The organism is Frankia nepalensis, assembly GCF_016786325.1.
GTDB classification, from domain to species: domain Bacteria; phylum Actinomycetota; class Actinomycetes; order Frankiales; family Frankiaceae; genus Pseudofrankia; species Pseudofrankia nepalensis.
Genome location: NZ_JADWYU010000227.1, coordinates 1 through 47,041, shown reverse-complemented (window position 1 = coordinate 47,041; position 47,041 = coordinate 1). Strand labels below are relative to the sequence as shown.

Genomic DNA, 47,041 nt, shown 5'->3' with positions numbered 1-47,041 from the left:
GCGACGGCCGGCATGGTCGCGAACGAGGGCGCCGTAGGCACGGCCGTCGCGGCGCCGGCGAGCCCGCCTCGGACGCTGGCGGCCCGCCAGGCGGTGGACGCCCGGCGGCACGGCGAGCTGCTCGCGCCGCTCATGCGAGCGGTGCTGGCCGAGGCTCGCGTGCGGCCCTCCCAGCTCGCCGCCGTGGTCGTCGGGCTGGGCCCGGGGCCGTTCACCAGCCTGCGGGTCGGGATCGTCACCGCCGGCACGTTCGCGGCGGCGCTTGGGCTGCCCTGTTTCGGCGTCTGCTCGCTGGACGGGATCGGCGCCGCGACCCGCGGTCGGGCCGGCGTGGTCACCGACGCGCGCCGGCGCGAGGTCTTCTGGGCCGGCTACGCCGACGGCCACCGGATCGCCGGCCCAGCGGTCCACGCGCCCACGCGGGCGGCCGAGCTGCTGCGCGCCGACGGCGTCGGCACGGTCACCGGCCCCGGCCTGGCCCCCTACCCGGACGCGTTCGCGGCCTTCGCCGCCGCCGGCCCGGCGGCCGTCGCTCTCGACAGCGCCGCCGGCGACAGCGTCGCTCTCGACAGCGCGGCCGGCGACGGCGCCGAGGGCGCCACGGTGCCCGCCTACCCGGACCCGGCCCTGCTCGCGGCCCTCGCCGCGCCCGACCTGCTCGCCGGGCGTGCCCCCGAGCCGCTGATCCCCATCTACCTGCGCCGTCCGGACGCCGCCGAGCCGCATCCGGCCAAGGCGGTGTCTTCGTGAGCCTGGCAGCACCCGGTGTCGAGCTGGCGCCGCTGCGCTGGTGGCATCTCGCCGAGCTCGCCGAGCTGGAACGGGCCGTCTTCGACGTCGACCCGTGGACCCCCGAGATGTTCTGGTCCGAGCTCGCCCAGGGGGCCAGCCGGCATTACCTCGTCGCGTTGTCGGGCGGCCGGGTCGTGGGGTACGCGGGGCTCGCGGTGACCGACGACGAGGCCTACATCCAGACGGTCGGCGTGCACCCCGGCCACCGTGGACACGGGCTGGGCGCCCAGCTGATGGTCGCGCTCCTGCGGGAGGCCCGCCGGCGCGGCGCGCGCAGCTGCGGGCTGGAGGTGCGTACCGAGAACCGGGCCGCCCGCGCGCTCTACACCCGGCTCGGCTTCGTCGACGTCGCGCTGCGCCGCAACTACTACCAGCCTTCCGGCGGCGACGCCTACGTCATGCGGGCCCGCCCGATCGACACGGCCGGCTACGGCGCCCAGCTCGACGCGGCCGCGGCCGCCCTCGCCGAAAAAGACAGCGCCGCCCTCGCCGAAAAAGACAGCGCCGCCCTTGCCGAGAAGAACAGGGCCGCCCTTGCCGAGAAGGACGCCACGGCCGCCCTTGCCGAGAAGGACAGAGCCGCGCGTGCCGAATGGCGCACGGCCGCGGAGGGAGCGCCATGAGCCAGTCGACCGCTCGGGGGCCGTTGGTCCTCGGGATCGAGACGTCCTGCGACGAGACCGGTGTCGGGCTGGTGCGCGACGGCGTGCTGCTCGCCGACGCGCTCGCCTCGTCGGTCGACGAGCACGCTCGCTACGGCGGCGTGGTGCCGGAGATCGCGGCCCGTGCGCACCTCGAGGCGATGGTGCCGACGATCGAGCGGGCGCTGGCCACCGCCGGTGCCCGGCCGGCTGACGTCGACGCGGTCGCCGTCACCGCCGGCCCAGGCCTGGCCGGCGCGCTGCTTGTCGGCGTGGCGGCGGCGAAGGCATACGCGCTGGCGCTGGGGGTCCCGCTCTACGGCGTGCACCACCTGGCCGCGCACGTCGCCGTGGACACCCTGGAGCACGGCCCCCTGCCGTCCCCGTCGATCGCGCTGCTGGTGTCCGGGGGACACTCGTCGCTGTTGCTGGTCGAGGACCTGGCGCGGGCGCCGGTGGTCTCGCTGGGCGCGACGGTCGACGACGCCGCCGGCGAGGCCTACGACAAGGTGGCCCGGCTGCTCGGGATGCCGTTCCCCGGCGGTCCGCCCATCGACAGGGCGGCCCGCGAGGGCACGGCCACGATCCCTTTCCCGCGCGGCAAGGCCGGCGACGGCACCTTCGACTTCTCCTTCAGCGGGCTGAAGACGGCGGTGGCCCGTTGGGTGGAGGCGCGCCGCCGGGCCGGCGAGCCGGTGCCGGTCGCGGACGTCGCCGCGTCGTTCCAGGAGGCGGTCGTCGACGTGCTCACCGCGAAGGCGGTCGCGGCCGCCAGGGCACACGGTGTCGAGACGCTGGTCATCGGCGGCGGCGTGGCCGCGAACAGCCGGCTGCGCGCGCTCGCCGCGCAACGCTGCGAGGCGGCGGGCATCACGCTGCGGGTGCCCCGGCCGGGGTTGTGTACCGACAACGGCGCGATGGTGGCCGCGCTCGGCGCGCTCCAGGTCGAGGCGGGCACCGCGCCGTCCCCGCTGGACCTGCCCGCCTCGTCGACCCTCCCGCTCGGGGTCTAGCGGGCGTCCGAACGGTCAGTGTCCGAACGGCCGGTGTCCGGCCGGCCGGTGTCCGAACGGTCGGGCCCGGGCCGTTCGGACGCCCGCTGCCACGGCCAGGCCGGCCGGACGCGGCGGGCCGGGTGCGCCCGGCCGATGAGCGCGCGGACACGCTCGTTGACCGCGTCGGGACGCTCCAACGGCAGGGCGTGCCCGGCGCCCTCCTCGACGGCGAGTTCGGCCTCGGGCAGCGCGTCGGCGAGTGTGCGGCTGTGCGGCAGCGGGGTCATCAGGTCGTGGTCGCCGACCATCAGCAGGGTCGGGACGTTGCGCAGCACGGCCGCCGCGGCGAGCTTGTCATGGTCGAGCAGTGTCGGCAGGAACGACCCGATCACCGGGATGGGCGTGTTCGCGATCTCGCCTTCCAGGAACTCCACCACGGACGGCGGCACGTCGGTGGTGCCGAACCCGACCCGCCGGGTGATCGAGTAGGCCAGGTCGCTGCCGCGTCGGCGGGCCCGCTCGAGCAGTGGCGGGGCGTGCCGCATGCCGACGGCGAGGCCCGGCAGCACCCGGCGGACCGCCGCGGTCACTCCGACAGGTAAGCCGAACGTCACCCGCGCCAGGTCGCCGGCGCTGGTCGACAGCAGCGCCACGGCGACCACGCGCTCCTCGAACAGTTCGGGGTGGCGCTCGGCCAGGCCGAGGATCGTCATCCCGCCCATCGAATGGCCGACCAGCACCACCGGCCCGCTCGTCACCCGCGCCGTCAGCACGGCAAACAGGTCGTCGGCCAGCTGGTCGATCGTGCAGCGGGCCACCTCGGACGGCCCGGACCGGCCGTGCGCCCGCTGGTCGTAGAACACCATCGGGCCGAGGTCGGCCAGCTCGCGCTGCTGGAAGCACCACGAGTCGGCCGTGTTGCAGAACCCGTGCGCGAACACCAGCGTCGGCGTGGCCGGCGCCCACCGGCGCCCACCCGCCCGGCCGTCACTCTCGACGACGTGCAGCGGGACCCCGTCCGTGGCGACCACGGTGGTTGCCCGGCCGGCTAGCGGCCCGGGCCGTAGGTCCTCGGGAACGTCCGGCAGGGCCCTGGCCCGTCTGGTCGCCCGCCGCTCGGCGATCAGGCCGGCCGCGACGACCGCCCCGGCGATGCCAAGGCCGCCACCGGCCCGCCGGACCGCCTTGGACGCCGCGGCCGCGCCTACCAGGTCCGCGGCGCCGGCGGCGGCGTTACGCGCCAGATCGCCGACCCCCGCCGCCGTGCCTACCACCGACCACCTCGCCGTTCACCGACCCCACCGACGTTACCGGCCGGTCGCGACCGGCCTGTCCTCGATGATGCCTTCTTCCCCCGGAACGCCGCCTTCCTTCGGAACACCGCCTGTCCTCGGAACGCCGCCTTGTCCTGGAACGCCGCCTTCGAGCATGCGACGGGCGACGGGCGACGGGCGGCCCGAAGCGCGTTCCGCCGCCCCGCGACAGGCCTGGCAGCGCGCCGCGACGGCTCGTCAGTGGGAACAGCCGCCGCCGCCGCAACCGCCGCCGCCGCTGGCCGCGGCGCCGCCGAACGCGCCTCGTCCCGGACGGACCCGGACCATCTTCGGAGCGCCGGCCGCCGCGGCCTTCTCGACCTCGGCCTTCTCGACCTGGGCCTTCTCGACCTGCTCGCGGGTGGTGAGCGCCAGCAGGACCGGGCCACCGGTCCCGCGCCCGCCCGGGGCGCCGCCCGACCCGTCGAGTCCATCGAGTCCGCCCGGTCCGTCGAGTTCGTCTAGTTCGTCGAGTTCGTCCAGGTCCGTCGGGTCGTCCCGCGCACCGAGCGGGATGGTTGCCGTGGCCGTGTGCCGGCCACCGTGCCGCCAGAGCCTCACGTCGTCTCCTCCTCGCGCTGTCCGTGGCTTGGTCGAGGGCGAGAAACCGGCCACCGCGTCTGAAGGCGGTACCCGGCCACCGTGCCCACCGTTTGACGGTAGGTCCAACCCGCGAAGCCGTCTCGCCGAAGCCGTCTCGCCGAAGCCGTCCGGTGTATGGCGACTCGACCGCCGCGCGGACATGATGATCGTGGGCTCCCATGCGGCCCGGCCGTGGGAGGCCGCGGGAGGAGGAGGCGACATGTCCCGTTTCGGAGACTCCTCGCGACCCGACGGCCCCGCCCCCGACGGCTCGCCGTGGGACCAGGTCGGGTCAGCCCGTGACCCGGACACGCCGGACGGCCCGCTCGCGCGACTGGGCCGGGCGGCCGCCGACGCCGCCTGGCGGTTTCTGGGCAACGCTCTTGGCCGCCTCGGTCTTCGCCGCCCCGGCCTTCTCCGCTCCGGCTTTCTCCGCTCCGGCCACCGCCGAGGCCTTGCCGCAGCGGGCGCGTTCCTGCTGCTCGCGGCCGCGGGCGGCGCCGTCTGGCTCGTCGGGGCAGGCGGCGCCGGTCCCGCCGGAGGCGGCTGCGACGAACCGGGCGTGCTGTGCTCCGAGGCGCTGCGGATCGCGGCCCAGGCCGACCCGGACCGCGCCGTCGCCGGCCCGGACGGCTCGGCGCCGGCCCCCGAGGTACTCGGTCAGAGCTATCTGACCACCCGGCCGGCCGACCAGGTTCCGCCGCCGCCGGGCGGGCGCGACGACTGCTCCGGCCGCGCCGCCTGGGCCGCCTCGATCGGCGCGGTGCCCGCGGACATCTCGCCGCTGCGGCTCGACATCAGCGCGCGCCGGGACCAGCCGGTCCGGGTGCTCGGCTTCGCGGCGCGCGTCGACATCCTGGCTCCGGCGCCCACCCGGGCGAACCTGCTCACCTGCTCGGCGACCACCAGTCAGGACGACCGGCAATGGGCGACGCCGACGCGAAACCTCCCGCGGGCGCGGGCGCTGGCGGACGCCGGAGCGGTGACCGTCGACCTGGAACGCCGCACCTCCGGGCTGATCGAGCTGCCGACGGACGCCGTGCCCCGCCCGCCCGGCTCGTCGGCGGTCGAGATCGAGCCGGGCCGCACCGCGTCGATCCTGGTGGCCACGATGACGGCCACCTGCGACTGCCGGTGGCGCCTCGAAGTCGTGCTGCTCGTCGACGGTGAGCACCAGGTGGTCACCGTCGGCCCCGACGGCGTCCGGGAAGGCCCGGCTGCCGCCAACCCCGGCCAGCCGTCGTTCGAGACGGCGGCGTCGTGGCTGGGCACCTCGCTGCTCTACACCGACGGCCAGTGGCGGCCCGCCGGCGCGCTCGGCGTGGCGCGGCCGCCCTGCCCGCTGCCGCGGGCCGGCGAGATCGCCGCGGTGCTCGGCGACGCGCCGGGGGGCGAGCCCGTTCAGGCCGACGTCGTCGAACAGTCCGGGCTCACCCAGGCAGGTCTCCGGATCGACGAGGTGTCCTGCTCATGGCAGGCCAGCCCGTACGCCTGGGAGCTGGGAAGCCTGGCCGTCTCCAGGTTCGACCTGCCGAACGCCGCGGCCGCGCACACCCAGTACGAGCTGCTGCGAGCCCCGGTGGGCCCGCCGACGCCCTCCGGGTGCGTCTCCGGGACGCCCACCGCCGCGTCCGCCCCGGTGGCGGTCCCGGGGCTCGGCGACGAGGCCACCCGTTCCGCGAGCCAGCTGGTGGCGCGGGCGGGCAGCCGGGTCGTCGTGGTCACGCTGTGCGTCGCGGCGCCAGCGACCGCGCCAGCGTCCCAGCCGGCAGCGTCCCAGCCGGCCGCGTCCGGCCCGACCGTGTCGACGCCGGCCCCGCCGGTCCCGCTGGCCGGTGATCCCGAGGCGCTCGCCAGGACCGCCCGGGCCGTGCTCGCCGGCTAGCCGCCGCGCCGCTCAGCCGCCGCCCAGGTACCCGCGAGGGACGCGCGGGCCGATCCGGGTGACTATCTCGTAGTTGATGGTGCCGAGCGCGGCGGCCCAGTCGTCGGCGGTCGGCTCGCCGCCGTCGCCGGGCCCGAACAGCACCACCTCGTCGCCGGCCTCGACCCGGTCGTCGCCGACGTCGACGACGAACTGGTCCATGCACACCGTCCCGGCGATCCGCCGCCGCCGGCCCGCGAGGAGCACCTCACCGAGGTTCGTCGCCGCGCGCGGCACCCCGTCGGCGTAGCCCACCGGCACCAGCGCGAGTGTGGTCTCGGCCGGGGTGACGTAGCGGTGGGCGTAGGAGACGCCGCTGCCGGCCGGCACCCGCTTGGCGAGCGCGACCCGCGCCGTCAGCCGCATCGCCGGGCGCAGCCCCAGCTCCGCCGAACGGCCGACCTCCGGGCCGGGCGAGAGCCCGTAGATGGAGATTCCCGGCCGGACCAGGTCGAAGTGCGCCTCCGGGCTGACCAGGGTGGCGGCCGAGTTCGCCAGGTGGCGGACCTGGGGCCGCAGGCCCGCCTTCTCGGCCACCTCGACCGCCTCGATGAACTGGCCGATCTGCCCCCGCACGGTCGGGTGGCCGGGGGCGTCGGCGAACGCGAAGTGGCTCCACACGCCGACGGCGTCGAGGACCCCCTCGGCGCGCAGCGCCGCGGCGGCGTCGCAGAGGGCCGGCCAGTCGGCGGAGGCGGCACCCGAGCGCCCAAGCCCGGTGTCGGCCTTGAGGTGCACCCGCGCCGGGCGGCCGGCCACCCGGGCCGCCGCGGCGATCTCGTCCAGCGCCCAGCCGGCGGAGGCCGACAGGTCGATGTCCGCGGCGACCGCGTCGGCCAGCGGCTCCCCCGGAGCCATGAGCCACGAGAACACCGGCGCCGTGAGGCCGGCGGCCCGCAGGGCCAGCGCCTCCTCGATGCCGGTGACCCCGAGCCAGGTCGCGCCGGCGTCGAGCGCCGCCCGTGCGCACGGGATCATGCCGTGGCCGTAGCCGTCCGCCTTGACCACCGCCATCGTGGCGGCGGACCCCGCTCGGGCGACCAGCGTGGCGGTGGACTCACGCACCGCGTCCAGGTCGACGGTGGCGTGGGCGCGCGGCCCCGCGCCGACGGTCGGCTCGCTCATAATTCAGCACACTACCCAGCCGCCGTCGTCGATCCCGTGCACCGTACGTAGGATTGGACGGTGATCATCAGGGTTTCCGGGGACGGCCCGCACGACGAGGTCATCCTCACGCCGCTCGAGGCGGCCTTCACCGAGACCGCCTGCGCCACGCTCGCGGGCGCCGAGACCTTCACCCGCGGAGTCGGGCTCGCGCTGCTCGGCCGGGTCGCCGACCTGCGGATCCGGCCGAGCGACGCCTCGGGAACCGTCGACGACGACGGCGAGTTCGCCGTCAAGCTGTCGGTGGGCGAGGACGGCCCGTACCAGGAGTGCACCTGCCAGGAGGCCGCGAGCGCGACCCGGCTGTGCCCGCATGGCGTCGCGGTGGCGCTGGCGGCGACCGGCTCGGTGCACGCCGACGACGACGAGGCCGACGAGGCGGACGAGGACTACGTCCGGGCCGCCGTCGGCGTGTTCCTCGCCGGGCTGCCCAAGGACGACCTGGTCGACCTCGTCCTGGACCTCGCCGACGACAACGAGGACCTGGCGGACGCCCTCTGGGAGGCCACCGTCCGCTGGCACCACGACCGCGCCACCACAGGCCCGGCCGACTAGACCGCGGCGCCGACGGCCGCGCAAGCGCCCTCGGCGCCCCCACCGCCACCCAGCCGAAGCGACTCCCGCGCCGTCCAACGGCACCCAGCCGAACCGAACCCAACCGGCACGCCGACCCCGGACCAGGCCTGCCCCAGGCTCTCGGCCCGTACCCCGGCACCAGGTTGGTCGGGGCGCCCAGCGCCCCGACGGCGGAGCGGCGATGGTCGCCCCGAGGGCGACCTTGAGCCGACCGCCTTATTCGACCGTGACCGACTTGGCCAGGTTGCGGGGCTGGTCGACGTCGAGGCCGCGGGCGAGCGCCAGCTCGCAGGCGAAGACCTGCAGCGGGATCGTCGTCACGAGGGGCGCGAACAGCGACGGCGTCGCCGGCACCCGGATCAGGTGGTCGGCGAACGGCTCGACCAGGTGGTCGCCCTCCTCGGCGATCACGATCGTCCGCGCGCCCCGGGCCCGGACCTCCTGGATGTTCGACACGACCTTGTCGTGCAGCACCGCCCGCCCACGCGGCGAGGGCACCACGACCACCACCGGCACCCCCTGCTCGACCAGCGCGATCGGGCCGTGCTTGAGCTCCCCGGCCGGGAAGCCCTCGGCGTGCATGTAGGCGAGCTCCTTGAGTTTGAGCGCGCCCTCCAGGGCCACCGGGTAGCCGACGTGGCGGCCGAGGAAGAGCACCGTCCGCGCGCCGGCCAGGCTGTGGGCGAGCTCGCGCACCGGGCCGACGGTGCCCAGCGTGCGGGCCACCAGGTCGGGCATCTTCTGCAGCTTCTCGACGTAGGCGCCGACCTCGTCGCCGTAGAGCACGCCGCGGGCCTGCGCGAGGAAGAGCCCGACGAGCAGGCAGGCGGCGACCTGCCCGAGGAAGGTCTTCGTCGCGGCGACGCCCACCTCCGGGCCGCAGCGGGTGTAGAGCACCGCGTCGGACTCGCGCGGGATCGTCGACCCGTTGGTGTTGCAAATCGCCAGCACCCGGGCCTTCTGCTCCCGGGCGTGTTTGACCGCCATCAGCGTGTCCAGCGTCTCGCCGCTCTGGCTGATCGCGACCACGAGCGTCGACCGGTCGAGCACCGGGTCGCGGTAGCGGAACTCCGAGGCCATCTCGACCTCGCAGGGCAGCCGCGTCCAGTGCTCGATGGCGTACTTGGCGATCAGACCGGCGTGGTAGGCGGTGCCGCAGGCGACGATGAAGACCTTGTCGATGTCGCGGAAGTCCTCGCCGGACAGGCGCTCCTCGTCGAGCACGATCGCGCCGTCCGCCGACAGCCGGCCGCGCAGCGTGTCGGCGAGCACCGTCGGCTGCTCGCTGATCTCCTTGAGCATGAAGTACGGGAAGCCGCCCTTCTCGGCGGCGCTGGCGTCCCAGTCGATGTGGTAGGGCCGGCCCTCGACCGGCTCTCCGGCGAAGTCGATGACGCTCACCCCGTCGCGGCGCGCCTCGACGATCTGGTCCTGCCCGATCTCGAGCGCGTCGCGGGTGTGCGCGATGAACGCGGAGACGTCGCTGGCCAGGAAGGTCTCGCCCTCGCCGAGCCCGATGACCAGCGGGCTGTTGCGACGGGCGCCGATGACGACGTCGGGGAAGTCGCGGTGCAGCACCACCAGCGTGAACGCGCCCGCCAGGCGCTGGCAGACCCGGCGGACCGCCTCGGTGAGCGGGTGGCGGCCTCCCTCGACGCCCTCCGCGACCGCGACCGCGTTCGCCTCGCCGCTGCCGGGGCGGCCGAGCTCGGCCTCCAGCAGGTGGGCGACGACCTCGGTGTCGGTCTCGCTGGCCAGCTCGTGCCCGGCGGCGAACAGCTCGGCCCGAAGCGTCGTGAAGTTCTCGATGATGCCGTTGTGGATGACGCCGATCGCGCCGGTGCAGTCGGTGTGCGGGTGGGCGTTGACGTCCGTCGGGCCGCCGTGCGTCGCCCAGCGGGTGTGGCCCATGCCCGTCGTGCCGGCCATCGACTCGCCGACCACCGCGCCGTCGTCGCTCTCGGCCAGCGCTTTCTCGAGGTTCGACAGCTTCCCGGCCCGGCGGACGACCCGCAGCGCGCCGGCGCCGACCACGGCGATTCCGGCCGAGTCATACCCCCGGTACTCGAGCCGGCGCAGGCCGCCAAGGGCGACCTCGAGAGCCGACTGCTCTCCCACGTAGCCGATGATCCCGCACATGTCGCTCAGCGTACGCAGGCCCGCCCGCGCGTGCCCACGGACCCGTGAAGCTCTGAATGATTCAGCGGACAGCCGCGCCGGAGTGTGACGAAAGCCCCAGCCAAGCCGGCACTCTCGCGACAGTAGACCGGTTTGCGCCGCGACAATGGGATATAAATCCGTGAATTACGGATATGGCACAGATCGCGACACAATGGCTAAATCTCTGCTCAAGCCGCGTTCGTGGGCTCAGCTGGTGATCGAGAGCTCCCGCTCGACGACCTCGGCGAGGCGGGTGGCGACCTCGCGGGCCTGCGCGTCCGTGGGCGCCTCGACCATCACCCGGACCAGCGGCTCGGTGCCGGAGGGACGGAGCAACACCCGGCCCTCGTCCCCCAGCTCCGCCTCCGCGGCGGCCACGGCGGCCGCCAGGGCCGCCGAAGCGGACACGCCGGCGCGGTCCACGCCGCGCACGTTCACCAGCACCTGAGGCAGCCGGGTCATCACCTTGGCCAGCTCGCCCAGCGGCTGGCCGGTCTCGCGCATCCGCCCAAGCAGCGCGAGCGCCGTGAGCAGGCCGTCGCCGGTGGTCGCGTGCCGGAGGAAGACCACATGGCCGCTCTGCTCGCCGCCGAGCGCGACGCCGACGCGGCGCATCTCGGCGAGCACGTACCGGTCGCCCACGGGGGTGGCGAGAGCCTCGATCCCGGCCTCCCGCATCGCCTGGTGGAAGCCCAGGTTGGACATGACCGTCACCACCACCCGGCGGTCGGTCAGCTCGCCGCGCTCGGCCAGTGCCAGCGCGCACACCGCCATGATCTGGTCGCCGTCGACCACCTCGCCCGCGGCGTCCACCGCGAGGCACCGGTCCGCGTCGCCGTCGTGCGCGATCCCCGCGTCCGCGCCGCGCGCGACGACGGCGGCGCGCAGGCTGTCCAGGTGGGTGGCCCCGGAGCCGTCGTTGATGCGCTCTCCGTCGCCGTCGGCGTGCAGGGCGACCACCTCGGCGCCGGCCGCGCGCAGCACTTTCGGCGCGAGCGCCGAGGCGGCGCCCTGGGCGCAGTCGACGACGACCCGCAGGCCGTCCAGCGAGACGGGCAGGGTGGACAGCAGATGCCGGACGTACCCGTCGACGAGGCCGGCGATGTAGCCGGGTTCGTCGCGGACCCGCCCCACCGCGGCGCCGGTCGGGCGCTCGCCCGGCGGGCTGGCCAGCCGGGCCTCGATCTCGTCCTCGACCTCGTCGGGCAGCTTGTGCCCGCCCGCCGCGAAGAGCTTGATCCCGTTGTCGGGCATCGGGTTGTGGCTAGCCGACAGCATCACGCCGAGGTCGGCGCCGGTAGCGGCGACGATGTGCGCGACCGTCGGCGTCGGCACCACGCCGACCCGGATGACGTCCGCGCCCCGGGAGGCAAGCCCGGCGACGACGGCGGCCTCCAGGAACTCGCCCGACGGCCGGGTGTCGCGCCCGACCACGACCACCGGCCGGCCCGCCCTGGCCGACCCCGTGACCGCCTCGGGGGCGGACACGGCCCGGGTCTCCTCACGGGCAGATGCGGCCCGGTGCTCGGTGAGTACCTCGACCGCGGCCTCGGCCAGCCGCAGAGCCAGCTCGGCGGTCAGGTCGGCGTTGGCCACGCCGCGCACGCCATCGGTACCGAACAGCCGGCCCATCGCCGTCCCCCAACCCTTGGACTCGCACACCCGATCACCCGGCGGCCCGATCGCCGGTGACCTCCCGACGAACCACCCGTTCCACGCCACCGGACCGCCCCGACCCGGCCGCGCCGAGAATCACGCGCCAGGACCTACCCACCTCCTTTGGTAGGCAGGGTCACATTTTCACCGACGCGGCGCGCGTCCCCACCGACCCCCCACGAGTCAAGCGCGCGGCGCCACCTCCGGCCCGCCGACCAAGGCCAACGAACCCGGCGCACGACAAAACCCGCCTGCCGAAATTCCGACAGACGGGAATCGTCGCAGTCCAGTTCTCTTTTCGCCCAGCGATCCACCGGGAAGCCGCCCGCCAGGCGGCCACACGGCGGTCCTGCCGATTTTGGCCCCTGCTACCGCTTCGAGTACTGGGGCGCCTTGCGGGCCTTCTTGAGGCCGTACTTCTTGCGCTCCTTGACCCGGGCGTCCCGGGAGAGGAAGCCGGCCTTCTTCAGCGTGGGCCGGGAGTCCTCCTCGGCGAGGATGAGCGCCCGGGAGAGCGCGAGCCGCAGCGCGCCGGCCTGGCCGGACACGCCGCCGCCGTGCAGCAGGGCCACGACGTCGTACGTCTCGGCCCGGTCAAGGGCCTTCAGCGGCTCGTTGACGAGCTGCTGGTGCACCTTGTTCGGGAAGTAGTCCTCCAGGGAGCGCCCGTTGAGGGACCAGTTCCCGGAGCCGGGCAGCAGGCGCACCCGGACAACAGCCTCCTTGCGGCGGCCGGTCGCCCGCGGGTTGCCCTGGACGTCGGTCACGACAGCCACGTCGCGTTCCTTCCTTTGGTGGAAATCGGGTCCGCGGCTACTGCGCGACCTGGGTGATCTCGTACGGCTGCGGCTGCTGGGCCTGGTGCGGGTGAGTCGGGCCCGCGTAGACCTTCAGCTTGCTCGCCTGGGCACGGCCGAGCTTGTTCTTCGGGAGCATGCCCTTGATGGCCTTCTCGATGAGCAGCTGCGGCCGGGTGTCAAGCAGCTCGCCGTAGCTGGTGCTACGCAGACCGCCCGGGTAGCCCGAGTGGCGGTGGTACTGCGACTGCTCCCGCTTCGCTCCGGACAGCGCCACCTTGCCTGCGTTCACGACGATGACGAAGTCACCGGTGTCGATGTGCGGGGCGTAGTACGGCTTGTGCTTGCCACGCAGCAACTGGGCAGCCTGGCTCGCCAGCTTGCCGAGGACGACGTCGCTGGCGTCGATGACGTGCCATGCACGCTGGACATCCGCGGGCTTGGGCTGGTACGTGCGCACAGGTTTGCCTTCTCGTCGGGACGACGCTCACTCCGCCTGGCTCGGCCCTGGGCTCAGCCACGAAGGCAGCTCAGCCACGCCAGGGCCCAACCGACGGCAAGCGCGTCGAGAAACTAGGGTCGAGAACTAGGGCGCGCGCGTCGACAGTGATGTCACGCGTCGCAGTCCTTGAGGTTACCAGGCTCCCCGCGGGTCCAGTCGCCAGCGTCCCGTCCCGTCCACGCGTAAGCGGAACAGCGCGCCGCCCGCCGCCCAGGCCGGGCAGAGGGGCACATAGCCGAAAGATCGAAATAATCCACTACCGTGGGCCGAATGAGCGGCACGGATCCAGGGCCGGGCAGCGATCGGTTTGAGCACGCCGGACCCGTCGGTCCCGGCGGCGGCGGCTGGGACCCGCCGGGCGGCGCGGCGGGCTGGGGCCCGCGGCGCGTTCCCCGGGTCGCCGGGAAGGACAGCTGGGACCCGCCGGCCGACGACCCGCTCTTCGGCCCGCTGGGTCCGTCGACCGGCGGCTTTTCCCGGCCGCGGGCGGACACGCCCCGCCCCGTCGAGGACGGCAGGCCCGCCGGCGGCGGCCGCTCCGACGGCCACCCCTCCGGCGGCGGCTACGACGACGGCGCGTACGACGACGGCCAATATGACGATGACCAGGACGACGACGGCCAAGACGACGGCGCGTACGACGACGGCCGGGATGACGACGGCGAGTACGAGGTGGAGGACGACTACGGCCGCGGTGACGAGGTCTTCGTCGCCGCGCCGCGCCGCGGACCTCTCTTCACGGCCGACCTCGGCGCGGTGGCGCCCCACCGCTGGTCGGACGACTCGGACGGCCCGGACGCCCCTGACGGCCACGCCGGCGACGAAAGTTTCGACGACGACGGTTACGACGACGAGGACTTCGACGACGGCGGGCCGCCGCGCCGCCGCCGCTGGCTGCGTGTGCTGATCCCGGTCCTCGTGCTGGTCGTGGTGGCGGTGACCTACCGGACGATGACCAGCTCGGACGACGGCGACGGTGCCTCGAACGCCACGCCCCTGCCAACGGTGCAGCCGGTACCCAAGAACTTCCTGGACTCCATCGTCACCGACACCGACCCGGTGATCGCGGGCGAGTTCTTCCGGGACGCCGTCTTCCCCGCGGGAGACCACACCTACACCCGGATCGCCCAGAAGCTCGATGAGGGCTGCCCCGACCTGACCGGCGAGCTCGGCGGCGCGCTCAACCGCCCGGCCGCGGCGCCGGCGGCGCCGGCATCCACGCCGGCGGCACCCGGGGCTTCGGCGCCGGCCGCCTCCGCCCCGGCGGCCTCAGCGCCAGTGACCACCGCGCCCGTCGTCACCGGGCCGGCGTGCCGCCAGCTCGTCCGGGCGCTCTACCTGGGCGAGCCGGGCGAGGGCGGCCGGCGGCTGCTCGCCGGGGTCGCCGTCCTCGTCGTCGACAACAGTGAGACGGCGAAGCAGGCGTCGGACCTGTTGGGGAGGCGCGCCGGCGGGGTGACACCGCTGCCGCTGCCCGACGGGGCCCTGCCCGGAGGGAAGATCAGCGGGCCGAACGGCGACAACGAGCTGCGGACCGCGACGCCGTTCGGGCACTACGCGATCGTCGTGCAGTTCGCCTACTCCGATGGTTCCGCGGCCGGGGCCGACGACCAGGCGGCGCTGGCCGTGGCCGAGGACCTGCGGGCCCTGGCCACCCAGCCGCTCGAGGACCGCCTGCTGCTCGGCCGTGGGTACCGCGCCCCCGCGCTGGGCTCCGACCAGAGCAGCGCGCCCTCGGCCGCACCCTCGGCCTCGGCCACACCCTCGGCCGGGTCCTAGCCAGACAGGGTGGAGACCCGGACGGCCCGGGTGACCGCCGCCCGGGCGGCGAGGTCGGAGTCGGGCGGGTACCGGACCTCGACGAGGGTGAGCCCGTGAGCCGGGAGCACGGTCACTCCCGGGTCCCGCACCGCTCTGCCCAGCACCTGGGGTACCCAGCGGGCGGGGTGGCGCCCCTCCCCGACCGCGACCAGCGCGCCGACCAGCGCCCGGACCATCGAATGGCAGAACGCGTCCGCCTCGACGTCGGCTACCAACACCCCGTCGGGGGCGCGCCGCACGTCCAGGCGCAGCAGCGTCCGAATGGTCGTCGCGCCCTCCCGACGGCGGCAGAACGCGGCGAAGTCGTGTTCACCGAGCAGGGACAGCGCGGCCAGCCGCATCGTCTCCGGGTCCAGCGGGCGGGGCCAGGCAAGGGTGTCGTGCCTGCGCAGCGGGTTCACGCCGTAGGGAGCGTCGCTGATCCGGTAGGCGTACCGGCGGGACAACGCGGAGAATCTCGCGTCGAAGCCGGCCGGCGCTGGCGCGAGCCCGGTGACCCGGACCGCGCGGTCGAGCACCCCGTTGAGGCGGCGGGCGAGCCCGCCGAGCGGGACCTCGGCGGGCAGGTCGACGTGCGCCACCTGCCCGACCGCGTGTACCCCGGCGTCCGTGCGGCCGGCGACGGTGAGTCGCACGGCGGACAGCCGGGCCACCCGCATCAGGGCATCCTCCACGTCGCCCTGCACCGTGCGCTGACCCGGCTGACGTGCCCAGCCGGCGAACGGTGTCCCGTCGTACGCGAGATCGATCCGTAGCCGCTGGAGGCCGTCGGCGCCGCTGGTGGTCAAGGCGCTCGCATCTCCCTGCCTTCGCTCCTTGTCTGCCGCGATCGGAAGGTTCACGATCGCACCTTCCCCCGCGCTCTGTCAGCCGGTCCCTTCTTACCCACCCCGGGTCCGGAACGGCGAGGAGCCCGCCTCCCACGACGGGGGACGGGCTCCCTTGCCAAGGGCCGCGTGCCGGAGGCCGTCAGGCGTCCTTGGCGTCGTCCTTGGTGTCGTCCTTGGCGGCTTCCGTCGGCTCGGCCGGGGTCTCGGCGGCCGAGTCGTCGGCGGTCGCCTCGACCGTGTCGGTGGCCTTGGCCTCCTCGGCCTCCAGCGCCACGGCGGCGGCGGTCGGGGACTCGCTGGCCAGGTCGGCCGCGGCCTCGGCGGTCGCGCCGGTCGGTGCCTTGCGGGCGGCGAACTGGGTGCCGCGGGCGCGCTCCGCCTCGGCGACGGCCGACTGGCCGACCGTCAGCGCCTCGACCAGCTCGATGCGGGCCAGCGGCGCGTTGTCGCCCTTGCGGAAGCCGACCTTGGTGATCCGGGTGTAGCCACCGTTACGGTTCGCGTAACGGGGACCGATCTCGGTGAACAGTTCGTGCACGACCGACTTGTCCCGGATCACGCGCATCACGTGGCGGCGGGCGTGCAGGTCGCCGCGCTTGGCGAAGGTGACCAGCCGCTCGGCGTACGGGCGCAGCCGCTTCGCCTTCGCCTCGGTCGTGGTGATCGCGCCGTGCTCGAACAGCGAGGTGGCCAGGTTCGCGAGCATTAGCCGCTCGTGCGCCGGGCTACCGCCGAGCCGAGCGCCCTTCGTCGGAGTAGGCATCGAGTTCCCTCGTTCCTTCGTGGTCACTAACGACCGGGACGGACACTTCCACGGCCCCAGGCCCCGCCCGAGACGGGCGAGTCCAGCGGCGGCGGTCCGTCCTGGGCCGGCCGGCCCAGGACGGACCAGGTTGGACGGAGCTCCGGCGCCCCGGTCGGCTCCGAAGCCCCATCCAACGTGGATCCCTGCGAACAGGTCTTGCTGGTCGAACAGGTCTTGCAGATCTTACGAGTCAACCTGTACCCGAGGTCTTCGCGTAGTCGGGTGCGCCCGGAGGCCACGAGCGAAGCGAGATGGCCTCACTGGCGCCCCCGACGGAGCGAAGACCCGAACCAGAAACTCAGTACTGCTCGGTCTCGACGTACTCGCTGCCGTCGTCGTCGTGGTGACCGGCGGAGAACGGCGGGCTGTACGTGTCGGTCCCGTAGGTGTCGACCGCCTGCCGCGGGTCGAACCCGGGCGGGGAGTCCTTGAGCTGCAGGCCCATGGCACCCAGCTTGGTCTTCACCTCGTCGATCGACTTCTGACCGAAGTTGCGGATGTCGAGCAGGTCCGCCTCGCTGCGCGAGACCAGCTCGCCGATCGTGTGGATGCCCTCGCGCTTCAGGCAGTTGTAGGAGCGGACGGTGAGGTCCATCTCCTCGATCGGCAGCGCGAGGTCGGCCGCCAGCGCCTGGTCGGCCGCGGACGGGCCGATGTCGACGCCCTCGGCCTCGGCGTTGAGCTCCTGGGCCAGCCCGAACAGGCCGACCAGGGTCTTGCCGGCGCTCGCCATCGCGTCGCGCGGCGAGATCGACGGCTTGGTCTCGACGTCGACGATCAGCCGGTCGAAGTCGGTCCGCTGCTCGACTCGGGTCGCCTCGACCTTGTAGGTGACCTTGAGGACCGGCGAGTAGATCGAGTCGATCGGAATACGGCCGATCTCCTGACCAGGCTGCTTGTTCTGCGCCGCGCTGACGTAGCCACGACCACGCTCGACGGTCAGCTCGATCTCGAGCTTGCCCTTGTCGTTGATGGTGGCCAGGTGCAGGTCGGGGTTGTGGACTTCGACACCGGCCGGCGGCGCGATGTCGGCCGAGGTGACCTCACCAGGGCCCTGCTTGCGCAGGTACATCACGGTCGGCTCGTCGTTGTCCGAGCTGACGACCAGTTCCTTGAGGTTCAGGATCAGGTCGGTGACGTCCTCCTTGACCCCGGGGACCGTGGAGAACTCGTGCAGCACACCGTCGATCCGGATGCTCGTCACCGCCGCGCCCGGGATGGACGACAGCAGGGTGCGACGCAGCGAGTTGCCGAGGGTGTAGCCGAAGCCCGGCTCCAGCGGCTCGATTACGAACCGGGACCGGAACTCGGCGATCGGCTCCTCAACGAGGGTGGGACGCTGAGCGATCAGCATGAGCTACTTCCTTCCGACCACGGCGCCCGCCATATGACGCCGTGCAGGTGCTTCCTCAAGGGAAGCGACGGCGAGCGGCTTCGGTCCGCACGCCCGCCGTATGTCATTGTGCGCCCGTCCACGCCCCTAGCGGGAGCGGGCCGGACATCACCAACGGCCGCCGGGTCTCCCCGACGGCCGAAGGCACCGCAATCACCATCAAAACAGGCCCGCCACCGGCACCCGTCCCGAAACCAGGCCAGCTCGGGGCGCCCCGCGCCGACCACGAATCCGCAACCGGCGACACCAGCAACCTTCGAGCCGAAACCCGACCACGGTTCCTGCCCCGACCAGGACGAACCCCGCACTTCAGGTCCCACCAGGTACCAGGCCGGGCCAGGCCGCCCCGCGCCCCGACAGCGAATCGGCGAGCAACCACACCAGCAACCTTGATCCAAACCGGACCACGGTTCCTGCCCCGACCAGGACGAACCCCGCACTTCGGGTCCCACCCGGTACCAGGCCAAGTCGGGGCGCCCCGCGCCCCGACGGCGAATCGGCGAGCGGTCGCGCCAGCGACCTCCGAGCCGATTCGCCTTACTTGGAGTAGAGCTCGACGATCAGCTGCTCCTGCACCTGGGTGTCGATGACGCTACGGGCGGGCAGTGCGTGCACCAGGATCCGCATCTGGCTGGCGATGACCTCGAGCCAGGCCGGGACGGTGCGCTGGCCGGCGGTCTCCCGGGCCACGATGAACGGGGTGAGCTCCCGCGACTTCGGCGCGATCTCGACGATGTCGTTCTCGCTGACCCGGTAGCTCGGGATGTCGACCTTGCCGCCGTTCACCTGCACGTGGCCGTGCCGCACCGCCTGGCGAGCCGCGTCCCGGGAGGGGGCGAAGCCTGCGCGGTAGATGACGTTGTCCAGCCGCGACTCGAGAATCTTCAGCAGTTCGTCACCGGTCTTGCCGGTGCGCCGGTTCGCCTCGTCGTAGTAGCCGCGGAACTGCTTCTCCAGCACGCCGTAGATCCGGGCGCACTTCTGCTTCTCGCGCTTCTGGAGCAGGTACTCGGAGTCCTTGGTGCGACCCCGGCCGTGCTCACCCGGCGGGTAGGGCCGGATCTCGATCGGGCACTTCGGCGACTCGCACTTGCTGCCCTTGAGAAACAGCTTCGTCTTCTCGCGACGGCAGCGCTTGCAGTCTGGGCCGGTATAACGGGCCATCTCGTCCTTCTTCTCTCTCGTCCGTTATCGACCGGCGGTCAGACGCGGCGCCGCTTCGGCGGGCGGCAGCCGTTGTGCGGAGTGGGGGTGACGTCCTGGATGGTGCCGACCTCGAGGCCAGCAGCCTGCAGCGACCGGATCGCGGTCTCCCGGCCGGAGCCGGGGCCCTTCACGAACACGTCCACCTTGCGCATGCCGTGCTCCTGGGCCTTGCGCGCGGCGTTCTCGGCGGCCATCTGCGCGGCGTACGGCGTGGACTTACGGGAGCCCTTGAAGCCGACGTGGCCGGCGGAGGCCCAGGAGATCACGTTGCCGGTCGGGTCCGTGATCGAGACGATCGTGTTGTTGAAGGTGCTCTTGATGTGCGCGTGCCCGTGGGCGACGTTCTTCTTTTCCTTGCGGCGCACCTTCTTGACGGCGGCGCCGCCGGCGCGGGTCTTGGGAGGCATGTGCTGTCGTGATCTCCGTCTGCGAGGTCGTCGGTCAACGGCCGGTGAGGCCACCCCGAGATGCTGACCTCAGGGGCGGCGGGACCGGTGACTACTTCTTGCCGGCCTTCTTCTTGCCGGCGATGGCGCGACGCGGGCCCTTGCGGGTGCGGGCGTTGGTGTGCGTCCGCTGACCGTGCACGGGGAGGTTGCGCCGGTGGCGGAGACCCTGGTAGCAGCCGATCTCCATCTTGCGCCGGATGTCCTGCTTGATCTCCCGCTGCAGGTCACCCTCGACGCGGTAGTTCGCGTCGATCCAGTCGCGCAGCTTGACGACCTCTTCCTCGGTCAGGTCACGGACCCGAGTGTCCGGGTTGACCCCGGTGGCCGTCAGGGTCTCCTTCGACCGGGTACGCCCGATCCCGAAGATGTACGTCAGAGCGATCTCGACCCGCTTCTCGCGGGGAAGGTCAACGCCGGAAAGGCGTGCCATGAAGGTGGATCCTTCCTCATGCGGAGGTATCGAGCGCCGTCGCCCTCTCCGGCCGTTCACAGCCGACGAGGCCCCGGCCTCCGACCGGGGGTTGCAACGCGGGCTGCCGCCCGTACCAGCGGTACGAACGGCCCCACCGCGCCCTGACGACGCTTGTACTCGGCGTGCCTTACCAGGCCACGCCCAAAACAGGGATCAGCTTACTCCCTGCCCGGCCGGCTCCCACACACCGAGGGGCCGGCCGTCCGCGCGGCGGTCAGAGTCGGATCAACCCTGGCGCTGCTTGTGACGCAGGTTGTCGCAGATGACCATGACACGCCCGTGGCGACGGATCACCTTGCACTTGTCACAGATCTTCTTGACGCTCGGCTTGACCTTCACGGCTGCCGGTACCTCCCGGGCGCAGCCGCGGGCCGCGCTTGAGTGATGGGTACGGAACGAACTACTTGTAGCGGTAGACGATGCGTCCGCGGGACAGGTCGTAGGGCGACAGTTCGACCACCACCCGGTCCTCCGGAAGAATCCGGATGTAGTGCTGGCGCATCTTGCCGCTGATGTGGGCGAGAACGCGGTGTCCATTCTGAAGCTCGACCCGAAACATAGCGTTCGGGAGCGGCTCGACGACCCGGCCCTCGATCTCGATGGCCCCGTCCTTCTTCGGCATGTCCTCCACTGTCCTGACTTGCGGGTCTGTGGTCCCAGACAGACGCGTCCGTTCAGGACCGCCCAGCACCAGTCAACACTGACCGGACGACCACGAGACCTGCCAGATGTGGCGAAGCCAGCCGCGACCGCCGAGTCGTGACCATCAGGTCATGATCAGGACGCCAGCTGTGACCGCAAACACATCACCGCAGAACGGCGGACGCGAGAGACCACCGCCTTGAGAGTCTACGCGTCCAGTTCGTCAAGGGCGAATCCGAGGCCTCGCTGGGGAACGGCGTGGTCCCGCCGCGGTCCAGGCTCCCTATCCCACGCCGACGAGGGCGGCTCCCGTCAGGTCCACCCCCCTCTCGGTCCCGCGACGCCGGCCCGCCTGGTCGCCGACGGCTCCGCCGCCGAGGAGCCAGTTGTCACCGACGGTCACGTCGCCGGTAGGCCGGTGACCGGCGGGGTAGGGACCGGATCGGTGGCGATGCTGGAGGAGGACGTAGAGGGAGTCATCCCAGCTGAGCCGCCCGCCGTCACGGGTGTGGATCGCGTCAGCGGCCACCGGTCCGGTGGCCTGGAGGAGCGTCTCGGCGGGCCGCTCCCCGGCATCCACTCGGGGCGCCGGGGTCAGCACATGGCCGTCGGGCAAGACCGCGACGATGGTCCCATCCACGCGGCGCAGCGTGATGTCCTCGTCATGGATCAGGCCGTGGTGGCGGCTGCACACCAACGTCAGATTCTCCAGGTCCGTATCGCCCCTGCCCGCCGCCCATTCGACCAGATGGTGGATCTGGAGCCAGCGGGTGTGGGCGCAGCCTGGGTACTGGCAGATTCCCTGGTCACGGGCGTAGACCGCCTCCCGCAGCCGCCGAGTCGGCACCCGGCGGCGGCGGCCGAGCGCGAGAGGGTTTCCCGCGCCGTCCCGGATGAGCGCTCGGGCCAGGGTGTCGCAGCCGAGCCGACGGAGCACCGCGCGAGGCAGCCCGATGCCGGGTTCGACGTCACAGCGTGTGAGCCCTTGAGCGAGCCGACTAACCGGATCCGTCCCGGTCGCGGCGTTCCCGGGGGCCTCATCCGGCCGGTTCCGGGTGGCCTCGTCGTCGACGCCGCCAAGGTCACCGCGCCTCGCCCCCGCCTCCCGATGGGCCTCGAACAGGGTGTCGGCGTCGACATGCACCGTTACCGTGCGCGACGGGGCCATCAGGCCCGGCGCTGGCCGGTGCCGAAACCCGTCGGCCAGGGCGACCAGCGCGTCGGCGTCCGCGCGTCGGTCCCTGGGCACCAGGACGCGCTCCCCATCGGCCGGCGCGCCGGCCGGCCCGCCCTCGGCCGGGAGGAGCGGGGTGGTGTCATCCAGGCTCGCCCGTGCCGCGTCGATCGCCGCCGCCACCCGGGCGCCTTCCTCTGCCGTCAGCACCGCGGACAGCCGGAAGAGCCCGTCGGAGCGGGTGCTCCAGGACACCCTGCGCGCGGCACGCTCCTCGGCCGGGTCGGCGGTCAGCTGGCGGTAGCGCGACGCCAGCCGCTCCAGTTGCCCTGCCGTGCAGTGCAGCGCATGAGACAGCCAGGTCTGCTCGGAGGCCCCCTCCGCGACCCTCGCCACGGCCCGCACCTTCGAGTAGGACAGCTGCCCCGACGCGAACGCGGCGCGTACCGCGGGCAGCGTCTCCAACGCGTGCGCGACCGCGACGTGCTCCTGCGCCGCGCGGAGCGACAGCCCGCACCGCCACGACAACCACCGCGCGCAACTTCCCATCCCGAGCCCCGACCAGCCTCCCCGCCGGTCGAACGCGGCGAGCGCCAGAAGCATCCGGCACGTCGCAGCCGCGATCCGTCCCGCCCAGCCGCAGATCTCCCGCTCCAGATCGGGCAACGGGGCCGCCTCCACGTCGAGCACAGACGGGCCGAGCGGGGCAGAACCGATCTTCGAGTCATTCATCGCGACCACCCGGGGCAGGGAGCACGTCAACCGACGAGACGACCTTCCCACCCTGGTCCGACAATTCCGCGGCGGCCGGGCGGCCGGGCGGCCGGGCGGCGGCGGAACGTGGCGGCGGCCGGCGCCACGCTCACGATCACTTGACGAGCGGCACCGGCTCCCCCGGCCGCGCCAACCTCAGCGGCGCCTCGCGGCGGGGGCGACCTCCGCGTTCCGCGGAACGCGCCGACCAGCCGACCCGCCCATCCCGCGGAAGAGCGCGTCGGGCGGGGCGGTGCCACCGACGGCGCCTCGCGAGACGCACGGCCATCTCCTTGACGGAGCGGGACGCCAACTCTCCGGTCCGGGCGTGCAGGTGGTGGTTCGAGCCCGGCCGAGACGAGCCGCGGCGCGCGTCCTCCCGAGCGCCGTCGGCACCACCCGCGCGAACCCGGACGCCACACCCCAGGCGATCTCCGCGCCCCGCGGAACGCGCCGACCACCCGACCGACTCGTGGCGCCGACGCGACGCCGGGCGGGACCAGCACCCGGCCGACCGGCCAAGGTTCCGGCATGGCCAAGGTTCCGGCGTGACGGTCACGGCTTGGGCCCTGCAAGGTCGCCTGTATCCCCCGGCGACATCCCCCGCCGACCGTGGACACCAACCCCGCGTGCCAGGACGACCTTTTCACCGCGCCGCGACCGACCGCTGTTCTGGGGCCATGTCGCCCCGACGACCGTCCCGCCGCGGCGAAGGGATCCGGGCCCGACGCGCCGGACGGACCGCGCCGGACGGACGGCGTCGGACGGGGCGGGGACGCGGCCGCGCTCCGCGGAACTTGAAGATCACTTCATCCGAGCACCGAGCTGCCGGACATATGGCCGGGTCAGAAAACACATGTCCGGTCAAAGGCCGGCAGGCCCGGTCAGCTGGACGAAAGACCGGAAGGGCGCGTCAGGTGGTGGCCTGGGCGGGTTGGCCGCAGGCGACGCCGAGGGCCGCGAGCTTGGCGGCTCCGCCGTCATGGGCGGTGAGCACCCAGGGACCGCGTGGGGTGATGGCGACGGTGTGCTCGGTGTGGGCGGCCAGGGAGCCGTCCATCGTCGAGACCGTCCAGTCGTCCTCGAGCACCTTGGTGTCGGGCGAGCCCATCGTGATCATCGGCTCGATGGCGAGCGCCAGACCAGCGGTCAGCTTGATGCCGCGGCCGGGGCGGCCGTGGTTGAGGATGTGCGGCGGCTGGTGCATCTCCGTGCCGATGCCATGGCCGCCGTAGTTGTCGACGATGCCGTAGCCGAAGGGGCGGATGTGCTGCTCAACGGCGTGGGAGATGTCGGTGAGCTTGCCGCCGAGTTGGGCGGCGGCAAGGCCTCGCCAGAGCGACTCCTCGCAGACCCGGATCATGTCCAGGACCTCGGGCGCCACGTTGCCGACCGGAACGGTGATCGCGGCGTCGCCGTGCCAGCCGTCGACGATCGCGCCGCAGTCGATCGAGATGATGTCACCGCTGCGCAGGACCCGCTTCCTGCTCGGGATCGCGTGCACCACCTCGTCGTTGACCGAGCTGCAGATCGATGCCGGGTACGGCGGGTGCGCGTAGCCCTTGAAGGACGGAATGCCGCCGCCGGCCCGGATGGTCCGCTCAGCGAGCGCGTCCAGATCCGCGGTCGTCACCCCGGGTACCGCGGCCTCGCGCAGCTTGTCGAGGGTCTGCGCGACGAGCAGTCCGGCGACCCGCATCTTGGCGATCTCGGCCGCCGTTTTGATCTGGACGTGTTCTCGTCGCGCCATGCCTGCCCCGGTCTTCGCTTCCAAGTCGGTCCGACGAAGCCGCCTGCCGGCCGACACCGCCTGTTCGGTAACAACACCGTGCCGCTGGTCTGAGTCTGCCTGGGCAGGCCCAACACGCAGCGCGGTTCCCTGAACGACGATAGCCCGCCGCGTCGCGGGCAGCGGCCGACAGATCTTGTCTGTCGCACCGCACCCGAGCCACGACGGGCAGCGAGCGGCTAGGCGCCCCGCAGTGGCCGCTAGGCCCCGTGGTGGCGAAGAGCATCCAGGGCACGCTCGGTGACGTTGTCCACCGGGCCGGTGGCGTCGATACCGATCAGCACGCCACGTTCCGCGTAGTAGGCGACCAGCGGGGCCGTCTGCTCCGCGTACACCTCAAGCCGGTGACGGATCGTCTCCGGGCGGTCGTCGTCCCGTTGGAACAGCGCGCCGTTGCAGCGGTCACAGACGTCCTCGACGGTCGGCGGGTCGAAGTCGACATGCCAGATGTGCCCACACGACCTGCAGGTGCGCCGCCCGGACAGCCGGCGCACCACCTCGTCGTCGTCGACGACGAGTTCGAGAACCACGTCGAGATGGGTGCCCATCGTGTCGAGCATGCCGCCGAGCACCTCGGCCTGCGGGACGTTGCGCGGGAACCCGTCGAGCAGGAACCCCTTGACCGCGTCGTCTTCCGCGAGGCGGTTGCGGACCATACCGATCGTGATCTCGTCGGGGACGAGGTCGCCGGCATCCATGTACTGCTTCGCCTGGACGCCCAGCTCCGTGCCTTCTCGGACGTTCGCACGGAAGATGTCACCGGTGGAGATCTTGGGAATCGACCGCGCCTGAGCGATGAACGCGGCCTGCGTGCCCTTGCCTGCTCCCGGTGGTCCGACCAGTACGAGGCGCACTACCGGAGGAAGCCTTCATAGTTGCGGAGCATGAGCTGGCTCTCGATCTGCTTCACGGTTTCCAGTCCCACCCCCACCATGATCAGGACTGACGTCCCGGCGAACGGGAACGGCTGGTCCTTCGTCAGGTTCAACAACGCGAGCGGAAGAACTGTGATCACCCCCAGGAACAGCGAGCCCGGCAGGGTGATCCGGGAGAGGACGTGATCCAGGTACTCGGCCGTGGGTCGCCCCGGCCGGATCCCTGGGATGAACCCTCCGTACTTCTTCATGTTGTCGGCGACCTCGGTCGGGTTGAACGTGATCGCGACGTAGAAGTACGTGAAGAAGATGATGAGCGCCCCGTAGGCGAGCAGGTAGAGCGGATGGTCACCACGAGACAGGTAACGAGACTCGAAGTCCTGGAACCCCTGGTTGCTCCACACCTGGCCGACCAGCTGCGGGAGCTGCAGCAGCGAGGAGGCGAAGATGACCGGGATGATGCCGGCCTGGTTCACCTTGATCGGCAGATAGGTCGACGTGCCGCCGTACATTCGGCGGCCGATCAGCCGCTTCGCGTACTGCACCGGGATCCGCCGCTGGGACTGCTCGACGAAGATGACGAACACGACGATCGCCAGGCCGAGCAGCAGCACCAGGCCGAAGACGAGGCCGCCGGCGACCTGCAGGATCGAGCTGCCCTGCGAGGGCAGCTGGGCCGCGATCGACGTGAAGATGAGCAGCGACATGCCGTTGCCGACGCCGCGCTGGGTGATGAGCTCACCGAGCCACATGATGACGCCGACGCCCGCGGTCATCGTGATGACGATCGTCACGATCCGGAACAGGCTGGTGTCCGGGATGATCGGGGCCGAGCAGCCGGGGAACAGCCGCCCGCTGCGGGCCAGCGCCACGATGCCGGTCGACTGCAGGATGCCGAGCGCGATGGTCAGGTAGCGGGTGTACTGCGTGATCTTCTGCTCACCCGCGCTGCCTTCCTTCTTGAGCTGCTCGAGACGCGGGATGACCACCACGAGCAGCTGAAGGATGATGCTGGCCGTGATGTACGGCATGATGCCGAGCGCAAAGATCGACAGCTGCAGAAGCGCCCCACCGCTGAACAGGTTGATCAGCGAGTAGACGTTGTTCGCCCCCACGCTCGCCGTGTCCAGGCAGGTGTTGATCGCCTGAGTGGACACCCCCGGCGACGGCATGACGCTGCCGATCCGGAACAGGACGATGATCCCGAAGGTGAATAGCAGCTTCTTGCGCAGGTCGGGCGTGCGGAAGGCCCGCGTAAAGGCGGTGAGCACGGCTCCTCCTGCCGGGGGGAACGACGCGAACGCGGACGGCGCCGGACCGCGAGGGGCGGGTTATCCGGCGGAACGTCCGGACGCCGTGAGGCGACTGTAACAGCACCTGAGGCTCACGAGTCCCGACATGGCACCGGGCGGCGCCCCATCGGGTACCCATGATCCTCTCGGTCGACCGGACCGCCGGCGCCCCGAGACTTATCGGCACCTAAGTCCAGTGTCTACCGAAAGGGGACGGACGCGCGTGCGCCCGTCCCCGATCTCACACTTCGGTGACGCTCCCGCCGACAGCGGCGATCTTCTCACGAGCGGACCCGGAGAACGCGTGCGCGCTCACGTGCAGCGCGACGCCGATCTCACCGTCGCCCAGAACCTTGACGAGCGCGTTCTTGCGGACGGCGCCAGCGGCGACCAGCTGGTCGACGCCGACCTGGCCGCCCTCGGGGAACAGCTCGGCGAGGGTGGCCACGTTCACCACCTGGTACTCGACCCGGAAGCGGTTCTTGAAGCCCTTGAGCTTCGGAACCCGCATGTGCAGCGGCATCTGGCCACCCTCGAAGGTAGCCGGCACCTGCTTGCGGGCCTTGGAACCCTTGGTACCGCGTCCCGCGGTCTTGCCCTTCGAGCCTTCACCGCGCCCGACCCGGATCTTCGGCCGGTTGGCGCCCGGCGCGGGCCGCAGGTGGTGCAGCTTGAGCGCGCGCCCGCGCTCGGCCGCGCCAGCCTCCGCGGCGTCCTTGGTCAATTCCGCCATTTCAGTCCACTTCCTCGACCGTGACGAGGTGCGCCACGGTCCTGATCATTCCGCGGACCTGCGGGGTGTCCTCGCGCTCGGTGGTCGCGTTGATGCGCCGCAGGCCGAGGGTCCGCAGCGTCTCCCGCTGGTTACGCAGGCCGCCGATCTCGGACTTGACCTGGGTGATCCGCAGCGTCGCCATCACGCACTCGCCCCCGCGGCGCGCGCCCGCAGCATCGCCGGCGGAGCCACGTCCTCGAGCGGCAGGCCGCGGCGGGCCGCGATCTCCTCGGGACGAGTCAGCCCGCGCAGCGCGGCCACCGTCGCGTGCACGATGTTGATCGGGTTGGACGAGCCGAGCGACTTCGACAGCACGTCGTGCACGCCGGCGCACTCCAGCACGGCGCGCACCGGGCCACCGGCGATGACGCCGGTACCCGGCGAGGCCGGCTTGAGCAGCACGACGCCCGCGGCCGCCTCGCCCTGGATCGGGTGCGGGATCGTCGCGCCGATCCGCGGCACCTTGAAGAAGTGCTTCTTGGCCTCCTCGACGCCCTTGGCGATGGCCGCGGGCACCTCCTTGGCCTTCCCGTAGCCGACGCCGACGGTGCCGTCCGCGTCTCCGACCACGACGAGCGCGGTGAAGCTGAACCGGCGGCCACCCTTGACGACCTTGGCCACTCGGTTGATCGCGACTACCCGCTCGACGTAGGCGTTCTTCTCCTGCGCCGGGCCGCCTCCCGAGCGGTCCCGGCGCTCACGGCGGTCGGAGCCGCCGGCGCCGCCGCCACGGCGCTGCTGGCCTGGCATCTAGAACATCTCCTTCGTAGAACGCATCAGAAGTCCAGCCCGCCCTCGCGCGCCGCGTCCGCGAGCGCCGCGATCCGGCCGTGGTAGGTACGGCCGCCGCGGTCGAACACGACGGCGGCGACGCCGGCGGCCTTGGCGCGCTCGGCGACCAGCTTGCCGACCTCGCGGGCCTGCGCGGTCTTGTCGCCCTCGGCGCCGCGCAGCGACGTGTCCAGGGTGGAGGCGGCGGCCAGGGTGCGACCGGCGGCGTCGTCGATGACCTGGGCATAGATGTGCCGCGAGGAGCGGGTCACGACGAGACGCGGACGGACCGGGGTACCGGAGACCCGCTTGCGCACTCGGGCGTGCCGGCGCAGCCGGGCAGTCCGCCGCTTGGCGCTGGCGGTGAGGCTCACAGCCATGATCTATCTCCTACTTCCCGGTCTTGCCGACCTTGCGGCGGACGACCTCGCCCTGGTAGCGCACACCCTTGCCCTTGTACGGGTCGGGCTTGCGCAGACCGCGGATCTTGGCAGAGACCTCGCCGACCAGCTGCTTGTCGATGCCGTGCACGACGAAGCGGGTCGGGGTCTGCACCTCGAACCGGATGCCCTCCGGGGCCTTGACCGGCACCGGGTGGCTGTAGCCGAGCGCGAACTCCAGGTCGGAGCCCTTGGCGGCGACACGGTAGCCGACGCCGACGATCTCCAGCGTCTTCGAGTAGCCGGCCGTGACGCCGACGACCATGTTGTTGACCAGCGTGCGGGTCAGGCCGTGCAACGCGCGCGAGTTGCGCTCGTCGTCCGGGCGCTTGACCACGATCTGGCTCTCTTCCCGGTCGACGGTGATCGGCGCGGCGACGGTGTGCGTGAGGGTGCCCTTCGGGCCCTTGACGGTGACCTGCGGGCCGTCGAGGGTCACCTCGACACCGCTCGGTACCTGAATCGGCAGACGGCCGATGCGTGACATCTCGGCACCCCCTACCAGACGAAGGCGAGGACTTCCCCGCCCACGCCACGCTTGTTCGCCTGCCGGTCGGTCAGCAGCCCGGAGGACGTGGAGATGATCGCCACGCCCAGGCCGCCGAGCACCTTCGGCAGGTTGGTCGACTTCGCGTACACCCGCAGGCCGGGCTTGCTGATGCGCTTCACGCCCGCGATCGAACGCTCCCGGTTCGGGCCGTACTTGAGATCGATCACGAGGTTCTTGCCGGGCCCGCCGGCGGCGGGCTCCTCGACGTGCCAGCCGAGGATGTAGCCCTCCTGCTGCAGGATCTCGGCAATGTGCACCTTGATCTTGCTGTGCGGCATCACCACCCGGTCGTGGTACGCCCGGTTGGCATTGCGAACACGCGTGAGCATGTCCGCAATCGGATCGGTCATCGTCATGAGTTGACGCCTTCCTCACGGGGGTTCCCGGCGTCCCTACCGGGCGTCGGGCCTACCGCGACTGGGTGGTGTTACTGACACCGGGGGCTCGACAGGTCGAGCCCCCGGACTACTACCAGCTGCTCTTGGTCACGCCGGGGAGCTCGCCCCGGTGCGCCATCTGCCGCAGGCACACGCGGCAGAGCCCGAACACCCGGTAGACCGAGCGCGGCCGGCCACACCGCTGGCAGCGGGTGTAGCCACGGACCGCGTACTTCGGCTTGCGAGCGGCCTTCTCGACTAGCGCCTTCTTCGCCATGCTTCTAGTTCTCCCGGAACGGGAAGCCCAGCGCGCGCAGCAGCGCCCGGCCCTCGTCATCAGTGGTGGCGGTGGTGACGACCGTGATGTCCATACCGCGCACCCGGTCGATCCTGTCGATGTCGATCTCATGGAAGATCGACTGCTCGGTCACGCCGAACGTGTAGTTGCCGCGCCCATCGAACTGCTTGGGCGAGAGCCCACGGAAGTCACGGATGCGGGGCAGCGCGATCGTGACGAGCCGGTCGAGGAACTCCCACATCCGGTCGCCGCGCAGCGTCACCTTCGCGCCGATCGGCATGCCCTCACGCAGCTTGAACTGCGCGATGGACTTGGTCGCCCGGCGCACGGCCGGCTTCTGGCCGGTGATGGCCGCCAGGTCCCGCAGGGCGCCGTCGATGAGCTTGGCGTCGCGGGCGGCGTCGCCGACACCCATGTTGACGACGACCTTCACGACGCCGGGGATCTGCATGACGTTCGCGTAGCTGAACTGCTCGCGCAGCGCCGGCGCGATCTCCTCGCGGTACCGCTGCTTGAGTCGCGGCACCGCGGGCGCCTCAGTGGTCACAGTCATCTGAGTTCGTCCGATCCCTACAGCTCGGCACCGGTGCGACGCGAGATGCGCACCTTGGTGCCGTCCTCGTTGATCTTGTAGCCGACACGGGTCGGGCGACCGTCGCTCGGGTCCACGATCATGACGTTACTGACGTGGATCGGAGCCTCCTGGGTGACGATGCCACCCGACTGCGAGCCACGGGTCGAGGTCTGGACGCGGGTGTGCCGGGTGACCCGGTTCGCGCCCTCCACGACCACCTTGTTCTCCGCGGGGATGGCCCGGATGACCTTCCCCTTCAGACCGCGGTCCTTGCCGGAGATGACCTGGACCGTGTCGCCCTTCTTGATCTTCATACCGGCCACGGCCTACAGCACCTCCGGCGCGAGCGAAATAATCTTCATGAACTTCTTGTCCCGCAGCTCGCGGCCGACCGGCCCGAAGATACGGGTACCACGCGGGTCCCCGCCGTCCCGGATGAGCACGGCGGCGTTCTCGTCGAACCGGATGTAGGAGCCGTCCGGCCGCCGCCGCTCCTTGGCGGTGCGCACCACGACCGCCTTGACCACGTCGCCGCGCTTCACGCCGGCGCCGGGCAGCGCGTCCTTCACCGTGCCCACGATGATGTCGCCGATACCCGCGTACCGACGACCCGAGCCGCCCAGCACCCGGATGCACAGGATCTCCCGCGCGCCCGTGTTGTCGGCGACCCTCAGGCGCGTCTCCTGCTGAATCACTTCGAGCTCCTGACCCGCTTGCGGCGAATTTCCCAATCACCGTCTGAAGCCGCCGCATCCGGGAGGCTTCGCCATCGTGGCGGGTGCCCCGCCGCGGTCGGCGGCGGGGCACCTCACCTACTACTTGGCCTTCTCCAGCACACGGACGACGCGCCAGCGCTTGGTGGCCGACAGCGGGCGGGTCTCCATCAGGAGCACCCGGTCGCCGACGCCGCACGCGCTTTCCTCGTCGTGCGCCTTGACCTTCTTGGTCCGGCGGATCGTCTTGCCGTAGAGCGGGTGCTGGACCCGGTCCTCCACCGCGACGACGACCGTCTTCTGCATCTTGTCGCTGACCACGAGGCCCTCGCGGACCTTGCGGAACCCCCTGGTGGGGTCGTCCTGGCCCTCAGCGGTCGTGTTCTCGTCTGCCACTGCGCTCACTCCGCTGTCTCGTCGGCCGGGGCGGACGTCGGGTCGACCGTGAGGCCGAGCTCGCGCTCCCGCATCACCGTGTAGATCTTGGCGATGTCACGCCGAACAGCCCGCAGCCGGCGGTTGTTGGAGAGCTGCCCGGTCGCGTTCTGGAACCGGAGGTTGAACAGCTCCTCCTTGGCCTCGCGGAGCTTGTCCACGAGGTCGGCGCCGGACAGCGCGCGCAGTTCGTCCGCGGTGGTCGCGGTCGCCATCACGCACCACCTTCACGGGTCACGAACCGGCACTTCATCGGGAGCTTGTGGATCGCGCGCCGCATGGCCTCGCGGGCCACCGGCTCGGCGACGCCCGACAGCTCGAACATGATCCGGCCCGGCTTGACGTTCGCCACCCACCACTCGGGCGAGCCCTTACCGGAACCCATCCGGGTCTCGGCCGGCTTCTTGGTCAGCGGACGGTCCGGGTAGATGTTGATCCAGACCTTTCCACCACGCCGGATGTGCCGGGTCATCGCGATACGGGCCGACTCGATCTGCCGGTTGGTCACGTACGCCGGCTCGAGCGCCTGAATCGCAAACTCACCGAACGCGATCTTGGTCCCGCCCTTGGCCGCCCCGGTCCGCTTCGGGTGGTGCTGCTTGCGGTGCGCCACCTTACGGGGAATCAGCATTGTCCTACTCCTCCGCCTTCTCCGGCGCGGTCGTCTCCGGCGCGGCCGTCTCGGGGGCGGCCGTCTCGGGGGCGGCCGGCGCCGCGTCCGGGGTGGCCGCCGCGGCGACTACCTCCGGCGTGGCGGTCGGCGCCTCGGCAGGCGCGGCGGCCTCGACGGCCTCAGCGGGCGCGGCGGCCTCAGCCGGCGCGGCGGGCGCGGCGGCGCCTCCCCGGCCCCGACGCTCACCGCGAGCCGCGGCGCGACCTGCCTCGGTGCCGCCCGTGGTCGTCCCGGACGAGCCGGAACGCGGGCCCCGACGCGGCGGGCGCTCCCGCCGCTGCTGGCGCTGCAGCGCCTCCTGCGCCTCGCGCTCGGCGCGGCTCTGCACCACGTCGCCCTTGTAGATCCAGACCTTCACGCCGATCCGGCCGAAGGTCGTGCGGGCCTCGTAGAAGCCGTAGTCGATGTCCGCCCGCAGGGTGTGCAGCGGCACCCGGCCCTCGCGGTAGAACTCCGACCGGCTCATCTCGGCGCCACCCAGGCGACCCGAGCACTGCACCCGGATGCCCTTCGCGCCGCCCTTCATCGCGCTCTGCATCGCCTTGCGCATCGCGCGCCGGAAGCTGACCCGGCTCGAGAGCTGCTCGGCCACGCCCTGGGCGACCAGCTGCGCGTCCACCTCGGGGTTCTTGACCTCGAGGATGTTGAGCTGCACCTGCTTGCCGGTCAGCTTCTCCAGATCGCCACGGATCCGGTCGGCCTCCGCGCCGCGGCGACCGATGACGATGCCCGGCCGCGCGGTGTGGATGTCGACCCGCAGGCGGCCCTGGGTCCGCTCGATGTCGACCCGGCTGATGCCGGCCCGCTCCATGCCCTTGGACATCATCTTACGGATCTTGACGTCCTCGCCGACGTACGCCTTGTACTGCTTGTCGGCGTACCAGCGCGACGTGAACTCCGACGTGATGCCGAGCCGGAACCCGTGCGGGTTGACCTTCTGCCCCACTACCGGGCCCTCCTGTTCTTGGCATCCTCGGCCGGCGCGACGCTCTCCACGACGATCGTGATGTGGCTGGTCCGCTTACGGATGCGGTAGGCCCGGCCCTGCGCCCGCGGACGGATCCGCTTGAGCGTCGGGCCCTCGTTCACGTACGCCTCGCCGACGAACAGCGTGTCCGGGTCGAGACCGTGGTTGTTCTCGGCGTTCGCGATGGCGCTGCGCACGACCTTGTAGACGTCGGAGCTGGCGGCCTGAGGGGCGAACTCGAGAATGTCGAGCGCCTCCTGGGCCGAGCGGCCGCGGACCAGGTCGACGACCCGGCGGGCCTTGGTCGGCGAGACCCGCACGTAACGAGCGGTCGCCTTGGCGCCGGGAAGCCCCGCGCGGGTCAGGCCATCGACGAGATCGTCAGCCACGGCGCGACCTCCGGTCTTCCTTCACGTGGCCGCGGAAGGTCCGGGTCGGGGCGAACTCCCCGAGCTTGTGACCGACCATGCCCTCGGTGATGAACACCGGCACGTGCTTGCGGCCGTCGTGCACCGCGATGGTGTGGCCCAGCATGTCCGGGATCACGGTCGAACGCCGCGACCACGTCTTGATGACGTGCTTGGTGCCCTTCTCGTTCTGCTCGTCCACCTTCTTGAGCAGGTGGTCGTCGACGAACGGGCCCTTCTTCAGGCTGCGTGGCATTGTGTCTCCTCCTCCCTGCTCAGTGGTGGTACTTCTTGGCGGCTACCGCGATCACCGGCGCTTCGCCTTCTTCCGGTTGCTCACGATCAGCTTGTCGCTGGCCTTGCGGGTGGCGCGCGTGCGGCCCTCGGGGCGGCCCTTCGGGTTGACCGGGTGCCGGCCACCGGAGGTCTTGCCCTCACCACCACCATGCGGGTGGTCGACCGGGTTCATCGCCACGCCACGCACGGTCGGGCGACGGCCCTTCCAGCGCATCCGGCCGGCCTTGCCCCAGTTGATGTTGCTCTGCTCGGCGTTGCCGACCTCGCCGACGGTCGCCCGGCAGCGGGCGTCCACCTTGCGCATCTCGCCCGAGGGCATCCTCAGCTGGGCGTACGGCCCGTCCTTGGCGACCAGTTGCACGCTCGCGCCGGCGCTACGGGCGATCTTCGCGCCGCCGCCGGGGCGCAGCTCGACGTTGTGCACCACGGTGCCCGTCGGGATGTTGCGCAGCGGGAGCGCGTTACCCGGCTTGATGTCCGCGCCGACGCCCGAACTGACCACGTCGCCCTGCTTGAGCTTGACCGGCGCGACGATGTAGCGCTTCTCGCCGTCCGCGTAGTGCAGCAGCGCGATCCGCGCGGTGCGGTTCGGGTCGTACTCGATGTGCGCGACCTTGGCCGGGACGCCGTCCTTGTCCCGCCGGAAGTCGATCACCCGGTAGGCACGCTTGTGGCCGCCGCCCTGGTGGCGGGTGGTGATCCGGCCGTGCGCGTTGCGGCCGCCCTTGGAATGCAGGGGGCGGACCAGCGACTTCTCCGGGTGGTCGCGGGTGATCTCGACGAAGTCGGCCACGCTCGCGCCACGGCGCCCCGGAGTCGTGGGCTTGTAACGACGAATTCCCATGATCTAGTCCAGTTCTCCGTTACGCGCCCGGGCCGCCGAAGATCTCGATGGAGTCACCGGGGGCGAGGCTGACCATCGCCCGCTTGGTGGCCTTGCGCTGCCCGTAGCCGTACTTGGTCCGCTTGCGCTTCCCAGGCCGGTTGATGGTGTTCACGTTCAGCACCCGGACGTTGAAGATCTGCTGGACCGCGATCTTGATCTGGGTCTTGTTCGCGTCCGGGCGGACGATGAACGTGTAGACGTTCTCGTCCAGCAGGCCGTAGCTCTTCTCCGAGACGACCGGCTTGAGGATGATGTCGCGCGGATCGGGGATCACTGGTCCGCCTCCTCGGCGAGCTCCGAAGTCTCGGCGTTCTCGGTGCCGGACGCGTTCGCGCGGCCGAGGAACGCGGCGAGGGCGGCCTCGGTGAACACGATGTCGTCGCTGATCAGCACGTCGTAGGTGTTGAGCTGGCCCGGGTCGAGCAGGTGCACCGCCGGGGCGTTGCGCAGGCTCTTCCAGGTCAGCTCGTCGGTCCGCTCCACGACGACCAGCACACGCCGGCTGTCGGCGATCGCCGACAGGCTGGCCAGGGCCGACTTCGTGGACGGCGTGTCGCCGCTGACGAGCGAGGACACGATGTGGATCCGGTTGCCGCGGGCCCGGTCGGACAGGGCGCCGCGCAGCGCCGCGACCTTCATCTTCTTCGGGGTCCGCTGCTCGTAGTTGCGCGGCGTCGGGCCGTGCACGGTGCCACCGCCGGTGAACTGCGGGGCGCGCAGTGAGCCCTGCCGCGCGCGGCCGGTGCCCTTCTGCCGGTACGGCTTCTTGCCACCGCCGCGAACCTCGCCGCGGGTCTTGGTGTCGTGCGTGCCCTGGCGGGCCGCGGCCTGCTGGGCCACCACGACCTGGTGGATCAGCGGGACGTTCACCTGGACGTCGAAGATCTCGCCCGGCAGCTCGGCGGAGCCGGCCTCGCCCCCCGCCGGCGCGTGCACCGTCACGGTGCGCGTCTCGCCGGCGTGGGACTTACGGAACGTGGTGGTCATGCCGAAACCTCAGCCTTCTCCGCGGCGGCCGCCGGCTGGAAGTCGGCCGGAGCCGGCCGCTTCGCCGCGCTGCGCACGAAGACCAGCCCACCGTCCACACCGGGGACAGCGCCCTTGATCAGCAGCAGGCCCCGCTCGGCGTCGACCGCGTGCACGGTCAGGCCGGCGACGGTGACCCGCACATTGCCCATCCGGCCGGCCATCCGCAGGCCCTTGAACACCCGGCCCGGGGTGGCGCAGCCGCCGACCGAGCCCGGCGAGCGGTGCTTGCGCTCGACGCCGTGGCCGGCGCCCAGGCCCTTGAAGCCGTGCCGCTTCATGACACCGGCGAAGCCCTTGCCCTTGGAGGTGCCGGTGACGTCGACGACCTCGCCGGCCGAGAAGACCGAGCTGTCCAGCTCGAGGCCGGTCGAGTAGTTGCCGGCGTCGGCGGTCCGCAGCTCGGCCAGGTGGCGGCGCGGAGTCACGCCGGCGGCGGCGAAGTGCCCCCGGGTCGGCTTGTTGGTCCTGCGGGGGTCGATCTCACCGTAACCGAGCTGCACGGCCGAGTATCCGTCGATGTCCGGGGTCTTCACCTGGGTCACGACGTTGGGACCGGCCTGGATGACGGTGAGCGGTACGACGCGGTTTTGCGCGTCCCAGACCTGGGTCATCCCGAGCTTGGTGCCCAGGAGCCCTCGGTAGTTGCGGTTGAGCATGGCTGCGCCCGGCCCCTCTTACAGCTTGATCTCGATGTCGACACCGGCGGGGAGGTCAAGCCGCATGAGCGAGTCGACCGTCTTCGGCGTCGGGTCAAGGATGTCGATGAGCCGCTTGTGCGTGCGCATCTCGAAATGCTCGCGGCTGTCCTTGTACTTGTGCGGCGACCGGATGACGCAGTAGATGTTCTTCTCCGTCGGCAGCGGCACCGGACCCGCGACCTGCGCCCCGGTCCGGGTCACGGTCTCGACAATCTTGCGCGCCGAGCTGTCGATGACCTCGTGGTCATAGGCCTTGAGCCGGATGCGGATCTTCTGTGCCGCCATGGTGGGCTTCGCCTGTCCTGTCTGTCTCGTCACCCGGGGTACCGCGACCGGGCTACCTGGGCTGTTACCTAGATCGGTCGCCGGGCGTTACCGCTTCTTCTTTGCCCCTCACCGGGCGTTCCGGTTCGGAGGCCATGCACCGGCCGCGGGGCGCGAAGCCCCGCGGCCGGCGGTCCACCAGCAGCCAGCGGCGGGAGGTGAGGCCGGACGCCCTGGGCGCCCCGGCCTCCCCTCCCGCTCGGCTACTTGAGGACCTTCAGGACCTGGCCGGCGCCGACGGTGCGGCCACCCTCACGGATGGCGAACCGCAGGCCCTCCTCCATGGCGATCGGCTGGATCAGCTCGACCGTCATTTCGGTGTTGTCGCCCGGCATGACCATCTCGGTGCCCTCGGGGAGGGTCACGACGCCGGTCACGTCGGTCGTCCGGAAGTAGAACTGAGGCCGGTAGTTGTTGAAGAACGGCGTGTGGCGGCCGCCCTCGTCCTTGTTCAGGATGTAGACCCGGGCCTCGAACACGGTGTGCGGCGTGATGCTCTTCGGCTTCACGACGACCTGGCCGCGCTCGACGTCCTCGCGCTTGATGCCGCGGAGCAGGAGGCCGACGTTGTCGCCCGCCTGGCCCTGGTCGAGCAGCTTGCGGAACATCTCGACGCCGGTGACGGTCGTCGTGGTGGTCTCGTTCTTGATACCGACGATCTCGACGGTCTCGGAGACCTTGACGATGCCACGCTCGACTCGGCCGGTGACGACCGTGCCACGACCGGTGATCGTGAAGACGTCCTCGATCGGCATGAGGAACGGCTTCTCGATGTCACGCACCGGCTCGGGGATGGCCTCGTCGACCGCGGCCATCAGCTCGAGGAGCTTGGCGCCCCACTCCTTGTCGCCCTCCAGCGCCTTGAGCGCGGAGACGCGGACCACCGGCACGTCGTCGCCCGGGAACTCGTAGCTGGACAGCAGCTCCCGGACCTCCAGCTCGACGAGCTCGAGGATCTCCTCGTCGTCCACCATGTCGGCCTTGTTCAGGGCCACCACGATGTACGGGACGCCGACCTGGCGGGCGAGGAGCACGTGCTCCTTCGTCTGCGGCATCGGGCCGTCGGTCGCCGACACGACCAGGATCGCGCCGTCCATCTGGGCGGCACCGGTGATCATGTTCTTGATGTAGTCGGCGTGCCCCGGGCAGTCGACGTGCGCGTAGTGCCGCGCGTCGGTCTGGTACTCGACGTGCGCGATGGAGATGGTGATACCGCGGGCCTTCTCCTCGGGCGCCTTGTCGATCTGGTCGAACGGGGTGAACGGGTTCAGGTCCGGGTGCGCGTCGTGCAGGACCTTGGTGATCGCGGCCGTCAGCGTGGTCTTGCCATGGTCGATGTGACCGATGGTGCCAATGTTGACGTGCGGTTTGGTCCGCTCGAACTTCTGCTTCGCCACGGGTGTCCCTCCAAGGACGGTGGTGTCGTGCTGTGTTTCGTCTTTAGTGAGCTGGGCGGGACTAACCCGTCGCTATTCGCCGCGGGCCTTCGCGATGATGTCCTTCGCGACGTTGCCGGGAACCTCGGCGTAGGAGTCGAACTGCATGGAGTAGTTCGCCCGGCCGGACGTCTTCGACCGCAGGTCGCCGACGTAGCCGAACATCTCCGACAGCGGGACGAGCGCCCGGACGATCCGGGAGCCGCCGCGCTCGTCCATCGCCTGGATCTGCCCGCGCCGCGAGTTCAGGTCGCCGATGACGTCGCCCATGTAGTCCTCGGGCGTGGTCACCTCGACCGACATCATCGGCTCGAGCAGAACCGGGTCGGCCTTGCGGGCCGCCTCCTTGAACGCCATCGAACCGGCGATCTTGAAGGCGAGCTCGGACGAGTCGACATCGTGGTACTGGCCGTCCTGCAAGGTCACCTTGACGTCGACCAGCGGGTAGCCGGCGAGCACGCCGAACTCCATGGCCTCCTGGCAGCCCGCATCCACGCTGGGGATGTACTCCTTGGGGATGCGGCCGCCGGTGACCTTGTTCTGGAACTCGTAGCCGCCGCCGTCACCGCCGGACGGCTCGAGGTCGATGATCACCCGCGCGTACTGGCCGGAACCACCGGTCTGCTTCTTGTGGGTGTAGTCGACCTTCTCGACCTTGCGGCGGATGGTCTCCCGGTAGGCGACCTGCGGGCGACCGACGTTGGCGTCAACGCTGAACTCGCGCTTCATCCGGTCGACCAGCACCTCGAGGTGCAGCTCGCCCATGCCGGAGATGACCGTCTGGCCGGTCTCCTCGTCGGTGCGGACCTGGAAGGTCGGGTCCTCCTCGGCGAGCCGCTGGATGGCGGTGCCCAGCTTCTGCTGGTCGGCCTTCGTCTTCGGCTCGATCGCGACGTGGATGACCGGGGCCGGGAACGTCATCGACTCCAGCACGACCGGTGAGTTCGGGTCGCACAGCGTGTCGCCGGTGGTGGTCTGCTTCAGGCCCACCACGGCGACGATCTGGCCCGCGCCCACGCCGTCCCGGTCCTCCCGGTGGTTGGCGTGCATCTGCAGGATGCGGCCGATCCGCTCCTTGCGGTCCTTGGTGGAGTTGAGCACCGCGGAACCGGACGAGAGCTTGCCGGAGTAGACCCGGATGTAGGTCAGCTTGCCGACGTACGGGTCAGACATGATCTTGAAGGCGAGCGCGGCGAACGGCTCGTCCTCGTTGGCCTCGCGCGCGACCTCGACCTCTTCGCGACCCGGCTGGTGGCCGATGGTCTTGCCGATGTCGGTCGGGCTCGGCAGGAAGTCGACGACGGCGTCGAGCATGGGCTGCACGCCCTTGTTCTTGAACGCCGTGCCGCACAGGACCGGGTTGACCGCGCCGGTGAGGGTGGCGCGCCGGATGGCCGCGACCAGCTCCTCCTCGGTCGGCTCCTCGCCCTCGAGGTACTTCTCCATGAGCTCGTCGTCATTCTCGGCGACGGTCTCGAGGAGCTTCTCGCGCCATTCCTGCGCGGCCTCCTCGTGGTCGCGCGGGATGTCGACGACGTCGTAGGAGGCGCCCTTGTCCTCGGTGTGCCAGATCAGGCCCTTCATGCGGACCAGGTCGATGACACCCTTGAAGTCGGACTCGACGCCCCACGGCAGCTGGACGACGGCCGGAGTCGCGTCAAGCCGGTCAATCATCATCTCGACACAGCGGTGGAACTCGGCGCCGACCCGGTCCATCTTGTTGACGAACGCGATCCGCGGCACGTTGTACCGGTCGGCCTGGCGCCACACCGTCTCGCTCTGCGGCTCCACACCGGCGACCGCGTCGAACACCGCGACGGCACCGTCGAGCACCCGCAGCGAGCGCTCCACCTCGACGGTGAAGTCGACGTGGCCCGGCGTGTCGATGATGTTGATGGTGTGGTCGCGCCACACGCAGGTGGTGGCGGCGGAGGTGATGGTGATCCCCCGCTCCTGCTCCTGCTCCATCCAGTCCATCGTGGCGCCACCCTCGTGGACTTCACCGATCTTGTAGTTCACACCGGTGTAGTAGAGGATGCGCTCGGTCGTAGTGGTCTTGCCCGCGTCGATGTGGGCCATGATCCCGATGTTGCGGGTACTGGCCAGTGCGGCACGTACGTCAGCCATGACAGGTCACCAGCGGTAGTGGGCGAAGGCCTTGTTGGACTCCGCCATCTTGTGGGTGTCCTCCCGGCGCTTCACGCTCGCGCCGAGACCGTTGCTCGCGTCGATCAGCTCGTTCATGAGCCGCTCGGTCATCGTCTTCTCACGCCGGGCCCGGGCGTAGCTCACCAGCCAGCGCAGCGCCAGCGTGGTGCTGCGGCCCGCGCGGACCTCGACCGGCACCTGGTAGGTGGCGCCACCGACCCGGCGGCTGCGCACCTCCAGCGTGGGCTTGACGTTGTCGAGCGCGCGCTTGAGCGTGACGACCGGGTCGTTGCCGGTCTTCTCCCGGGCGCCCTCGAGCGCGCCGTAGACGATCCGCTCGGCGACCGACTTCTTGCCGCTCAGCAGCACCTTGTTGACCAGGGCGGTCACCAGCGGCGACCCGTACACCGGGTCGACGACGACGGTGTGCTTGGGAGCGGGCCCCTTGCGCGGCATCAGCCCTTCTCCTTCTTCGCGCCGTAGCGGCTACGAGCCTGCTTGCGGTTGCGGACGCCCTGGGTGTCCAGCGCGCCACGGACGATCTTGTAGCGAACGCCCGGGAGGTCCTTCACTCGGCCGCCACGCACCAGGACCATCGAGTGCTCCTGGAGGTTATGACCCACACCCGGGATGTACGCGGTGACCTCGATCCCGCTGGAGAGCCGGACACGGGCGACCTTGCGCAGCGCCGAGTTCGGCTTCTTGGGGGTGGTCGTGTAGACGCGGGTGCACACGCCACGACGCTGCGGGCTCCCCTTGAGGGCAGGGGTCTTGGTCTTCTCGACCTTGTCCTGCCGGCCCTTGCGGACCAGCTGCTGGATCGTGGGCAACGCCGCTCCCGTTCCTCTTCCGCTCGTGGTGCTGTTCTCCGGGGGCCTTGGGGGACGCCCCCGGGGCGACCTTCCCGGACCCGACCGCCGGCCAGTGGCCGGTGACCAGGGTTACCCCTACCTCTCACCTGGTGCGCCAGACCGTCGGGACAGCGTCATCTACCTGGGATTCCAGGAGTTCCGCCGACCCACGCGGTCGGGTGTGTCGCGCCTGCCAGCACCGATCGGCCTGGCCGATCCGTCCTGAAAGGAGCGCGCCCATCCAGCCGCCGACAAGGCCGTCGAACCAACCAGCCCTGGTCGAGACGGACCCGACAGTCGCCGACGGCTACCAGCCCGACAGCCGCTCACCGCCGGGTGGCCCGGGGATACCCCGTGGGGTCACCCGCGCTCCGGCGACCGAAGGCACCGCGTCTCGCGACGAGACACTAACCTTTGACGCTCGGTGTCAGTCTGGCGCCACAGCGCCACGTCGAGGCGCAGGACACACGCCAGAGCCACACGGACTCCGGCCACAGGTGGCAACCTTACTCCACGCCCGCATCAAGTGTCGAACCGGAGGTCATCCGCGCCCACGGCCTGTCGGCCGCCCGCCGAGCGTCCGCCGGAGATCCGGGCGGCTTGCCCGCCGGCCTCCAGATGACCATCCCAGTCGTATCGTCGCCGTTGACGCGTCGTGTGCTGGCTATGGGGCCAGCCGCCCGGTCCACTGGTACCGACGTGGGCACCAGTCCTTCAGAGATCGGCGGAGAGGGGGCCGCCGGCTCGCATTGGGCAACCGCTGATCTTCGGTGCCCGGGTCCCGCGCGAGTCATTGTGCCGCTCTGACAGGCTGCCCGGAAGCGAAATGCCAAGGTTGGCACCCGGAAGACACCCGGAGCGACCCCGCCCTCTCCCGCTGACGACGATGGGAGCACGTACAGTGACCACAAGCCCCACCATGGATGCCGTTCACGACACCAACACGGCAACCACGGCAACGGGCGCCGTCGTCGCCGACCCTCGCCGCAAGCCCACCAAGTCGGAACTCCAGGCCGCATATGGGCGCGCTGTCCCGGATCTACTAGCACCGGGGCTGAAGGTGCTGATCTGTGGGATCAACCCGTCGCTGGCGGCCGGGGCAACCGGCTTTCACTTCGGCGGCGCCGCCAACCGGCTATGGGCGACGTTGCACCAGGCCGGCTTCACCGACCGGCAACTGCACCCCTCCGAGACCGACGAGCTGCTCGCCCACGGCATCGGCATCACCAACATCGTCAACCGGGCGACCGCCCGGGCCGACGAGATCGGCCACGACGAGATCCGCGCCGGCGTCGGCGCGCTCACGGCGCTCGTCGACCGGGTCCAGCCCGCCTGGCTCGCCTTCCTGGGCCTCGGTGCCTACCGGGTCGCCTTCGACCGGCGCAAGGCGACCGTGGGCCGTCAGCCCGAGCGTCTCGGTTCGACCGGCGTCTGGCTCCTCCCGAACCCCAGCGGCCTCAACGCCCACTACTCACTGCCAGCCCTGGCCGCCGCCTACCGCGAGCTGCGCGAGACGGCGTACCCGGCCCAGGCCAGCTAACCAGGCATCGACGGGGGTTCGGAGGGCGAGAGGCAAGCCCTCGCCCCGGTGTGGCGGTCTGCTCCCAGCCAGGCGGGGACAACGGAATATCGACATCCCGGCCGGTGATACCCGCGTCGACGGGCCTTCCGGCCTTGGCTACCGCGAAGGCGACGTTGACGGTGCTCTGCCCGTGCCAGACGACCCTCACCTCGGCGACCGCAAGCCTCGGACCAGGATCGCTCATGTCACCTTTTCCTACTCCTGGCTGTCGGTTTCTGGCGGCAGTGCCGGAATCCGGCCGGTAGTCGTCGGCATTGATCGATGACGAGAGGTACCTATCCGAGGCTGAGCTCCAGGCCAGTCCTCGATCCAGTCCTCACGCTGGTCGATTACACGGATGTCGACGGCTCGCCCTTCGGGGTCACGAAGGACATGGTGGCCAGCTTCCAGGGTGAAGTCGATTTCGTCGCGGCGCACCGTGACACCGAGGCGAATCCTTCCCGTCGCGCCCCGCTTTCCGGCCGGATACAGTTCGAAAACGACGCCGCCAGCCAGAGCCGCGGCATAGTGCTCGGGTCCGGAGCCATGACGTTCCCGCGCGAACGACATCCCCAACTTGCCGTAGAAATCAAGACAGGCTGAAATGTCGTCATAGTAGACAACAAAAAGGCCGATCATCGGACCAGGCACTCTTTTAGTATAGCGTGCCGCCGAGGTGAAGATTCACTGCTCCCGCGCCGGGAGTCACCTCCATGGGGGTAACGACCCCGATCCAGTCCCTCGGACTCGCGTTCGGGGCGTGCCCGCGCCTCGGTTGAGGAACCAGCCGGAAAGAATTCCCGCGCTCCATCCCTGATGGCGGCCAGGGTCTCGGCCTCATCCATGACCCCCTCCATTTCGTCGTCCAGCCCGGGGTTGGCTCACCCGGTCCGGCGGTCGCGGCTCGCCGCGGCCGCCGCGCCCCGCATCTGGACGAACGCGGCGAAGCTGACCTCGTCGTGGCTCTCGGCCGGCTCCAGTTTCCGGTGCGCCCCCGCGCCGCAGCGGGGAGAGCGGCGGGCGATGCGGGCCCGGGCCCGGGCGAGCCAGTCCAGCCAGCGCACCGGGTCGTCGGGACGGGCATCGGCCCGGTAGGCGCCCTGCCACGCCAACCACAGGGCGGTGAGCTCCTCGACAAGGTCACCGTGCTGGTACCAGCACGGTGGGATGTCGTCGACGCGGTAGCGGGCGCACAGCCAGCGCACCCACGTGCCCAGCTCGTGCCAGGTATGGCGCAGTTGGTCGGGGGCGAGGTCCTCCCAGCGGAACGGCGCCCCCGCGGCGGTCACCCGCCGCCGCTGTTGCTCGTGCTGCTCGAGAGCGAGGACCCGGTCGACGAGCTGGGAGACGATGTCCATCAGCTCGTCGAGGGACTCACCGCGGCCGGCGAATGCCTCGCCGGTCACGGTGTGGTCGCTCCGTACTGGTAGTAGGCGTCGTGGTCGGCGCGCAGCCGGGCGCCGTCGGGGCGACGCTCGACCTGCCGGAGGTGGATCCAGGTGGGTGGGGCGGAGCGGGGCAGCAGCAGCGCGGTACCGAGCCGGGCGTTGCGGATCTCGCCGGGTTCCAGGATACGGCGGCGACGGGAAGTGACGCTGATCTGGTCGGGTCCGGCGGTGGCGGTGGTCAGCAGTCCACCGCGGGTGGACACGCTGGCGGTGGGTTCGTCGTACTCACCGGAGATCCTGGACAGGTCCTCCAGGTCACGGACGTCGGACAGGCCTGGTAGGACCAGCTTGTAGGTGGCGGCGTCCCACATCGCCTTGGCGGAGTGTTCGCCCCAGGCGCGGCGGGCCTGGTTCAGTGACTGCAGGACGGCCATGAGGAAGACGCCGGAGCCGCCGCCGTAGGAGAACAGGTCGGGGAGGCGGGGCAGGGCGGCGATGTTGGCGACCTCGTCGAGCAGGAGGCCCAGTGGTGGGGCTAGTCGGCCGCCGGCGGCGGTCGCGGCGCGTTGGAGGGCGACTTCGACGATCTCGTCGACGAGCAGGGCGGTGAGCGGGCCGACGGTCTGCTGGGCCGAGGGGGTGCCCAGTACGTAGACGGTGCCCCCGTCGAGCAACGCGGTCGGGTCGAAGCCAGTGCCGGCTGGTGGGCAGGTGGCCTCCAGAACGACCGGGTCCCACAGGCTGGCCAGGGCGATGCGGACCCCGAAGAAGATGTTGGCCTGCATGCGTGGGTCCTCGTTGGAGTAGCGGGCGAGTGTTTCCGCCCAGGCCTGGGTGGCCAGCCCGGCGCGGCGGATGGCGTTGACGGGGGTGGGGTCGGCGGGGTCGGCGGACCAGGCGAGCACGTCACGCATGGAGGCGCCGGTCAGGGCGGCGGCGTGCAGATAGGCGGCGAGGACGATGGCGGAGACCTGTCGCCAGTCCGACCCGTTCTCGGTGCCGGCGCCGACCTGGGCGGCGGAGGCGAGGACCTGGCCGCGGCGCAGCGCGGTGGAGGGGTCGTCGGCGTCGGAGGTGGGGTCCCAGCGCAGTGGCTGGCCGACGAACGGAAGGGGTTCCCAGGGGTTCCACACCCAGACCGGCCCGTGGGCGCGGGCGCGGGCGGCGGCTGTCCAGGCAGCCAGGTCGGGGCGGATGGAGGTCGCCACGGCCGGACCGGGCCAGTCGATGACGGCACCGGCGAGCAGACCGGAGGTCTTGCCCGAACGGGCGGGACCAACGACGAGGCAGCCGTCCTCGACAGTCGTGTGGACCGGGCTTCCGCCCGCGGCCAGGGCGCCGAGCCGGATGGCGGCGTCGGCGGCGGTGGCCCTCGCGCCGAGGTCGGGGCGCAGGTGCGCGGCGCGGGCGGTGACCGCGCGGGCGGAGGCTTCGCGCCGCACCCGCTCGGCGCCGCCCCGCCCGCGGCGCGCCATAAGGATCAGCGTGGCCAGGACGGTGCAGGCAACGATGACGAGGCCCGCGAACAGCAGGTATCCGGCCACGCCGTGCCCGGCGATGCGCACGCAGAACCGCCACAGGCCGTAGACGCTGCCGGCCGCGATGATCCCCAGTGGGATGAGCAGGCTGTCCCCACCGCTGCCCAGGCTGGTGGTGCGCGGTGGGCGTCCGCCGGATCGGATCATCTCAGGCGGCCATCCGTTCGTCGGTGTGGTAAAGCTGGGCCTCGGTGTCGGTGAGGACGAGCTGGACGGGATAGCCGCCAAGGCCGGCGATCTTCCACAGGCCGCGGCCGCGGTCGCCGCCGCCCCAGGAAGCGACGAGGGTTCGTTCGGCGGGGGTGAGGCCGACGGCTTCGGCGAGGTCGGCCAGGGGCCGGGTGTCCTGGGCGAGCAGGACCCGTACGTCGCAGGAGGAGACGAGCTCACGGGCGATGGCGACGGCCTCGGAGCCGGCGGCGCCGACCGCCTCGAAGTCGGCGAGGCGGTGGGTGGCCAGGACCTGGATGGTGCCCTCGGCCCGGGACAGCCGCAGATCAGAGTCGATCTTGCGGACGAAGTCGACGCCAGCGCGCAGCTGCCGCCACACCTCGTCGCGGATGACCATGCGTAGCCGGCCGGGTTCGTCGATGGCGGCCTGCCCCCAGGTCGACAGGCAGGTCAGGCCGACCACCACGGCGTCCTCGCCGCGTTGGGAGAGCCGGGAGATGTCCACGGACTGCATCGGCGCGTCGAAGTCCAGCCGCACGGTGGTGGCGGTGTCGAATATGCCGGCCAGGTTGCGGACCATGCTGCCGAGCGCGTCGGTGACCCGGCGGAACAGGGCGACGAACTCGGCCCGGGAGGCGCAGCGAACGGCGGTGACCAGGGAGTCGGGGGCGTCGAGCAGCACCCGGTGGACGTCGGGGATGGTCGGGTCGGCCAGGGTGGTGGCGGCCCGGTCCTCGCCGGTGGCGACGCGCAGCGCCTCGGCCAGGACCGTCTCGTCCTCCGGTCCCACCTGGGCGCGGGCGCCGACGAGGGTGACGAGCAGCCGCAGCCGGCGGCGGGCGATCTCGGCGAGCCGTTCGGCGAACAGGGCGGGGTCGGCGGGCAGCCGCGCCCCGAGCGGACCGGCGTCCAGCGGGTTGAGGCGGTCGGGCAGCCCGGGGCCGAGCTCGCTGACCGTCCCTCCGACCGCCTGGACCAGCGGCCCGTACTCCCCCTTCAGGTCGCCGAGGACGAGGGTGGACACCCCGAACTGGGACAGCCGTAGCGCCAGCGCCTGACTGGAAAACCCAACGCAACGTGGTCAGGCTCGCGCCCACCGGGGCGCTTGGCCGCTGGTAGGCGTCGGGTGGC

The 47,041-nt window shown here is 71.4% G+C and carries 55 protein-coding genes; 7 read left to right on the top strand and 48 right to left on the bottom strand.

The window, feature by feature from the left end; genetic code table 11:
* Nucleotides 1-12 precede the first annotated feature (12 nt).
* The 3 genes from tsaB to tsaD are packed head-to-tail and all read left to right on the top strand — an operon-like array spanning nucleotide 13 to nucleotide 2,446.
* The gene (gene tsaB, locus I6A81_RS36115; RefSeq protein ID WP_203007448.1) at nucleotides 13-750 is read left to right on the top strand and encodes a tRNA (adenosine(37)-N6)-threonylcarbamoyltransferase complex dimerization subunit type 1 TsaB; all 738 of its coding nucleotides are present in this window, start codon (nucleotides 13-15) and stop codon (nucleotides 748-750) included.
* Nucleotides 747-1,415 (top strand): ribosomal protein S18-alanine N-acetyltransferase, encoded by a 669-nt coding sequence (rimI, locus tag I6A81_RS36110; RefSeq protein ID WP_203007447.1) that lies wholly within the window; start codon nucleotides 747-749, stop codon nucleotides 1,413-1,415. The genes tsaB and rimI overlap by 4 nt, the downstream gene beginning before the upstream one ends.
* On the top strand, nucleotides 1,412-2,446 hold the full coding sequence (gene tsaD, locus I6A81_RS36105) for a tRNA (adenosine(37)-N6)-threonylcarbamoyltransferase complex transferase subunit TsaD (RefSeq protein ID WP_203007446.1): 1,035 nt from the start codon (nucleotides 1,412-1,414) through the stop codon (nucleotides 2,444-2,446). Before rimI ends, tsaD begins: the two co-directional genes overlap by 4 nt.
* Here tsaD and I6A81_RS36100 read toward each other — a convergent pair.
* Complete coding sequence (locus I6A81_RS36100) at nucleotides 2,443-3,702, bottom strand: alpha/beta fold hydrolase (protein ID WP_203007445.1); 1,260 nt, start codon at nucleotides 3,700-3,702, stop codon at nucleotides 2,443-2,445. The two genes, tsaD and I6A81_RS36100, sit on opposite strands and share 4 nt — an antisense overlap.
* 237 nt (nucleotides 3,703-3,939) lie before the next feature.
* The gene (locus I6A81_RS36095; RefSeq protein WP_203007444.1) at nucleotides 3,940-4,302 is read right to left on the bottom strand and encodes a hypothetical protein; all 363 of its coding nucleotides are present in this window, start codon (nucleotides 4,300-4,302) and stop codon (nucleotides 3,940-3,942) included.
* Between the two features lie 241 nt (nucleotides 4,303-4,543).
* Between I6A81_RS36095 and I6A81_RS36090 the strand changes: the two genes are divergently transcribed.
* Complete coding sequence (locus tag I6A81_RS36090; protein ID WP_203007443.1) at nucleotides 4,544-6,208, top strand: hypothetical protein; 1,665 nt, start codon at nucleotides 4,544-4,546, stop codon at nucleotides 6,206-6,208.
* A 12-nt stretch (nucleotides 6,209-6,220) separates the two neighbouring features.
* On the opposite strand, the gene alr is transcribed toward I6A81_RS36090, so the two are convergent.
* Nucleotides 6,221-7,372 carry an alanine racemase gene (gene alr, locus I6A81_RS36085; RefSeq protein WP_203007442.1) on the bottom strand — a complete coding sequence of 384 codons (1,152 nt, stop codon included), beginning with the start codon at nucleotides 7,370-7,372 and terminating at the stop codon, nucleotides 6,221-6,223.
* 60 nt (nucleotides 7,373-7,432) lie between these two features.
* Between alr and I6A81_RS36080 the strand changes: the two genes are divergently transcribed.
* Nucleotides 7,433-7,966 carry a hypothetical protein gene (locus I6A81_RS36080; RefSeq protein WP_203007441.1) on the top strand — a complete coding sequence of 178 codons (534 nt, stop codon included), beginning with the start codon at nucleotides 7,433-7,435 and terminating at the stop codon, nucleotides 7,964-7,966.
* Nucleotides 7,967-8,203: 237 nt separating this feature from the next.
* On the opposite strand, the gene glmS is transcribed toward I6A81_RS36080, so the two are convergent.
* The 4 genes from glmS to rplM all read right to left on the bottom strand — a co-directional run bounded on the left by glmS (nucleotide 8,204) and on the right by rplM (nucleotide 13,060).
* The gene (gene glmS, locus I6A81_RS36075; protein ID WP_203004538.1) at nucleotides 8,204-10,126 is read right to left on the bottom strand and encodes a glutamine--fructose-6-phosphate transaminase (isomerizing); all 1,923 of its coding nucleotides are present in this window, start codon (nucleotides 10,124-10,126) and stop codon (nucleotides 8,204-8,206) included.
* A 228-nt stretch (nucleotides 10,127-10,354) separates the two neighbouring features.
* Nucleotides 10,355-11,779: a phosphoglucosamine mutase gene (glmM, locus tag I6A81_RS36070; RefSeq protein ID WP_203004568.1), complete on the bottom strand. Its 1,425-nt coding sequence runs from the start codon at nucleotides 11,777-11,779 to the stop codon at nucleotides 10,355-10,357.
* Nucleotides 11,780-12,171: 392 nt separating this feature from the next.
* Nucleotides 12,172-12,579, bottom strand: coding sequence for a 30S ribosomal protein S9 (gene rpsI / locus I6A81_RS36065; protein WP_203004539.1), 408 nt, complete (start codon nucleotides 12,577-12,579; stop codon nucleotides 12,172-12,174).
* A 37-nt stretch (nucleotides 12,580-12,616) separates the two neighbouring features.
* Nucleotides 12,617-13,060, bottom strand: a complete 444-nt coding sequence (gene rplM, locus I6A81_RS36060) for a 50S ribosomal protein L13 (RefSeq protein ID WP_203004540.1) — start codon at nucleotides 13,058-13,060, stop codon at nucleotides 12,617-12,619.
* 312 nt (nucleotides 13,061-13,372) lie between these two features.
* Here rplM and I6A81_RS36055 point away from each other — a divergent pair, with 312 nt between their 5' ends.
* Nucleotides 13,373-14,881 (top strand): hypothetical protein, encoded by a 1,509-nt coding sequence (locus I6A81_RS36055; RefSeq protein WP_203004541.1) that lies wholly within the window; start codon nucleotides 13,373-13,375, stop codon nucleotides 14,879-14,881.
* On the opposite strand, the gene truA is transcribed toward I6A81_RS36055, so the two are convergent.
* The 37 genes from truA to rpsL form a co-directional block, all read right to left on the bottom strand.
* Entirely contained in the window at nucleotides 14,878-15,711 is an 834-nt protein-coding gene (gene truA, locus I6A81_RS36050) for a tRNA pseudouridine(38-40) synthase TruA (RefSeq protein ID WP_203004569.1), read from the bottom strand. The genes I6A81_RS36055 and truA overlap by 4 nt on opposite strands.
* Before the next feature lie 181 nt (nucleotides 15,712-15,892).
* A complete protein-coding gene (gene rplQ, locus I6A81_RS36045) occupies nucleotides 15,893-16,516 on the bottom strand; it encodes a 50S ribosomal protein L17 (protein ID WP_203004542.1) in 624 nt (207 codons plus the stop codon).
* 340 nt (nucleotides 16,517-16,856) lie between these two features.
* On the bottom strand, nucleotides 16,857-17,912 hold the full coding sequence (locus I6A81_RS36040; protein ID WP_203004543.1) for a DNA-directed RNA polymerase subunit alpha: 1,056 nt from the start codon (nucleotides 17,910-17,912) through the stop codon (nucleotides 16,857-16,859).
* 576 nt (nucleotides 17,913-18,488) lie between these two features.
* The gene (rpsD, locus tag I6A81_RS36035; protein WP_203004544.1) at nucleotides 18,489-19,115 is read right to left on the bottom strand and encodes a 30S ribosomal protein S4; all 627 of its coding nucleotides are present in this window, start codon (nucleotides 19,113-19,115) and stop codon (nucleotides 18,489-18,491) included.
* A 38-nt stretch (nucleotides 19,116-19,153) separates the two neighbouring features.
* Nucleotides 19,154-19,564 carry a 30S ribosomal protein S11 gene (rpsK, locus tag I6A81_RS36030; RefSeq protein ID WP_203004545.1) on the bottom strand — a complete coding sequence of 137 codons (411 nt, stop codon included), beginning with the start codon at nucleotides 19,562-19,564 and terminating at the stop codon, nucleotides 19,154-19,156.
* Between the two features lie 91 nt (nucleotides 19,565-19,655).
* Nucleotides 19,656-20,036 (bottom strand): 30S ribosomal protein S13, encoded by a 381-nt coding sequence (gene rpsM / locus I6A81_RS36025; RefSeq protein WP_203004546.1) that lies wholly within the window; start codon nucleotides 20,034-20,036, stop codon nucleotides 19,656-19,658.
* A gap of 267 nt (nucleotides 20,037-20,303) precedes the next feature.
* Nucleotides 20,304-20,417, bottom strand: a complete 114-nt coding sequence (gene rpmJ / locus I6A81_RS36020; RefSeq protein ID WP_003956441.1) for a 50S ribosomal protein L36 — start codon at nucleotides 20,415-20,417, stop codon at nucleotides 20,304-20,306.
* 61 nt (nucleotides 20,418-20,478) lie between these two features.
* Nucleotides 20,479-20,700: a translation initiation factor IF-1 gene (infA, locus tag I6A81_RS36015; protein WP_006541558.1), complete on the bottom strand. Its 222-nt coding sequence runs from the start codon at nucleotides 20,698-20,700 to the stop codon at nucleotides 20,479-20,481.
* Between the two features lie 303 nt (nucleotides 20,701-21,003).
* A complete protein-coding gene (locus I6A81_RS36010) occupies nucleotides 21,004-22,626 on the bottom strand; it encodes an HNH endonuclease signature motif containing protein (protein ID WP_203004547.1) in 1,623 nt (540 codons plus the stop codon).
* Nucleotides 22,627-23,560: 934 nt separating this feature from the next.
* Complete coding sequence (gene map, locus I6A81_RS36005; protein ID WP_203004548.1) at nucleotides 23,561-24,397, bottom strand: type I methionyl aminopeptidase; 837 nt, start codon at nucleotides 24,395-24,397, stop codon at nucleotides 23,561-23,563.
* A 239-nt stretch (nucleotides 24,398-24,636) separates the two neighbouring features.
* Nucleotides 24,637-25,290, bottom strand: a complete 654-nt coding sequence (locus I6A81_RS36000) for an adenylate kinase (protein ID WP_203004549.1) — start codon at nucleotides 25,288-25,290, stop codon at nucleotides 24,637-24,639.
* Complete coding sequence (secY, locus tag I6A81_RS35995; protein ID WP_203004550.1) at nucleotides 25,290-26,582, bottom strand: preprotein translocase subunit SecY; 1,293 nt, start codon at nucleotides 26,580-26,582, stop codon at nucleotides 25,290-25,292. The genes I6A81_RS36000 and secY overlap by 1 nt, the downstream gene beginning before the upstream one ends.
* Before the next feature lie 262 nt (nucleotides 26,583-26,844).
* Nucleotides 26,845-27,336 carry a 50S ribosomal protein L15 gene (gene rplO / locus I6A81_RS35990; protein WP_203004551.1) on the bottom strand — a complete coding sequence of 164 codons (492 nt, stop codon included), beginning with the start codon at nucleotides 27,334-27,336 and terminating at the stop codon, nucleotides 26,845-26,847.
* Between the two features lies 1 nt (nucleotide 27,337).
* Entirely contained in the window at nucleotides 27,338-27,520 is a 183-nt protein-coding gene (rpmD, locus tag I6A81_RS35985; RefSeq protein WP_203004552.1) for a 50S ribosomal protein L30, read from the bottom strand.
* Nucleotides 27,520-28,128, bottom strand: coding sequence for a 30S ribosomal protein S5 (gene rpsE / locus I6A81_RS35980; protein WP_203004553.1), 609 nt, complete (start codon nucleotides 28,126-28,128; stop codon nucleotides 27,520-27,522). The genes rpmD and rpsE overlap by 1 nt, the downstream gene beginning before the upstream one ends.
* 26 nt (nucleotides 28,129-28,154) lie before the next feature.
* Nucleotides 28,155-28,529: a 50S ribosomal protein L18 gene (gene rplR, locus I6A81_RS35975; RefSeq protein WP_203004554.1), complete on the bottom strand. Its 375-nt coding sequence runs from the start codon at nucleotides 28,527-28,529 to the stop codon at nucleotides 28,155-28,157.
* 10 nt (nucleotides 28,530-28,539) lie between these two features.
* Nucleotides 28,540-29,076 (bottom strand): 50S ribosomal protein L6, encoded by a 537-nt coding sequence (rplF, locus tag I6A81_RS35970; protein WP_203004555.1) that lies wholly within the window; start codon nucleotides 29,074-29,076, stop codon nucleotides 28,540-28,542.
* 11 nt (nucleotides 29,077-29,087) lie between these two features.
* Nucleotides 29,088-29,495 (bottom strand): 30S ribosomal protein S8, encoded by a 408-nt coding sequence (gene rpsH, locus I6A81_RS35965; RefSeq protein ID WP_203004556.1) that lies wholly within the window; start codon nucleotides 29,493-29,495, stop codon nucleotides 29,088-29,090.
* Nucleotides 29,496-29,607: 112 nt separating this feature from the next.
* A complete protein-coding gene (locus I6A81_RS35960) occupies nucleotides 29,608-29,793 on the bottom strand; it encodes a type Z 30S ribosomal protein S14 (RefSeq protein ID WP_006539145.1) in 186 nt (61 codons plus the stop codon).
* 4 nt (nucleotides 29,794-29,797) lie between these two features.
* Entirely contained in the window at nucleotides 29,798-30,367 is a 570-nt protein-coding gene (gene rplE / locus I6A81_RS35955) for a 50S ribosomal protein L5 (protein WP_203004557.1), read from the bottom strand.
* Between the two features lie 17 nt (nucleotides 30,368-30,384).
* The gene (gene rplX, locus I6A81_RS35950; RefSeq protein WP_203004570.1) at nucleotides 30,385-30,702 is read right to left on the bottom strand and encodes a 50S ribosomal protein L24; all 318 of its coding nucleotides are present in this window, start codon (nucleotides 30,700-30,702) and stop codon (nucleotides 30,385-30,387) included.
* 12 nt (nucleotides 30,703-30,714) lie between these two features.
* Complete coding sequence (gene rplN, locus I6A81_RS35945) at nucleotides 30,715-31,083, bottom strand: 50S ribosomal protein L14 (RefSeq protein ID WP_007514830.1); 369 nt, start codon at nucleotides 31,081-31,083, stop codon at nucleotides 30,715-30,717.
* Nucleotides 31,084-31,203: 120 nt separating this feature from the next.
* Nucleotides 31,204-31,497: a 30S ribosomal protein S17 gene (gene rpsQ / locus I6A81_RS35940; RefSeq protein ID WP_407661436.1), complete on the bottom strand. Its 294-nt coding sequence runs from the start codon at nucleotides 31,495-31,497 to the stop codon at nucleotides 31,204-31,206.
* Nucleotides 31,498-31,502: 5 nt separating this feature from the next.
* A complete protein-coding gene (gene rpmC, locus I6A81_RS35935; protein ID WP_203004559.1) occupies nucleotides 31,503-31,751 on the bottom strand; it encodes a 50S ribosomal protein L29 in 249 nt (82 codons plus the stop codon).
* Nucleotides 31,751-32,167, bottom strand: coding sequence for a 50S ribosomal protein L16 (rplP, locus tag I6A81_RS35930; RefSeq protein ID WP_203004560.1), 417 nt, complete (start codon nucleotides 32,165-32,167; stop codon nucleotides 31,751-31,753). Before rplP ends, rpmC begins: the two co-directional genes overlap by 1 nt.
* Nucleotides 32,168-32,171: 4 nt before the next feature.
* Nucleotides 32,172-33,155, bottom strand: a complete 984-nt coding sequence (gene rpsC, locus I6A81_RS35925) for a 30S ribosomal protein S3 (RefSeq protein WP_203004561.1) — start codon at nucleotides 33,153-33,155, stop codon at nucleotides 32,172-32,174.
* Nucleotides 33,155-33,565 (bottom strand): 50S ribosomal protein L22, encoded by a 411-nt coding sequence (rplV, locus tag I6A81_RS35920; protein WP_203004562.1) that lies wholly within the window; start codon nucleotides 33,563-33,565, stop codon nucleotides 33,155-33,157. Before rplV ends, rpsC begins: the two co-directional genes overlap by 1 nt.
* Complete coding sequence (rpsS, locus tag I6A81_RS35915) at nucleotides 33,558-33,839, bottom strand: 30S ribosomal protein S19 (RefSeq protein ID WP_203004563.1); 282 nt, start codon at nucleotides 33,837-33,839, stop codon at nucleotides 33,558-33,560. The genes rplV and rpsS overlap by 8 nt, the downstream gene beginning before the upstream one ends.
* 51 nt (nucleotides 33,840-33,890) lie before the next feature.
* Nucleotides 33,891-34,724: a 50S ribosomal protein L2 gene (gene rplB, locus I6A81_RS35910; protein ID WP_203004564.1), complete on the bottom strand. Its 834-nt coding sequence runs from the start codon at nucleotides 34,722-34,724 to the stop codon at nucleotides 33,891-33,893.
* A 19-nt stretch (nucleotides 34,725-34,743) separates the two neighbouring features.
* On the bottom strand, nucleotides 34,744-35,040 hold the full coding sequence (rplW, locus tag I6A81_RS35905; protein ID WP_203004565.1) for a 50S ribosomal protein L23: 297 nt from the start codon (nucleotides 35,038-35,040) through the stop codon (nucleotides 34,744-34,746).
* Nucleotides 35,037-35,753, bottom strand: coding sequence for a 50S ribosomal protein L4 (rplD, locus tag I6A81_RS35900; RefSeq protein WP_203004566.1), 717 nt, complete (start codon nucleotides 35,751-35,753; stop codon nucleotides 35,037-35,039). The genes rplW and rplD overlap by 4 nt, the downstream gene beginning before the upstream one ends.
* A complete protein-coding gene (gene rplC, locus I6A81_RS35895) occupies nucleotides 35,750-36,451 on the bottom strand; it encodes a 50S ribosomal protein L3 (protein ID WP_203004567.1) in 702 nt (233 codons plus the stop codon). Before rplC ends, rplD begins: the two co-directional genes overlap by 4 nt.
* An 18-nt stretch (nucleotides 36,452-36,469) precedes the next feature.
* On the bottom strand, nucleotides 36,470-36,778 hold the full coding sequence (rpsJ, locus tag I6A81_RS35890) for a 30S ribosomal protein S10 (RefSeq protein WP_007514815.1): 309 nt from the start codon (nucleotides 36,776-36,778) through the stop codon (nucleotides 36,470-36,472).
* A 242-nt stretch (nucleotides 36,779-37,020) separates the two neighbouring features.
* Nucleotides 37,021-38,214, bottom strand: a complete 1,194-nt coding sequence (gene tuf / locus I6A81_RS35885) for an elongation factor Tu (RefSeq protein WP_203007223.1) — start codon at nucleotides 38,212-38,214, stop codon at nucleotides 37,021-37,023.
* Nucleotides 38,215-38,286: 72 nt separating this feature from the next.
* The gene (fusA, locus tag I6A81_RS35880) at nucleotides 38,287-40,380 is read right to left on the bottom strand and encodes an elongation factor G (RefSeq protein WP_203007222.1); all 2,094 of its coding nucleotides are present in this window, start codon (nucleotides 40,378-40,380) and stop codon (nucleotides 38,287-38,289) included.
* Nucleotides 40,381-40,386: 6 nt separating this feature from the next.
* Nucleotides 40,387-40,857 (bottom strand): 30S ribosomal protein S7, encoded by a 471-nt coding sequence (gene rpsG / locus I6A81_RS35875; protein WP_203007221.1) that lies wholly within the window; start codon nucleotides 40,855-40,857, stop codon nucleotides 40,387-40,389.
* Complete coding sequence (gene rpsL, locus I6A81_RS35870; RefSeq protein WP_007514810.1) at nucleotides 40,857-41,231, bottom strand: 30S ribosomal protein S12; 375 nt, start codon at nucleotides 41,229-41,231, stop codon at nucleotides 40,857-40,859. Before rpsL ends, rpsG begins: the two co-directional genes overlap by 1 nt.
* Nucleotides 41,232-42,171: 940 nt before the next feature.
* On the opposite strand from rpsL, the gene mug reads away from it, so the two are divergent.
* On the top strand, nucleotides 42,172-42,792 hold the full coding sequence (mug, locus tag I6A81_RS35865) for a G/U mismatch-specific DNA glycosylase (RefSeq protein ID WP_203007224.1): 621 nt from the start codon (nucleotides 42,172-42,174) through the stop codon (nucleotides 42,790-42,792).
* A gap of 237 nt (nucleotides 42,793-43,029) precedes the next feature.
* Here the strand turns inward: mug and I6A81_RS35860 are convergent, their stop codons facing one another.
* From I6A81_RS35860 to I6A81_RS35845, 4 genes are all read right to left on the bottom strand, one after another.
* On the bottom strand, nucleotides 43,030-43,464 hold the full coding sequence (locus I6A81_RS35860; protein WP_203007220.1) for a VOC family protein: 435 nt from the start codon (nucleotides 43,462-43,464) through the stop codon (nucleotides 43,030-43,032).
* A 230-nt stretch (nucleotides 43,465-43,694) separates the two neighbouring features.
* Nucleotides 43,695-44,219 carry a hypothetical protein gene (locus tag I6A81_RS35855; protein WP_203007219.1) on the bottom strand — a complete coding sequence of 175 codons (525 nt, stop codon included), beginning with the start codon at nucleotides 44,217-44,219 and terminating at the stop codon, nucleotides 43,695-43,697.
* Nucleotides 44,216-45,886 (bottom strand): type IV secretory system conjugative DNA transfer family protein, encoded by a 1,671-nt coding sequence (locus I6A81_RS35850; protein ID WP_203007218.1) that lies wholly within the window; start codon nucleotides 45,884-45,886, stop codon nucleotides 44,216-44,218. The genes I6A81_RS35855 and I6A81_RS35850 overlap by 4 nt, the downstream gene beginning before the upstream one ends.
* Before the next feature lies 1 nt (nucleotide 45,887).
* A complete protein-coding gene (locus I6A81_RS35845; protein WP_203007217.1) occupies nucleotides 45,888-46,934 on the bottom strand; it encodes a hypothetical protein in 1,047 nt (348 codons plus the stop codon).
* Between the last annotated feature and the right edge of the window lie 107 nt (nucleotides 46,935-47,041).

What these genes read in the sequence shown, in the direction of transcription:
- tsaB (WP_203007448.1), top strand. Translation starts at nt 13, where the DNA reads ATGGTCGCGAACGAGGGCGCCGTAGGCACGGCCGTCGCGGCGCCGGCG.
- tsaD (WP_203007446.1), top strand. Translation starts at nt 1,412, where the DNA reads ATGAGCCAGTCGACCGCTCGGGGGCCGTTGGTCCTCGGGATCGAGACG.
- I6A81_RS36090 (WP_203007443.1), top strand. Translation starts at nt 4,544, where the DNA reads ATGTCCCGTTTCGGAGACTCCTCGCGACCCGACGGCCCCGCCCCCGAC.
- alr (WP_203007442.1), bottom strand. Translation starts at nt 7,372, where the DNA reads ATGAGCGAGCCGACCGTCGGCGCGGGGCCGCGCGCCCACGCCACCGTC.
- glmS (WP_203004538.1), bottom strand. Translation starts at nt 10,126, where the DNA reads ATGTGCGGGATCATCGGCTACGTGGGAGAGCAGTCGGCTCTCGAGGTC.
- glmM (WP_203004568.1), bottom strand. Translation starts at nt 11,779, where the DNA reads ATGGGCCGGCTGTTCGGTACCGATGGCGTGCGCGGCGTGGCCAACGCC.
- I6A81_RS36055 (WP_203004541.1), top strand. Translation starts at nt 13,373, where the DNA reads ATGAGCGGCACGGATCCAGGGCCGGGCAGCGATCGGTTTGAGCACGCC.
- rplQ (WP_203004542.1), bottom strand. Translation starts at nt 16,516, where the DNA reads ATGCCTACTCCGACGAAGGGCGCTCGGCTCGGCGGTAGCCCGGCGCAC.
- I6A81_RS36040 (WP_203004543.1), bottom strand. Translation starts at nt 17,912, where the DNA reads ATGCTGATCGCTCAGCGTCCCACCCTCGTTGAGGAGCCGATCGCCGAG.
- rpsD (WP_203004544.1), bottom strand. Translation starts at nt 19,115, where the DNA reads ATGGCCCGTTATACCGGCCCAGACTGCAAGCGCTGCCGTCGCGAGAAG.
- rpsK (WP_203004545.1), bottom strand. Translation starts at nt 19,564, where the DNA reads ATGCCTCCCAAGACCCGCGCCGGCGGCGCCGCCGTCAAGAAGGTGCGC.
- rpsM (WP_203004546.1), bottom strand. Translation starts at nt 20,036, where the DNA reads ATGGCACGCCTTTCCGGCGTTGACCTTCCCCGCGAGAAGCGGGTCGAG.
- infA (WP_006541558.1), bottom strand. Translation starts at nt 20,700, where the DNA reads ATGCCGAAGAAGGACGGGGCCATCGAGATCGAGGGCCGGGTCGTCGAG.
- I6A81_RS36010 (WP_203004547.1), bottom strand. Translation starts at nt 22,626, where the DNA reads ATGAATGACTCGAAGATCGGTTCTGCCCCGCTCGGCCCGTCTGTGCTC.
- map (WP_203004548.1), bottom strand. Translation starts at nt 24,397, where the DNA reads ATGGCGCGACGAGAACACGTCCAGATCAAAACGGCGGCCGAGATCGCC.
- rplO (WP_203004551.1), bottom strand. Translation starts at nt 27,336, where the DNA reads ATGGCGGAATTGACCAAGGACGCCGCGGAGGCTGGCGCGGCCGAGCGC.
- rpmD (WP_203004552.1), bottom strand. Translation starts at nt 27,520, where the DNA reads ATGGCGACGCTGCGGATCACCCAGGTCAAGTCCGAGATCGGCGGCCTG.
- rpsE (WP_203004553.1), bottom strand. Translation starts at nt 28,128, where the DNA reads ATGCCAGGCCAGCAGCGCCGTGGCGGCGGCGCCGGCGGCTCCGACCGC.
- rplR (WP_203004554.1), bottom strand. Translation starts at nt 28,529, where the DNA reads ATGGCTGTGAGCCTCACCGCCAGCGCCAAGCGGCGGACTGCCCGGCTG.
- rplF (WP_203004555.1), bottom strand. Translation starts at nt 29,076, where the DNA reads ATGTCACGCATCGGCCGTCTGCCGATTCAGGTACCGAGCGGTGTCGAG.
- rpsH (WP_203004556.1), bottom strand. Translation starts at nt 29,495, where the DNA reads ATGACGATGACCGATCCGATTGCGGACATGCTCACGCGTGTTCGCAAT.
- I6A81_RS35960 (WP_006539145.1), bottom strand. Translation starts at nt 29,793, where the DNA reads ATGGCGAAGAAGGCGCTAGTCGAGAAGGCCGCTCGCAAGCCGAAGTAC.
- rplE (WP_203004557.1), bottom strand. Translation starts at nt 30,367, where the DNA reads ATGACTGTGACCACTGAGGCGCCCGCGGTGCCGCGACTCAAGCAGCGG.
- rplX (WP_203004570.1), bottom strand. Translation starts at nt 30,702, where the DNA reads ATGAAGATCAAGAAGGGCGACACGGTCCAGGTCATCTCCGGCAAGGAC.
- rpmC (WP_203004559.1), bottom strand. Translation starts at nt 31,751, where the DNA reads ATGGCGACCGCGACCACCGCGGACGAACTGCGCGCGCTGTCCGGCGCC.
- rplP (WP_203004560.1), bottom strand. Translation starts at nt 32,167, where the DNA reads ATGCTGATTCCCCGTAAGGTGGCGCACCGCAAGCAGCACCACCCGAAG.
- rpsS (WP_203004563.1), bottom strand. Translation starts at nt 33,839, where the DNA reads ATGCCACGCAGCCTGAAGAAGGGCCCGTTCGTCGACGACCACCTGCTC.
- rplB (WP_203004564.1), bottom strand. Translation starts at nt 34,724, where the DNA reads ATGGGAATTCGTCGTTACAAGCCCACGACTCCGGGGCGCCGTGGCGCG.
- rplD (WP_203004566.1), bottom strand. Translation starts at nt 35,753, where the DNA reads ATGACCACCACGTTCCGTAAGTCCCACGCCGGCGAGACGCGCACCGTG.
- rplC (WP_203004567.1), bottom strand. Translation starts at nt 36,451, where the DNA reads ATGCTCAACCGCAACTACCGAGGGCTCCTGGGCACCAAGCTCGGGATG.
- rpsJ (WP_007514815.1), bottom strand. Translation starts at nt 36,778, where the DNA reads ATGGCGGCACAGAAGATCCGCATCCGGCTCAAGGCCTATGACCACGAG.
- fusA (WP_203007222.1), bottom strand. Translation starts at nt 40,380, where the DNA reads ATGGCTGACGTACGTGCCGCACTGGCCAGTACCCGCAACATCGGGATC.
- rpsG (WP_203007221.1), bottom strand. Translation starts at nt 40,857, where the DNA reads ATGCCGCGCAAGGGGCCCGCTCCCAAGCACACCGTCGTCGTCGACCCG.
- mug (WP_203007224.1), top strand. Translation starts at nt 42,172, where the DNA reads ATGGATGCCGTTCACGACACCAACACGGCAACCACGGCAACGGGCGCC.
- I6A81_RS35850 (WP_203007218.1), bottom strand. Translation starts at nt 45,886, where the DNA reads ATGATCCGATCCGGCGGACGCCCACCGCGCACCACCAGCCTGGGCAGC.